This window comes from Erythrobacter sp. RANMB8, from assembly GCF_056848235.1.
Map to the genome: position 1 here is coordinate 1 of NZ_JBREHG010000013.1, position 54,958 is coordinate 54,958.

At 66.6% G+C, this 54,958-nt stretch carries 52 protein-coding genes and 1 tRNA gene (1 of these 53 cut by a window edge); 29 read left to right on the plus strand and 24 right to left on the minus strand.

Annotation, left to right across the window (positions count from 1 at the left end; translation table 11 throughout):
* Nucleotides 1–24 precede the first annotated feature (24 nt).
* On the minus strand, nt 25–624 hold the full coding sequence (locus ACU0AG_RS13225) for a protein-L-isoaspartate O-methyltransferase family protein (RefSeq protein ID WP_482782841.1): 600 nt from the start codon (nt 622–624) through the stop codon (nt 25–27).
* 225 nt (nt 625–849) lie between these two features.
* Here ACU0AG_RS13225 and fumC point away from each other — a divergent pair, with 225 nt between their 5' ends.
* The 3 genes from fumC to ACU0AG_RS13240 all read left to right on the plus strand — a co-directional run bounded on the left by fumC (nt 850) and on the right by ACU0AG_RS13240 (nt 4,419).
* A complete protein-coding gene (gene fumC / locus ACU0AG_RS13230; RefSeq protein ID WP_482782842.1) occupies nt 850–2,256 on the plus strand; it encodes a class II fumarate hydratase in 1,407 nt (468 codons plus the stop codon).
* A gap of 110 nt (nt 2,257–2,366) precedes the next feature.
* A complete protein-coding gene (locus tag ACU0AG_RS13235) occupies nt 2,367–3,671 on the plus strand; it encodes a histidine kinase (protein WP_482782746.1) in 1,305 nt (434 codons plus the stop codon).
* Nucleotides 3,664–4,419, plus strand: coding sequence for a LytR/AlgR family response regulator transcription factor (locus ACU0AG_RS13240; RefSeq protein WP_482782747.1), 756 nt, complete (start codon nt 3,664–3,666; stop codon nt 4,417–4,419). The genes ACU0AG_RS13235 and ACU0AG_RS13240 overlap by 8 nt, the downstream gene beginning before the upstream one ends.
* Nucleotides 4,420–4,538: 119 nt before the next feature.
* Here the strand turns inward: ACU0AG_RS13240 and ACU0AG_RS13245 are convergent, their stop codons facing one another.
* Entirely contained in the window at nt 4,539–4,844 is a 306-nt protein-coding gene (locus ACU0AG_RS13245) for a UrcA family protein (protein WP_482782748.1), read from the minus strand.
* A gap of 249 nt (nt 4,845–5,093) precedes the next feature.
* On the opposite strand from ACU0AG_RS13245, the gene ACU0AG_RS13250 reads away from it, so the two are divergent.
* Genes ACU0AG_RS13250 through ACU0AG_RS13260 form a run of 3 tightly spaced genes read left to right on the plus strand, consistent with a single transcriptional unit; the run spans nt 5,094 to nt 6,445 of the window.
* Entirely contained in the window at nt 5,094–5,366 is a 273-nt protein-coding gene (locus ACU0AG_RS13250) for a hypothetical protein (RefSeq protein WP_482782749.1), read from the plus strand.
* Nucleotides 5,367–5,376: 10 nt separating this feature from the next.
* Nucleotides 5,377–6,153, plus strand: coding sequence for a metallophosphoesterase family protein (locus tag ACU0AG_RS13255; protein ID WP_482782750.1), 777 nt, complete (start codon nt 5,377–5,379; stop codon nt 6,151–6,153).
* Between the two features lie 34 nt (nt 6,154–6,187).
* Complete coding sequence (locus ACU0AG_RS13260) at nt 6,188–6,445, plus strand: hypothetical protein (protein WP_482782751.1); 258 nt, start codon at nt 6,188–6,190, stop codon at nt 6,443–6,445.
* A gap of 79 nt (nt 6,446–6,524) precedes the next feature.
* On the opposite strand, the gene rpsI is transcribed toward ACU0AG_RS13260, so the two are convergent.
* From rpsI to ACU0AG_RS13285, 5 genes are all read right to left on the minus strand, one after another.
* Nucleotides 6,525–7,040, minus strand: coding sequence for a 30S ribosomal protein S9 (rpsI, locus tag ACU0AG_RS13265; RefSeq protein WP_482782752.1), 516 nt, complete (start codon nt 7,038–7,040; stop codon nt 6,525–6,527).
* Entirely contained in the window at nt 7,040–7,519 is a 480-nt protein-coding gene (rplM, locus tag ACU0AG_RS13270) for a 50S ribosomal protein L13 (RefSeq protein ID WP_482782753.1), read from the minus strand. Before rplM ends, rpsI begins: the two co-directional genes overlap by 1 nt.
* A 171-nt stretch (nt 7,520–7,690) precedes the next feature.
* A complete protein-coding gene (locus tag ACU0AG_RS13275) occupies nt 7,691–8,428 on the minus strand; it encodes a hypothetical protein (RefSeq protein WP_482782754.1) in 738 nt (245 codons plus the stop codon).
* 52 nt (nt 8,429–8,480) lie between these two features.
* The gene (cutA, locus tag ACU0AG_RS13280) at nt 8,481–8,843 is read right to left on the minus strand and encodes a divalent-cation tolerance protein CutA (protein WP_482782755.1); all 363 of its coding nucleotides are present in this window, start codon (nt 8,841–8,843) and stop codon (nt 8,481–8,483) included.
* Nucleotides 8,843–9,931 carry a COX15/CtaA family protein gene (locus tag ACU0AG_RS13285; RefSeq protein WP_482782756.1) on the minus strand — a complete coding sequence of 363 codons (1,089 nt, stop codon included), beginning with the start codon at nt 9,929–9,931 and terminating at the stop codon, nt 8,843–8,845. Before ACU0AG_RS13285 ends, cutA begins: the two co-directional genes overlap by 1 nt.
* A gap of 183 nt (nt 9,932–10,114) precedes the next feature.
* Between ACU0AG_RS13285 and ACU0AG_RS13290 the strand changes: the two genes are divergently transcribed.
* The 4 genes from ACU0AG_RS13290 (at nt 10,115) to ACU0AG_RS13305 (ending at nt 12,494) form a co-directional block, all read left to right on the plus strand.
* On the plus strand, nt 10,115–10,501 hold the full coding sequence (locus ACU0AG_RS13290; protein WP_482782757.1) for a MerC domain-containing protein: 387 nt from the start codon (nt 10,115–10,117) through the stop codon (nt 10,499–10,501).
* Between the two features lie 54 nt (nt 10,502–10,555).
* On the plus strand, nt 10,556–11,533 hold the full coding sequence (gene thiS, locus ACU0AG_RS13295; protein WP_482782758.1) for a sulfur carrier protein ThiS: 978 nt from the start codon (nt 10,556–10,558) through the stop codon (nt 11,531–11,533).
* 199 nt (nt 11,534–11,732) lie between these two features.
* On the plus strand, nt 11,733–12,245 hold the full coding sequence (locus ACU0AG_RS13300) for a hypothetical protein (RefSeq protein WP_482782759.1): 513 nt from the start codon (nt 11,733–11,735) through the stop codon (nt 12,243–12,245).
* Between the two features lie 12 nt (nt 12,246–12,257).
* Nucleotides 12,258–12,494, plus strand: a complete 237-nt coding sequence (locus tag ACU0AG_RS13305; protein ID WP_482782760.1) for a ribbon-helix-helix domain-containing protein — start codon at nt 12,258–12,260, stop codon at nt 12,492–12,494.
* A 209-nt stretch (nt 12,495–12,703) separates the two neighbouring features.
* Here the strand turns inward: ACU0AG_RS13305 and murA are convergent, their stop codons facing one another.
* A complete protein-coding gene (gene murA / locus ACU0AG_RS13310) occupies nt 12,704–13,984 on the minus strand; it encodes a UDP-N-acetylglucosamine 1-carboxyvinyltransferase (protein WP_482782761.1) in 1,281 nt (426 codons plus the stop codon).
* Between the two features lie 140 nt (nt 13,985–14,124).
* Here murA and ACU0AG_RS13315 point away from each other — a divergent pair, with 140 nt between their 5' ends.
* Complete coding sequence (locus ACU0AG_RS13315; protein ID WP_482782762.1) at nt 14,125–15,003, plus strand: UTP--glucose-1-phosphate uridylyltransferase; 879 nt, start codon at nt 14,125–14,127, stop codon at nt 15,001–15,003.
* A 34-nt stretch (nt 15,004–15,037) separates the two neighbouring features.
* Here ACU0AG_RS13315 and ACU0AG_RS13320 read toward each other — a convergent pair whose 3' ends face one another.
* The 8 genes from ACU0AG_RS13320 to glnE form a co-directional block, all read right to left on the minus strand.
* Nucleotides 15,038–16,852 carry a flotillin family protein gene (locus ACU0AG_RS13320; RefSeq protein ID WP_482782763.1) on the minus strand — a complete coding sequence of 605 codons (1,815 nt, stop codon included), beginning with the start codon at nt 16,850–16,852 and terminating at the stop codon, nt 15,038–15,040.
* 14 nt (nt 16,853–16,866) lie between these two features.
* The gene (locus ACU0AG_RS13325) at nt 16,867–17,496 is read right to left on the minus strand and encodes an OB-fold-containig protein (RefSeq protein WP_482782764.1); all 630 of its coding nucleotides are present in this window, start codon (nt 17,494–17,496) and stop codon (nt 16,867–16,869) included.
* Nucleotides 17,497–17,613: 117 nt separating this feature from the next.
* Nucleotides 17,614–18,918 (minus strand): cytochrome P450, encoded by a 1,305-nt coding sequence (locus ACU0AG_RS13330; RefSeq protein ID WP_482782765.1) that lies wholly within the window; start codon nt 18,916–18,918, stop codon nt 17,614–17,616.
* Complete coding sequence (locus ACU0AG_RS13335) at nt 18,915–20,456, minus strand: acyl-CoA synthetase (RefSeq protein ID WP_482782766.1); 1,542 nt, start codon at nt 20,454–20,456, stop codon at nt 18,915–18,917. The genes ACU0AG_RS13330 and ACU0AG_RS13335 overlap by 4 nt, the downstream gene beginning before the upstream one ends.
* A gap of 242 nt (nt 20,457–20,698) precedes the next feature.
* Nucleotides 20,699–21,415, minus strand: coding sequence for a M23 family metallopeptidase (locus tag ACU0AG_RS13340; RefSeq protein WP_482782767.1), 717 nt, complete (start codon nt 21,413–21,415; stop codon nt 20,699–20,701).
* A gap of 120 nt (nt 21,416–21,535) precedes the next feature.
* Nucleotides 21,536–22,327 (minus strand): ferritin-like domain-containing protein, encoded by a 792-nt coding sequence (locus ACU0AG_RS13345; RefSeq protein WP_482782768.1) that lies wholly within the window; start codon nt 22,325–22,327, stop codon nt 21,536–21,538.
* 21 nt (nt 22,328–22,348) lie between these two features.
* Complete coding sequence (locus tag ACU0AG_RS13350) at nt 22,349–22,822, minus strand: peroxiredoxin (protein WP_482782769.1); 474 nt, start codon at nt 22,820–22,822, stop codon at nt 22,349–22,351.
* Nucleotides 22,819–25,578: a bifunctional [glutamate--ammonia ligase]-adenylyl-L-tyrosine phosphorylase/[glutamate--ammonia-ligase] adenylyltransferase gene (gene glnE, locus ACU0AG_RS13355; protein ID WP_482782770.1), complete on the minus strand. Its 2,760-nt coding sequence runs from the start codon at nt 25,576–25,578 to the stop codon at nt 22,819–22,821. Before glnE ends, ACU0AG_RS13350 begins: the two co-directional genes overlap by 4 nt.
* 117 nt (nt 25,579–25,695) lie before the next feature.
* Here glnE and ACU0AG_RS13360 point away from each other — a divergent pair, with 117 nt between their 5' ends.
* The 3 genes from ACU0AG_RS13360 to ACU0AG_RS13370 are packed head-to-tail and all read left to right on the plus strand — an operon-like array spanning nt 25,696 to nt 28,567.
* The gene (locus ACU0AG_RS13360) at nt 25,696–27,399 is read left to right on the plus strand and encodes a M28 family metallopeptidase (RefSeq protein WP_482782771.1); all 1,704 of its coding nucleotides are present in this window, start codon (nt 25,696–25,698) and stop codon (nt 27,397–27,399) included.
* A gap of 8 nt (nt 27,400–27,407) precedes the next feature.
* Entirely contained in the window at nt 27,408–28,388 is a 981-nt protein-coding gene (locus ACU0AG_RS13365; protein ID WP_482782772.1) for an agmatine deiminase family protein, read from the plus strand.
* 44 nt (nt 28,389–28,432) lie between these two features.
* Nucleotides 28,433–28,567 (plus strand): hypothetical protein, encoded by a 135-nt coding sequence (locus tag ACU0AG_RS13370; protein ID WP_482782773.1) that lies wholly within the window; start codon nt 28,433–28,435, stop codon nt 28,565–28,567.
* 1 nt (nt 28,568) lies between these two features.
* Here the strand turns inward: ACU0AG_RS13370 and ACU0AG_RS13375 are convergent, their stop codons facing one another.
* Both ACU0AG_RS13375 and thrS read right to left on the minus strand, forming a co-directional pair.
* Complete coding sequence (locus ACU0AG_RS13375) at nt 28,569–29,312, minus strand: TSUP family transporter (RefSeq protein ID WP_482782774.1); 744 nt, start codon at nt 29,310–29,312, stop codon at nt 28,569–28,571.
* A gap of 78 nt (nt 29,313–29,390) precedes the next feature.
* Nucleotides 29,391–31,385, minus strand: coding sequence for a threonine--tRNA ligase (thrS, locus tag ACU0AG_RS13380; RefSeq protein ID WP_482782775.1), 1,995 nt, complete (start codon nt 31,383–31,385; stop codon nt 29,391–29,393).
* A 327-nt stretch (nt 31,386–31,712) separates the two neighbouring features.
* Here thrS and ACU0AG_RS13385 point away from each other — a divergent pair, with 327 nt between their 5' ends.
* The 3 genes from ACU0AG_RS13385 to ACU0AG_RS13395 are packed head-to-tail and all read left to right on the plus strand — an operon-like array spanning nt 31,713 to nt 32,650.
* A complete protein-coding gene (locus ACU0AG_RS13385) occupies nt 31,713–31,880 on the plus strand; it encodes a hypothetical protein (protein WP_482782776.1) in 168 nt (55 codons plus the stop codon).
* Nucleotides 31,881–31,883: 3 nt separating this feature from the next.
* Nucleotides 31,884–32,462: a hypothetical protein gene (locus tag ACU0AG_RS13390; RefSeq protein ID WP_482782777.1), complete on the plus strand. Its 579-nt coding sequence runs from the start codon at nt 31,884–31,886 to the stop codon at nt 32,460–32,462.
* A complete protein-coding gene (locus tag ACU0AG_RS13395) occupies nt 32,459–32,650 on the plus strand; it encodes a helix-turn-helix transcriptional regulator (RefSeq protein WP_482782778.1) in 192 nt (63 codons plus the stop codon). Before ACU0AG_RS13390 ends, ACU0AG_RS13395 begins: the two co-directional genes overlap by 4 nt.
* Here the strand turns inward: ACU0AG_RS13395 and ACU0AG_RS13400 are convergent.
* Nucleotides 32,647–34,314, minus strand: coding sequence for an alkaline phosphatase D family protein (locus ACU0AG_RS13400; protein WP_482782779.1), 1,668 nt, complete (start codon nt 34,312–34,314; stop codon nt 32,647–32,649). The two genes, ACU0AG_RS13395 and ACU0AG_RS13400, sit on opposite strands and share 4 nt — an antisense overlap.
* A gap of 95 nt (nt 34,315–34,409) precedes the next feature.
* Here ACU0AG_RS13400 and ACU0AG_RS13405 point away from each other — a divergent pair, with 95 nt between their 5' ends.
* The 5 genes from ACU0AG_RS13405 to ACU0AG_RS13425 all read left to right on the plus strand — a co-directional run bounded on the left by ACU0AG_RS13405 (nt 34,410) and on the right by ACU0AG_RS13425 (nt 43,262).
* A complete protein-coding gene (locus ACU0AG_RS13405; RefSeq protein WP_482782780.1) occupies nt 34,410–35,144 on the plus strand; it encodes an alpha/beta hydrolase family protein in 735 nt (244 codons plus the stop codon).
* 7 nt (nt 35,145–35,151) lie between these two features.
* Nucleotides 35,152–36,027 (plus strand): tetratricopeptide repeat protein, encoded by an 876-nt coding sequence (locus ACU0AG_RS13410; protein WP_482782781.1) that lies wholly within the window; start codon nt 35,152–35,154, stop codon nt 36,025–36,027.
* Nucleotides 36,024–37,022 (plus strand): LLM class flavin-dependent oxidoreductase, encoded by a 999-nt coding sequence (locus tag ACU0AG_RS13415; RefSeq protein WP_482782782.1) that lies wholly within the window; start codon nt 36,024–36,026, stop codon nt 37,020–37,022. Before ACU0AG_RS13410 ends, ACU0AG_RS13415 begins: the two co-directional genes overlap by 4 nt.
* Nucleotides 37,023–37,157: 135 nt before the next feature.
* A complete protein-coding gene (locus ACU0AG_RS13420) occupies nt 37,158–41,840 on the plus strand; it encodes an NAD-glutamate dehydrogenase (RefSeq protein WP_482782783.1) in 4,683 nt (1,560 codons plus the stop codon).
* Between the two features lie 174 nt (nt 41,841–42,014).
* Entirely contained in the window at nt 42,015–43,262 is a 1,248-nt protein-coding gene (locus ACU0AG_RS13425) for an NAD(P)/FAD-dependent oxidoreductase (RefSeq protein WP_482782784.1), read from the plus strand.
* A 46-nt stretch (nt 43,263–43,308) separates the two neighbouring features.
* Here the strand turns inward: ACU0AG_RS13425 and queG are convergent, their stop codons facing one another.
* Entirely contained in the window at nt 43,309–44,367 is a 1,059-nt protein-coding gene (gene queG, locus ACU0AG_RS13430; protein WP_482782785.1) for a tRNA epoxyqueuosine(34) reductase QueG, read from the minus strand.
* A gap of 45 nt (nt 44,368–44,412) precedes the next feature.
* Here queG and ACU0AG_RS13435 point away from each other — a divergent pair, with 45 nt between their 5' ends.
* From ACU0AG_RS13435 to msrB, 4 genes are all read left to right on the plus strand, one after another.
* Complete coding sequence (locus ACU0AG_RS13435) at nt 44,413–45,423, plus strand: ABC transporter ATP-binding protein (RefSeq protein WP_482782786.1); 1,011 nt, start codon at nt 44,413–44,415, stop codon at nt 45,421–45,423.
* On the plus strand, nt 45,420–46,682 hold the full coding sequence (locus ACU0AG_RS13440) for an ABC transporter permease (RefSeq protein ID WP_482782787.1): 1,263 nt from the start codon (nt 45,420–45,422) through the stop codon (nt 46,680–46,682). Before ACU0AG_RS13435 ends, ACU0AG_RS13440 begins: the two co-directional genes overlap by 4 nt.
* Nucleotides 46,683–46,786: 104 nt before the next feature.
* Nucleotides 46,787–48,142, plus strand: a complete 1,356-nt coding sequence (locus ACU0AG_RS13445) for a cytochrome P450 (protein ID WP_482782788.1) — start codon at nt 46,787–46,789, stop codon at nt 48,140–48,142.
* Between the two features lie 77 nt (nt 48,143–48,219).
* Nucleotides 48,220–48,720: a peptide-methionine (R)-S-oxide reductase MsrB gene (gene msrB / locus ACU0AG_RS13450; RefSeq protein WP_482782789.1), complete on the plus strand. Its 501-nt coding sequence runs from the start codon at nt 48,220–48,222 to the stop codon at nt 48,718–48,720.
* A 1-nt stretch (nt 48,721) separates the two neighbouring features.
* On the opposite strand, the gene ACU0AG_RS13455 is transcribed toward msrB, so the two are convergent.
* From ACU0AG_RS13455 to ACU0AG_RS13470, 4 genes are all read right to left on the minus strand, one after another.
* Nucleotides 48,722–49,363 (minus strand): PilZ domain-containing protein, encoded by a 642-nt coding sequence (locus ACU0AG_RS13455; RefSeq protein WP_482782790.1) that lies wholly within the window; start codon nt 49,361–49,363, stop codon nt 48,722–48,724.
* Between the two features lie 116 nt (nt 49,364–49,479).
* Nucleotides 49,480–49,564: transfer RNA gene (locus ACU0AG_RS13460), tRNA-Leu, on the minus strand.
* Between the two features lie 103 nt (nt 49,565–49,667).
* The gene (locus tag ACU0AG_RS13465; protein WP_482782791.1) at nt 49,668–49,946 is read right to left on the minus strand and encodes an integration host factor subunit beta; all 279 of its coding nucleotides are present in this window, start codon (nt 49,944–49,946) and stop codon (nt 49,668–49,670) included.
* A 211-nt stretch (nt 49,947–50,157) separates the two neighbouring features.
* Entirely contained in the window at nt 50,158–50,520 is a 363-nt protein-coding gene (locus ACU0AG_RS13470; RefSeq protein WP_482782792.1) for a GntR family transcriptional regulator, read from the minus strand.
* A gap of 256 nt (nt 50,521–50,776) precedes the next feature.
* Between ACU0AG_RS13470 and ACU0AG_RS13475 the strand changes: the two genes are divergently transcribed.
* The 3 genes from ACU0AG_RS13475 to ACU0AG_RS13485 form a co-directional block, all read left to right on the plus strand.
* Entirely contained in the window at nt 50,777–52,318 is a 1,542-nt protein-coding gene (locus tag ACU0AG_RS13475; protein WP_482782793.1) for a peptide MFS transporter, read from the plus strand.
* Between the two features lie 89 nt (nt 52,319–52,407).
* A complete protein-coding gene (locus tag ACU0AG_RS13480; protein WP_482782794.1) occupies nt 52,408–53,838 on the plus strand; it encodes an amidohydrolase in 1,431 nt (476 codons plus the stop codon).
* Nucleotides 53,835–54,958: the 5' portion of an amidohydrolase family protein gene (locus ACU0AG_RS13485; protein WP_482782795.1), read on the plus strand. Its footprint extends 187 nt past the window's final position; only the first 1,124 of its 1,311 coding nucleotides appear in the window; the start codon lies at nt 53,835–53,837; its stop codon lies beyond the right edge, outside the window. The genes ACU0AG_RS13480 and ACU0AG_RS13485 overlap by 4 nt, the downstream gene beginning before the upstream one ends.

Here is a 54,958-nt window from a genome sequence, read left to right on the forward strand (position 1 = left end):
GCCCGAACGAGGCGCGAGCAGGCTTCACGCGAAGGTCCAGCCCCTGGGCGCATCGAAGGCATGGAGCACCGGAATGCCGAGATCCTCGACCGGCTGAAGGTTGACCTGCCCTGCAACCTTGCGGCCCGCCGCCAGCCGGGTGACCTGCCGCAGCACCAGACCGGTGACGATCCGGCCATCTTCGGCGAGCTGTGCGGCAAGGCCATCGGGCAGCTGCTCGATCGCGCCGTCGACCACGATCAGCGTATAATTGCCCGCAGCAGCCGTGGTTGCGGCTTCGGCTGCGGAGATCGTGGCAAGACCGGCCACCAGCGGGCGCAGCAGTTCGGCGAGGTAGCCGGTGCCGCCTTCCACCACCAGCACGCGGTCGTCAGGCAGCGGCGCGGCTTCGAGCAGCAGCTTGCCGTAGAACAGCGGTGCGGCGAGGTGGCCCGCGTCTCCCAGCGCCACGGCGCGGTCGATATAGGCGAAGGGCGCCTTGTCGGCGGGCAGGAAATCCTCGCGCGGGACAGCGATCATGCGTGCCAGCACATATTCCTCGTTCACGCCGCTGGTGCGCAGCTGGCTGTCGATCATGGCGCGGCGGGCGGTGGCCGAGGGGGAATCTTGCAGGGTCGTGGTCATGTCGTTCACATCTACTCCGGGGAACTGTATTGGTATCGCAATACAGTCCGTCAAGTCTTGCTGCGGTGCGGCCTTAGACCTGCGGCGCGCGCGTTCCAAGGCCTTATGACCGCTGCCGGCACTCGCGATTTCGGGCTTTGACCTCGCTTGCGGGGAGTGCTTAGGGGGGCGCGTGATCCTGCGGGATTCTATTCGATTGAGTGAGGGATGGCTTCGATGAGTGACATGACAGCAACCGGGCAGGAAATGCGGATCGAAACGGATTCGCTCGGCGAAGTGGCGGTGCCCGCCCACGTCCACTGGGGCGCGCAGACGCAGCGTTCGATCGTCAACTTCCCGATCGGCGGCGAGAAGATGCCGCCCGCCCTGGTGCGTGCATTGGGCATCCAGAAGCTGTCGGCGGCCAAGGCCAACATGAAGCTCGGCGTGCTCGATGCGAGGCTCGGCGAGGCGATTGTCGCCGCCGCGCGCGAGGTGATCGACGGCACGCTGGCCGACCAGTTCCCGCTGGTGGTGTGGCAGACGGGATCGGGCACCCAGTCGAACATGAACGCCAACGAGGTGATCGCCAGCCGCGCCAACGAAATCCTCACCGGCAACCGGGGCGGCAAGAGCCCGGTGCACCCCAACGACCACTGCAACATGGGCCAGTCGTCGAACGACACTTTCCCCACCGCGATGCATATCGCCGCTGCGGTCGAGGCGCTGGATCACCTGCTGCCCGCCCTCAAGAAGCTGCATCGCGCGCTCGATGCCAAGGCGAAGGAGTTTGCCGACATCGTCAAGATCGGCCGCACCCATCTGCAGGATGCGACCCCGATGACGCTGGGGCAGGAATTTTCGGGCTATGCCAAGCAGGTCGAATACGGCATCGCCCGCGTCGAAGCGGCGCTGCCCCGTGTGCTGGAACTGGCGCAGGGCGGCACGGCCGTGGGCACGGGGATCAACGCCAAGGTCGGCTTTGACATCGCCTTCGCCGCCGAAGTCGCCGCCGCCACCGGCCATGATTTCGTCACCGCGCCCAACAAGTTCGAAGCGCTCGCCGCGCATGATGCGATGGTCGAGATTTCGGGCGCGCTGAATGTGCTCGCCGTGAGCCTGATGAAGATCGCCAACGACATCCGCCTGCTGGGCTCCGGCCCGCGCTCGGGCCTTGGCGAGCTTTCGCTTCCTGCCAACGAGCCGGGCTCATCGATCATGCCGGGCAAGGTCAACCCGACCCAGTGCGAGGCGATGACGATGGTCTGTGCGCAGGTGATGGGCAACCACATGGCGGTGACGGTCGCCGGATCGCACGGCCACCTCGAACTCAACGTGTTCAAGCCGGTGATCATCTACAACGTGCTGCAATCGATGAAGCTGATCGGCGACGCCAGCCACGCCTTCACCGACAACTGCGTGGTCGGGATCGAGGCGAACACCACCCGCATCACCCAGCTTCTGAACGAAAGCCTGATGCTGGTGACCGCGCTCAATCCGCACATCGGCTATGACAACGCCGCCAAGATTGCCAAGAAGGCTCACGCCGAAGGCACGACTCTCAAGGCAGCCGCGCTGGAGCTGGGTCTGCTGACCGAAGAGCAGTTCGCGCAGTGGGTGGTGCCGTCCGACATGATCCGCCCGCGGGATTGATCGACCCCTGAATACCGGTTCAGCTTTCGACCAAGGTCCGATGCTGGCCGACGATGTGCGCCCTCGCCAGTGGCATTAGCCCGGCGGGGGCGTTATCGCTTTCGGACATAATGACGACCAACCGATCTGCCGAAACCGTCCCCGCCGGGACCGCCGCGACCGTGCCGTTCCGCATGGTGCTGATCTCCATGCTGGTGCTGTGGGCGACCTATTTCCTGCTCACCACCTTCCGCGCGCTGGTGATGGATTTCGGCTTCCAGTTCGAACTCGGCTGGCGGCGCCTGCTGGTCACGGGGGTGGGCGTGGGGCTGACCATGGTGCTGTGGCTGCTGCTGCGGCTGGTCGATCACAAGGCGCTGTGGATCAAGATTTCCGCCGCGCTGGTGCTGGCAATGCCGGTCGCGATGGCGATCGGGCAGGTCAATTACATCGTTTTCAAGGACATGGAGGCCGCGCAGGAGCAGGCCTACGCCAGAAAATACAACCTCAACCTGCGCCGTGACGAATCCGGCAATCTGCTGGTCGATGTGCCGGTTCGGCGGGTCAGCCCGGCAGCTGGCGATGCGCCGGACGAAGGAGGGCAGACCGCTAGTGCCCCGCCCGAAGAAGACGTGGTCGCGCCGGAATCGGTGATCATCGCGCCGGCGGAAACCTATGCCGATTTCTGGCGCAAGCTGCTGGATGTGGCGCTGGGACGCTATTTCCTGCTGCTGGCCTGGGCCTCGACCTATTTCGCGCTGCTGGCGGGCGTGCAGGCGCAGGCGTCGCAGCGGCGCGAGGAACAGTTCCGTTCCGCTGCCAAGGCCGCCGAGCTGCGATCCTTGCGCTATCAGGTCAACCCGCACTTCCTGTTCAACACCCTGAATTCCCTCTCGGCGCTGGTGATGACGGGCAAGGCCGACCGCGCCGAGCGCATGATCCAGACGATCAGCCGCTTCTACCGCCACTCCCTCGCCAACGAGCCGACCGCCGACGTTGCGCTGAAGGACGAATTCGATCTGCAGAAGCTCTATCTCGATATCGAGGCGGTGCGCTTTCCCACGCGGCTGGTGACGGTGTTCGATCTGCCGGACGATCTGGCCGAGGCCCGCGTGCCGGGGATGATCCTGCAACCGCTGGTCGAAAACTCGGTCAAATATGCCGTGTCGCCCGTGTCGCGTCCGGTCACCATCACGCTCGCTGCGCGCGAGGAGTTTGACCGGCTGGTGATCACCGTCAGCGATGATGGCCCCGGCGTTCCGGCGGGCGAAAGCCACGGATTCGGCATCGGCCTTGCCAATGTGGGCGACCGGCTGGAGGCGCGCTTCGGCCCCGATATCGGCTTTGCCTCGGCCCCGGTTGCGGGCGGCTATCGCACCGAAATCCGTATTCCCCTGTCCAAACCCGCAAACCGTCCGGTGAATCACGATGCCTGACAGCAACGCCGAACAGACCGCCCTGCGAACCCTCATCGTCGATGACGAGCCGCTGGCGGTGGAACGGGTGCAGGTGATCTGCGCCGAAATCCCCGCTGTGCGCGTGGTCGGCACCGCCAGCGATGGCGCTGCCGCGCTGCGGCTGGCTGAAAAGCTCGCCCCCGATCTGGTGCTGCTCGACATGACCATGCCCGAGCTTGACGGGCTGGGGGTCGCCCAGCATTTCGCCGCGCAGGAACAGGCGCCGGTGGTGATCTTCGTCACCGCGCATGATCATTTCGCCGTCGAGGCCTTCGATCTGGAAGCGGTGGATTATGTCCTCAAGCCCGTATCGGCCGACCGGCTGGAGCGGGCCATCGAACGCGCCGTCGCCCGCCGCGGACAGCGCCGCCAGCGCGCCAGCCGCTATCTCGACGAGCTGTGGGTGCCGCACCGTTCCGAACTGCTGCGCATCGCGGTGAGCGAAGTCCACCAGATCGATGCCGAGCGCGATTACGTGCGCCTGCATGTCGGCGGGCCGGATGCGCAGCGGTCCTACCTGCTGCTCCAGACCATCGCGGGGCTGGAAGAACGGCTCGATCCCGAACAGTTCATCCGCATCCACCGTTCCACCATCCTGCGCCGCGACCATATCCGCGGGCTTCGGCACGACGGGCTTGGCGTATGGTCGGCAGAGCTGGTCAACGGCGAGGCGCTGCGGATCGGCCGCACCTACCTCGCCCGCGTCAAGGCGATGGCGGGAAGGTGAGGCGGGTGGCCTGCACCACCAAAGGTGGCTCACACAAAAACGGCCCGAACCCTAGGGACTGGAAGGGTTCGGGCCGCATCATCTGCGCGTTGAGGTAGGCGCAGAGTGAGTTTCGCGGTTCAGCCGCCGCGTTGTTCCTTGCCGGTGTAGAGCGCGGCGACCTGCCGCTTCACATCGGCGCGGGCCTTGGCGAGGCAGGCCTTGGCTTCCTGCGTCAGGATCCGCGATCCGGTGGAAAGGCTGCTGGTGCGGCATACGGTGCGCACCGCCTTTTCCAGCCGCTGGTCGAGCGTGCGCTGACCGGCAGCGGTGCCAAGGTTGAGGTCGTTGGTGGGCACTGCGATCGTCATCAGCTCGGCCTCGCCTGCGAAAGCGGGGCTGATCGCGGTGCCGGCAAGGCCGATCGCCACAAGGGCAGAGGCCATTGTTTTTGCAAGGGGTTTCATAAGGTCATCCTCCGTATGCAGGGTGCCTGTGACGGGGCGGGGGCCCGGTCCGGGGGGTGCCAGTCATCCTGCTGGAACCTGTATTACGCCCATCACACACCGGCCGCATCCGCGCCTCGACAAACCCGCGTCAACCGTCCGACCGATGAGACTGCGCAATGACCAATGGTGCGAAACGGGGGACAAATGGCGGTTTCCAATCGACCGGCGCATCGCCATACTGGCCCCATGAACTGGGCGACCATCACCATCTTCATCATGGGAATCGCCAATTTCGCGCTGAACCGGGCGGTGTTCGAAAGCGGGCACCCGATGCTGGCGCGGCTCCCGCAGGTCAGCCGCACCTTCGGCCGCCGTGCCGCGCTGGGCAGCGAGTTTGCGGTGCTGTTCTTTGCGCTGCTGCTGTCGGTCGAAGGCTGGCCTGCCTTCGCCTTTGCCTATGCGGGCTATACCGCCTTCAACGGGGTTGCGGCCTGGCTGATCCTGACAGGGCGGATATAAGGCCCGCCCGATGACCACGCGGCTGTTCCATATCAGCGATGTCCATTTCGGGGTGGAGGATGCCGCCGCGCTCGATGCCGTGGCCCGCGCCGTGGCTGAAGAGCAGCCCGATGCGGTGGTGTGCACCGGCGATCTCACCCAGCGCGCCAAGCATTCTGAATATGCCGCCGCGCAGCGATGGTTCGCCGCGCTCGGGGTGCCGGTGGTGCTGGAGCCGGGCAACCACGACATGCCCTATTACAACCCGTGGGAGCGCTTCACCGATCCGTTCCGGCGGTACGAGCGGCTGAAGGCGGCGGTGGGGAGCGCGTTCGTTTCGCCCGATGTGGTGCTGGTGCCGCTGCGCACGACGGTGGCGGCGCAGACCCGGTTTCCGTGGTCGGACGGGGTGGTGAAGCCTGCCGCGCTCGCCGCGACGCTCGATGCCCTTGCCGCGCTGAAAGGTGACCCGCGCACCATCATCGTCATCGCGCACCATCCGTTGCTGGGGCCGGAAGGGGCGCGCAAGAACCCGACCATCGGCGGGGACGAGGCCTTTGCGCGGATTGCCGCTGCCGGGGCGCATGCGATGATTTCTGGCCATGTGCATGTGCCGTTCGACCAGATCCGCACCAGCGGCGGGCAAAGCATGCGGATCATCGGCACCGGCACGCTGTCCACCCGCCTGCGTCACGGCGCGCCGGCATCGTGGCGGGTGATCACCTGCGAGCCGGGCGGGGTGATCGACACGCACCTGCGGTTCGGGCAGGCAGAGCGCGCTACGGCGTTTGACGGGAAACCGCTTTAACCTTTTCCCTAGTATTGGCGTTAAGGTTTTGTTGGTGAAATCGCTGCTGCCGGCGTCCTTCGGGCGCGGCCATGTTCTTGAAGGGGCAAGGCAGATGGATCTCGTCAAGGCACTGACATTCGGAGCGATCCTGTCCGCGGCTATCGCTTTGGTGATCGGATCGCAGGGCACCAGCGCGGGGCCGCTGGCGATCCACCTGCTGCCGGTGGCCGAGGCACGGGTCTACTGGTCGTGGCCGGTGTTCTTCGGCGGCAGCGGGCTCGCTTTCGGGATATTGCTGCTGCAACGCTGAGCTTTTGCGGGCGGCGCAAACAAAAAGGGCGGCTCCCTTGCGGGGCCGCCCTTTGTTGTATCCGTTGCCGGAAGCGCGATTAACGCTTCGAGAACTGGAAGCTGCGGCGGGCCTTGGCCTTGCCGTACTTCTTGCGCTCGACCACGCGGCTGTCGCGGGTGAGGAAGCCTTCGGCCTTCACCGCGCTGCGCAGCTCGGGCTCGTACTTGCTCAGCGCCTGGGCGATGCCGTGCTTCACGGCGCCCGCCTGACCCGACAGACCGCCGCCGCGCACGGTGGCAACCACGTCATACTGGCCGGTGCGGTCGGTGACGGTGAAGGGCTGGTTGATCACCAGACGCAGGGTCGGACGGGCGAAATAGGTTTCCTGATCGCGGCCGTTGATGGTGATCTTGCCGGTGCCCGGCTTGACCCACACGCGGGCCACGGCGTCCTTGCGGCGGCCGGTGGCGTAGGCGCGGCCCTGCGCATCGACTTCGCGCTGACGCAGCGGAGCGGTGACGCGGGCGATTTCGGCAGCGTCGCCCTGCGGAGCGTTGCCGGCGATGTCCTTCAGATCGGCGAGATCCGAGACGGTGGTGGTTTCGTCAGCCATTATGCAGCGACCTTGTTCTTGCGGTTCATGGAGGCAACGTCGAGCACCTGCGGCTTCTGGCCGTCATGCGGGTGTTCGGTGCCGGCATAGAGGTGCAGCGCCTTCATCTGCTGGCGACCCAGGGGCCCGCGCGGAATCATGCGTTCGACAGCCTTTTCGAGCACACGCTCGGGGAAACGGCCGCCCAGCACCTTGGCGGGGGTGGTTTCCTTGATGCCGCCGGGGTGGCCGGTGTGCTTGTAATAGACCTTGTCGCCCATCTTGTTGCCGGTGAACTTCACCTTCTCGACGTTGATGACGATCACGTGATCGCCGCAATCGACGTGCGGGGTGTAGCTCGGCTTGGTCTTGCCGCGCAGGATGTTGGCGATGATCGCGGCGAGACGGCCGACAACGAGGCCGTCGGCATCGATTATATGCCAGTTCTTTTCGACCTCGGCCGGTTTCACTGACCGGGTCTGCTTGGTGAGCGCCTTCATGGCATGTGTCCTTGATTCGAAACTGTCTGTCGGAGACTATCCGTGAGAATCGCCCCCCGATCAGCCGATCGGGCGGAGAAGTCGGGCGCAAATGTCGTCCGACCCCGCGAAAGTCAAGCAAAAGCGGGGTTTCGGGGTGCGGTAAAATAATACCACATGACCGGAATGGCCCTAGGCCGGGCCCAGAGTCCAGCTTTCCAGCGCCTGCCGTTCCAACCCTTCGATGCGGGTCACGATGTGGCGTTCGGCCAGCTTCAGCCAGGGCGCATCGGCCTGCGCGGTGCAGGTGTAGCGCATCGCGAAGCTGCCAGTCAGCCCGCCGGGCAGGCTCACCAATTCCTCGCGTTCGACCGGAATGCCGGCCGGGAACAGCAGATCGGGCGGGAGCGTGTCGAGCAAGGTCGCGCCGGCATCGTGAACCTGCGCAAGATAGAGCCGGTATGTCTCGCGCTCGTCCCGCGGCACCGGCTGGCGCGCGATCAGCGCCTCGGCAGCGCGCAACGCCTGGGTGATGGCATCGCTTTCGGGCGGGGTTCCCGCCTCGCTGAGGATTTCGCCGTTGGCAGCCAGCATGATCGGAAACATCGCGCTGTCGCTGCGCCCGCTCTCGATCCGCGCCAGTTCGGCGAGGTGCGGCGGGGCGCTGACCTCGGCATAGGCCTGCGCTCCGGTAACGATGATACCGCGCGCCTGCCGGTCGAACCGCACGTCCCAGCCGCGCCGCACGGTGATCGCGGCATCAGCGCCAAGTCCGCGCCGCAGCGTTCTGGCGAGGCGCAAGGGAGTGTCAGGCAGGCGCAAGGGCAGGGCAGGCGCGGCCCGAAGCGCGGCGACCGGCATTCCGGAAAGGCCAGCGAAGCCCGCCCCCAGCAGCGCAGCCAGCATCGTTCGCCGGGTCGTCGCGATCATTGCCTTCCCCCCTTATCGGACCATGACTCTGCCCGAGGCAGAGTCCGCCCGATCAACCTGCCGCGCCGTTTTCGGCCACCCCGGCGCCCTGTGTCGTTGCGGCCAGCCATGCCATGGTTGCCGGAAGCGCCGCATCGCAGCGCCAGCCGGTCACGGCAGGTGTATCATAGGGATGCAGCACCCCCAAACGCGCAACGCATTGTTCGAGCCGGTCGGTCGTGGTCTTGAACAGCGCCGCGATCTCCGCTGCGCTGCCGCGCTCCCCCTCCCAGACAAAATGGGCTTCCACCGGCCCGAGGATATTGGCGCAGGCGATCAGGCGTTCATCGAGCAGCGTCGCGGCGATCGCGCGGGCGCTGTCGATATCGGGAAAGGGGCACCAGACCAGCGCGGCTGCCGGACTGTCGCCAGCCATCAGCCCGCGATCCCGACCTGCGATTGGCGGGCAAGGCCATCGCTGTGCATCGCCCGTACTGTGGCTGCCACCGTCAGCGCGCCGACCAGCTGGTGCGCGGCGGCAATCCACAGCGACACCCCGCTCATCACCGTGGCAATACCGAGCAGCACCATGGTGCCGAAGGCGGTGTGCACCGCGACCGAAGCAAAGCGATCGGCCTTGCGCACCCGGCGGGCAAGCCACACCAGCGCCGCCACCGCCACCCACGCCCACCAGCGGTGCAGGAATTGCAGCAGGAAGGGATCGTGGGTCAGCGCCCACAGCACGCCTTGCGACCAGTCGGCTTCAGGGAAGAAGCGCCCGTTCATCAGCGGCCAGTCATAGGCGGCATGGCCCGCATTCAGCCCCGCCACCCATGCACCGAGCAGCAGCTGGATGAACAGCACCACCGCCACCAGCGCCGCAGCGCCGGTCAGCCTGGCCGGACGTGCCGACGGATCGCGTGCGAGCACCCGCAAGTCGCGGGCGGTCCACACCAGTCCGGCCAGCAGGAACAGCGCAGTCAGCAGATGGGCCGAAAGGCGAAAGTGGCTCACATCGGTCAGATCGGTCTCGCCCACGCCGGACGACACCATGTACCAGCCCAGTGCGCCCTGCCCGCAGATCAGCGCGAACATCGCAGCGAGCCGCCAGCCATAGCCCGCCGGAATGGCGCGGCGCACCGCGAACAGGATCAGCGGCAGCAGGAATGCAAGGCCGATCACCCGGCCAAGGATGCGGTGGAACCACTCCCAGAAGAAGATGAACTTGAACGCGGCCAGATCCATCCCCGCCGGGCCGCTTTCCAGCTGGTATTCGGCGGTCAGCCGGTATTTGGCGAATTCGGCCTGCCAGGCGGCCTCGGTCAGGGGCGGAAGGATGCCGCTGACCACGTTCCATTCGGTGATCGACAGCCCGCTTTCGGTGAGGCGCGTGATTCCGCCCACCATCACGATCAGCACCACCAGCGCGGCCACAGCCTCAAGCCAGCGGGCAATCGCCAGCGGGCGGACGCGGCTTTCGGGGGCGGAGCGGAACAGGTCCGAGACAGAGGCAGACGTAGCCATGACGGCTCGTTCCATGTCGCCCATCACGCGCTTGCGCAAGCCCGTTCGGCGCAAGCAGCGGTGCGGACAGCGCAAACGAGGCCATACGGGTCTGCACGAAAAGAACAGGTGCCGCGGATGCATCCGCGCTTGAACAATGTAACAACATTACATATGTGCGGTCACAACATGCCCCACAATACCATGCCTCCTCCGAGTCGGACGTCGTTCCGTCGCCGGCTCGACCATATCGGGATCGGGCTCGCGGGGCTGTGTGCGGTGCATTGCCTTGCCACGCTGATCATCGTTTCGGCGCTGGGGCTGGGCGGGGCGATGGGCGGGCACTTCCTGCTGGACGAGAACATCCACCGCGTTGGCCTGTTGCTGGCGCTTGGCGTTGCGGGCGTGGCGATCGGCTGGGGCCTGCTACGCCACCGCCGCCCCATGCCCTTTGTTGTGGCGATGATCGGGCTGGCGCTGATGGGCTGGGCGCTGCTGATCCCGCATGGCACCAACGAATTGCTGCTGACCATGGTCGGGGTGGGGCTGGTGTCCTTCGCCCACCTGCTCAACATCCGCGCTGCCCGCTGAACCTTGGCGAAACTCGTGGTTGCAGCCTTGGCGCGAGCGCCTATGTCCGCAGCCATGACCAAGAGCATCACCCTGAACGGTGCCCCCCACCGCACCGCCGCCGATACGATTGCCGCGCTGGTGCGCGAACTGGAACTTGTGCCTGAAAAGGTCGCGGTTGAACGCAACGGCGAAATCGTCCCGCGCTCGACGCTGGGCGAGGCGCCGCTGGCCGAGGGTGACACGCTGGAGATCGTGCATTTCGTCGGCGGGGGCGATCACGCGGCGGATACGTGGACGGTCGCGGGCCGCACGTTCCGCAGCCGGCTGATCGTCGGCACGGGCAAGTACAAGAGCTTCGAACAGAATGCGGCTGCGGTCGAGGCTTCGGGCGCGGAGATCGTCACCGTCGCGGTGCGGCGGGTGAACGTCAGCGATCCCAAGGCGCCGATGCTGACCGATTTCATCGACCCCAAGCGCATCACCTATCTCCCCAACACCGCCGGCTGCTTCACCGGCGAGGAGGCCGTGCGCACGCTGCGGCTGGCGCGTGAGGCAGGGGGCTGGGATCTGGTGAAGCTGGAGGTGCTGGGCGAGGCGCGCACGCTCTACCCTGACATGCGCGAAACGCTGAAGGCGACCGAGGTGCTGGCCAAGGAGGGCTTCTTGCCCATGGTCTATTGCGCCGATGATCCGATTGCCGCGAAGCAGCTGGAAGATGCGGGCGCGGTGGCGATCATGCCGCTGGGCGCGCCGATCGGATCGGGCCTCGGCATCCAGAACCGCGTGACCATCCGCCTGATCGTCGAGGGCGCGAAGGTGCCGGTGCTGGTCGATGCGGGGGTCGGCACGGCCTCGGATGCGGCGGTCGGCATGGAGCTGGGCTGCGACGGCATCCTGATGAACACCGCCATTGCGGAAGCGAAAGACCCGATCCGCATGGCCCGCGCGATGAAGCTGGCCGTGGAGGCCGGGCGCGAGGCCTATCTCGCGGGCCGCATGGCGCGGCGGATGTATGCCGATCCCTCGTCACCGCTGGCGGGATTGATCTGATTCGGTTCACGCGAAGACGCGAAGATGTCGGTGCTCAAGGCCCGGAAGGGCCTTCATATTCCTGATCTGCGCTGATTTGGGAGTGCGGCTGCGCCGCAAGGGCTAACCTCTTCGCGTCTTCGCGTCTTCGCGTGACAAACCACCTAACCTTAAATTAACCAAGTTCGGCGACGTTCTCCCTGTCCGAAGGAGACGCGCCATGATAATGCCGATTGCCGAGATGCGGGAATTCGCCGGGTTCGCCCCATGTGAACAGCGCTACATCAAGCGCAGCCTCGACATCGGCCTCGCCCGCACCGACGCCTTCCGCCGCTGGGGCCGCTCCGAGGCGGAGAATATCGCGATCCGCCGGCAATATGTCGCCTATCAGGATTTGAAGGCATTGAGGGCGCTGGTGCCGGATGAAGGCACGGCTTACGAGGTCGAGCAGTTTCTCGGCAAGCTGGTGCGCCTTGCCGCTTTCGATCTGGAGCAGGAGCGCCTGGCGAGCTTTTCGGCCTTCCGCTTCCTCTACGAACGCCTGCTGGGTGCACGGGTGCGGCCCTATCTGCCGGCCGCCTTCTGCGCCGCCAGCGCCCTGCCGGTGATCCGCCCGGAACGCCGCAAGCTGCTGTTGCAGAGCCTTTCCGAAGCCGCCGCCACCGCCGAGGGCTGGTCCCTGCGCGAGCCGGTGTTCCTGCCCGAATATGTGGACGACTTCGAAGCGGCCTAATACTTGAGGGGAATGGAGACACCCTCCCCCTATCACCCGCCGGTCAAACGCTCGCTTTCCATCGCGGGCCACCAGACCTCGATCAGCCTCGAACCGCTGTTCTGGGAGATGCTGAAAGCTGCCGCCCTGCGAGAGGGGGTGGCGGTCGCCGCGCTGGTCGCCCGCATCGATGCCGAACGGATCAAATCACCCACCCCGCCGGGTCTGGCGAGCGCAATCCGCGTCTGGCTGGTGGTGAACGCCGCCTAGCCAACGTTTCACGTGAAACATTGCCGTAAATCAGGGCAAGACGGGGTCTAGGCGGGTCTAGCGGGGGTCAAGAGAGGCCTGGCGCACGCACTTTGACCCGCCAAACCTTCGTCATTGCGAGGCCGAAGGCCGTAGCAATCCATGGACCGACCGCTTGCTGCAAGTTCAGGCCGTGGATTGCTTCGCTGCGCTCGCAATGACGAGGAAGGTCAGTCGTCCACCCGCTCGATATCCGCGCCGACCAGCTGCAACTTCTCCTCCAGCCGCTCATAACCGCGGTCGAGGTGATAGAGGCGGCGCACGGTGGTTTCGCCCTCGGCGGCCAGCGCGGCGATGACGAGGCTCATCGAGGCGCGCAGGTCGGTCGCCATCACTTCCGCGCCGGTCAGCCGCTCGACGCCCTTGACGATCGCGGTGCGGCCTTCGGTGGTGATGTCCGCGCCCATCCGCGCCAGTTCCGGCACGTGCATGAAGCGGTTTTCGAAGATCGTCTCCTTCAGCACGCTCGCGCCTTCGGCCTTGCACAGCAGCGCCATCAGCTGGGCCTGCATGTCGGTGGCAAGGCCGGGATAGGGCGCGGTGGTGAGGTTGGTGGCCTTGAGCTTGCCGCTCGCCTTGACGTTGATGCCCTTGGCATCCCACGTCACTTCGACCCCGATCGCCTGAAGCGCGTGGATCGTCGCCATCATCTCGTCAGCGCGGGCGCCTTCAAGCCGCACCTCGCCGCCGGTGATCGCTGCGGCGCAGGCGTAGGAGCCGGCCTCGATCCGGTCGGGCATGACGCGGTAGGTGGCGCCGTGGAGGCGCTTCACCCCGTGGATGGTGAGGTTGGAGGTGCCGATCCCCTCGATCTCCGCCCCCATCGCCACCAGCATGTTGCACAGATCGACGATTTCCGGCTCGCGCGCGGCATTGAAGAGCCGGCTGGTGCCGTTCGCCAGCACCGCGGCCATCAGCGCGTTCTCGGTCGCGCCGACAGACACCACCGGGAAATCGAAATCGCCGCCCGGCATCCCGCCATCGGGCTGGGTGGCGCGGACATAGCCCGCCGCCAGCTCGATCCTCGCGCCGAAGGCTTCCAGTGCCTTCAGGTGCAGGTCGATCGGGCGGTTGCCGATGGCGCAGCCGCCGGGCATCGAAACCGTCGCCTCACCGCTGCGCGCCAGCATCGGGCCAAGCACGAGGATGCTCGCGCGCATCTTGCGCACCAGATCATAGGGCGCGACCGTGGAGGTGATCCGCGTTGCCTCCATGCTCATCACCCGGCCGAAATCCTCGGGCCGCGTGCCCTGGATCACGGTGGTGACGCCGAACTGGTTCATCAGGTGCTGGAACCCGTCGATATCCGCCAGCCGCGGCAGGTTGCGCAGTGTCAGCGGCTCCTCGGTCAGCAGCGCGCAGGGAATCAGCGTCAGGGCTGCATTCTTCGCGCCGGAAATCGGGATGGTGCCGGAAAGGCGGTTGCCGCCACGGATGATCAGTTTGTCCATTCCGCCAGCCTTAACGAAAAGTGCTTATGGCGCAACATGGCGCGGCGTGCTGCCAACAGTGATTGACCTTCGCGCAAGGGCGCGGCACGGGGCAGAAAACGGGCGCACGACTTTGCCGAAATTCCAGCAGCAGGTGCCAGATGTCTCCCAAGCCGATCCGTAAAGCCGTTTTTCCCGTTGCGGGGCTGGGAACGCGTTTCCTGCCCGCGACCAAGGTGGTGCCCAAGGAACTGCTGCCGGTGGTTGATCGCCCGCTGATCCAGTACGCCGTGGACGAAGCGCGCGAGGCGGGGATCGAGCAGATGATCTTCGTCACCGGGCGCGGCAAGACCGGGATCGTCGAGCATTTCGACATCGCCTTCGAACTGGAAAAGACCATGTCCGAACGCGGGCGCGATCTTTCGGTGCTGGAATGCACCCGCGCCACGCCCGGCGATGTCATCGCGGTGCGCCAGCAGGTGCCTTTGGGCCTCGGCCATGCGATCTGGTGCGCCCGCGCCATCGTCGGTGACGAGCCCTTCGCGATCTTCCTGCCCGACGAGCTGATGGTCGCCCGCGAAGGCGGCAGCGGCTGCATGAAGCAGATGGTCGAGGCCTACGCGCAAGTCGGCGGCAACCTCGTTTCGGTGCTGGAAGTCCCGCAGGAACAGGTTTCCAGCTACGGCGTGATCGATCCCGGCGTGCAGAAGGGTGCGCTGACCGAGGTGCGCGGGCTGGTGGAAAAGCCGCCGGTGGCCAAGGCGCCCTCGAACAAGATCGTATCGGGCCGCTACATCCTCCAGCCCGAAGTGATGCGGGTGCTTGAACGTCAGGAAAAGGGCGCGGGCGGCGAAATCCAGCTGACCGACGCGATGGCCAAGATGATCGGCACCCAGCCGTTCCACGCCGTCACCTTCGACGGGGCGCGTTACGATTGCGGCAGCAAGACCGGCTTTGTCGAAGCGACGCTGGCCATCGCCCTGTCGCGGCCCGACATGGGCGCGGATGTGCGGGCGATTGCGCAGCGGTTGCTGGGATAGGCTCCGCCCCTCCCTGCGGGGAGGGGGGCTTCGCTTACTCCGCCGCTTCACCGCCCGGCAGCGGGGCCGGGCTGCTGTCCTGCGGCTTGGCGGTTTTTGCCAGCTTGGGCTTGGCCTCTGCCGGCTGTGCAGGCGCAGATGCAGGCTTCTCCGCCTCTGCATCGGCAGCGCCCTTGACCATACCCGAGAGCGAGGAGCCATCCAGCCCCAGCTCCTTCATCAGCCCGTCGAGCACCGGCGCCTGGGCGCGATAGGCGAGCGCTGCGGCCACGGCATCGGACGCAAGATTGCCCGAACCGCCGCCCGCTCCGCCGCCTGACGCACCGCCGTCGCCCGCACCGCGCCCGCCATTGGTGAGGCCATCGACCTGCACGATCTTGATCGAATCGATCGCTTCCATCGGCTTGGCGCTTTCGCGGATAACCTCGGGCAGCACCTTGAGCAGCGCCATCTTCGTCTGGAGCGAGATCTGCTCCATCGAGAGGATATTGGCAGCCTCGTTGATGGCGCGCTGACCCGCGGCCTCCACCTCGAAGCGCACGCGGGCAGCTTCGGCGCGGAGCTTTTCGGCCTCGGCCTCGCCCTGGGCTTCGAACTTGAGGGCCTGGGCGCGGTTGGTCGCGGCGTCCTTTTCCGCTTCGGCCTGCACCTTGACGCCGATGGCGTCGCGTTCGGCCTGCTTGGCCGCTTCGATCAGCTCGATGGTCTTCTGACGTTCGGCGATTTCGCGTTCACGTGCGGTGGCGACGCGTTCCTCGGCCTCGACCGCCTTGGCGCGGGCCTCGTCGGCGATGGCCTTGGCCTGGCTTTCCTCGCGGGACTTGTTCTGCACCGCGATCTGCTGTTCCTGCCGGGCGATTTCGAGCGCGCGCTGCTGGTCGATGCGGGCTTCCTCGACGAGGCGGTCTGCTTCGATCTGCTGGGCATCGACCTGCTTCTTGGCCTCGATCCGGGCGGCCTCGGCCTCGCGGTTGCGCTCGGCCTGTTCGCGGGCGATTTCCGCCGCCTGCGCCGCGCGCCGCACTTCGACCTCGCGCTCCTGTTCCAGCCGCGCATATTCCTGATCGCGGGCAATCTCGAAGCTCTTCTTGTCGGCTTCGAGGTTCTTGCTTTCCATCTGGACGCGGGTGTCTTGCTCGATATCGTTGCGCAGCTTCTTGCGCGCCTCGATCTGCTCGGTCAGCTTGGTCAGACCCTCGGCGTCGAAGGCGTTGTTGGCGTTGAAGTGTTCGATGCTGGTCTGGTCGAGGCCCGTCAGCGAGACCGACTCCAGCTCCAGACCGTTCATCGCGAGGTCGTTCGAGGAAACCTGCTGCACCTTCTGCACGAAATCGGCGCGCTGTTCGTGCAGTTCGTTCATCGTCATCCCCGCCGCGACCGAACGCAGCGCGTCGACGAACTTGCCTTCGACGAGGTCCTTGAGCAGATCGGGCTGCATCGTGCGCTGGCCCAGCGTCTGCGCGGCCATGGCGATGGCCTGCGCATCGGGGCGGACTCGGACGTAGAATTCCGCCTTCACGTCGATCCGCAACCGGTCGAGCGTGATCAGCGCCTCGTTATCGCGCCGCACCACGGGCAGCACCAGCGTGTTCATGTTGACCGGCATGGCTTCGTGGAACACCGGGAAGACCAGCGCGCCGCCGTTCATCACCACCTTCTCGCCGCCGAGACCTGTGCGCACGAAGGCGGTTTCCTTGGTTGCCCGGCGGTAGAGCCGGACGAGGAAGGCGAAGAAGATGATGACGAAGAGCAGGCCGCCCACGCCGACAACGCCGTAAGTGATCAGGTCTCCGGTGGTGGAGGCCAGTTCACCCGACGTGGCCAATTCTCCGGACGTGGTCAGAGCCATCTGCGTTTCCCCTTTCAGCTATCAAGCCCGAGCAACGGGCTTTCATAATGCACGCCGTAGAAGGTTTCCCCCTCGCGGCGGACGAGCAGGACAGTATCGCCTGCGTTCAGTTCGAGTGCCGGATCGTGCGGTTCGACCATCACGAAATGGGCCTGCCCGTGCATGTCGATCACCTTGGCCCGCGCCGGCGAGCCGCTGCGGGCGGTGCCGATCTGGATTTCGGCATCGCGGCGCACCAGATCATCGAGGCTGATCGCGGTGGTTTCGTCCCTCGGCAGCACCGCGGCGAGCGGGCGCATCGCCAGGCTGTTGAGCGGCAGCGCCGCCCCGCCTGCGGCCAGCATCGCCCATCCGGCAGACAGCGGCGCGCCGAACGTGCCTTCAATCACCGATTGCCCGATCAGCCCTGCGGCGCCGAAGGTGAACAGCAGGCTGGCGAGCCAGATCAGGAACGGCACCCGGCCCAGCCCCAGCAGCGTCGTCAGCGCCTCGCCGAGGCCGCCAGCTTCCAGCCCGTCAGCCCCGTCAAATTCGCCCGCACCCTCGATCACCTCGGAAATCCCGGTGAGTTGCAAGAGGGCAATCACCGCGAGCGCCCCGAAAGCGATCAGGAACGGCAGGTTGTGGGCCGCCAGCAGGCTCATGCCGCCTGCTCCGCCATGTCACGGCAAAACATCAATCCCATGCCCCGAAAGCTAGGGCAAAGACTGTTGAAGACAAAGCGGAATCGGACGCTGTCTGTCCGATTCTTGCGGCCCCGATCAGGCCGGCGCCACCTTCAGCGGCAAGGTCTTCAATCCGCCGACAAAAGTGCTGCTCGCGCGCTTGGCCTCGCCCGCCGGTTCGACGCTCGCCACGCGGTCGAGCAGGGCTTCGAACAGGATCCGCATTTCCAGCCGGGCCAGATGCAGGCCAAGGCACTGGTGCGCGCCCGCACCGAAGGCGAGGTGGCGGTTGGGCGAGCGGGCGGCATCGAATTTGCGCGGGTCGGGGAACTGCGCGGGATCGTGATTGGCCGCGACATAGTTGATCATCAGCCAGTCGCCCTTCTTGATCGCCTGCCCGCCGATCTCGCAATCCTCCGCCGCAGTGCGCATGAAGTGCTGCACCGGGCTGGTCCAGCGGATCGCTTCCTCGACGATGCCGGGCAGCAGGCTGCGATCGGCCTTGACCCGCGCCCATTGCTCCGGATCATTCGCCAGCGCCTGCATCGCGCCTGCGGTGCTTGCCGATGTGGTGTCATGCCCGGCGGTGGCGACGATGATGTAATAGCCCGCCATGTCGCGCGGCGGCAGCGGCTGGCCATCGACAGTGGCATTGGCGATCACGCTTGCCACATCGTCGGTCGGGTTGCGGCGGCGATCCTCGGCCAGCGCGGCGAAGTAATCCTCGAAGGTCTTCACCGCACCCGCGACGATCTGCACCACCTGTTCGGGCGTCATCTGGTCCATGCCGCTGCCTGACAGGTCCTTGTCCTGCCCGCCGAACAGCTGCTGGGTGAGCATCTGCATCCGGAATTCATCCTCGGGCGGCACACCGAGGATCTGCATGACGACCCGCAAGGGATAGGGGCCGGAGACTTCCTTGACGAAATCGACCTCGCCGCCGTGCGCCTGTGCAAGTTCCAGCATCCGGTCGACCGTGCGCGCCGCCAGCGCCCGCAATTCGCCTTCCAGCTGCGCAAGGTTCCTCGGCATGAACCATTCCTGCGTCAGCTTGCGGTATTTGGGGTGGATGGGCGCGTCGAACACCACCAGCGAATCGACCAGCATGTTCGATCCCGTCGCCGCGCGGCTGAATTCGATCGCCTGGTTGAAGCTGAACACCACCGGACGCGGGTTGTTGAGGAAGGTCGCGTTATCCTTCGAAATCCGCATCACATCGTCATAGCGGGTGACGAGCCAGAACGGCTCGAACAGGCCCGGCGTGTCCGGCTGCACCTTTGCCACCGGGGTTTCGGCGCGGATGGCATCGAAGGTGTCGAGCAGCCCGCTCCACTGCGCATAGGCGTGCGGGTCGATTACCCGCCGGGCGATGTCGCCGGGCAGCACCGCCTCGCCGCTCATGCCGCCGCAGCCTTGGCCGCGTATTCATCCCGCAGCTCGCGCTTGTAGAGCTTGCCATTGGCCTCGCGGGGCAGTTCGGGGCGGAAGTCAAACAGCTTGGGCATCTTGATCTTGCTGAGACTGGGCGCGAGGAAATCGCGCAGCTCCGCCTCCAGATCGGGGCCGGCGTGGGCCATGTCCTTCGGCTGCACCACCGCCACCACCTTTTCGCCCAGATCGGGGCAGGGCGCGCCGATCACCGCGGCGTCCATCACCTTGGGATGGGTGACGAGCAGGTTCTCGATCTCCTGCGGGTAGATGTTCACCCCGCCGCTGATGATCATGTGGCTCTTGCGGTCGGTCAGGAACAGGAAGCCGTCCTTGTCGAGATGGCCGATGTCGCCCAGCGTCATCCAGCCCTTGGGATGCATCGCCTCGGCGGTTTTGGCCGGATCGTTGTGATAGGTCGGCAGGTTTTCGTTCTCGAAGAAGATCAGGCCATCCTGATCCGGCCCCAGCTCCTCGCCCTCCGGCCCGCACACATGCACCTTGCCGTGCACCGCGATGCCGACCGTGCCGGGCTTCATCAGCCAGTGTTCGGACTTCACCAGCGTCATCCCGATCATTTCGCTGCCGGCGTAGTATTCATTCACGATCGGGCCCCACCATTCGATCATCTCGCGCTTGATCGGCACGGGGCAGGGCGCAGCCGCGTGGAGCGCACGCTTGTGGCTGGACAGGTCATACCGGCTGCGCACTGCGGGATCGAGCTTGAGGAAGCGCACGAAATGGGTCGGCACCCACTGGCTGTCGGTGACCTTGTAGCGCTCGATCGCCTTCAGCGCCTCTTCGGGATCGAACTTCTCCATCATCACCACCGTCCCGCCGAGCCGGTGCACGATCGAACACCAGCCGATCGGCGCAGCGTGATAGAGCGGGGCGGGGGAGAGATAGACCATCGAGCCATCGGCCGGCATGCCTGCACCCATGGTGGCAAGGCCGAGCAGCGGGACGGGCGCCATCGGATCGGGGTCCTCCGGCGGAGCGGGGCGGATGCCCTTGGGGCGGCCCGTGGTGCCGGAAGAATAGAGCATCACCATCCCGGCGCGCTGGTCGGGGATCGCGGTTGCCGGCTGGGCGGCCAGCGCGGCGGCGAAATCCTCCGCATCGCCTGAATCCATCACCAGCACCGCAAGGCCGGGGCATTCGGCGCGGATATCGCCGAGGAGGCCGCTGAAATAGCCGCTGGTGATCAGCAGCTTCGCCTGCGCGTCGCGGATGATGTAGGCGGCCTCGGGCGCGGTCAGGCGTGACGAGATCGGCACCAGCATCGTGCCGGCGCGCTGCGATCCCCAGATCAGGGTGAAATATTCGATGCGGTTTTCCAGCAGCACCGCAAAGGCATCCCCCTGTCCGATCCCGTGGGCGCGGAGCAGGTGGGCAAAGCGGTTCGATTCCGCCTCCATTTCGCCATAGGTGATCTGCTTGCCCGATCCGGTCATGATGACAGCGGGGTGATCGGGGCGGGCCGCGGCGTGCGCGGTCGGATGCATCGACATGTTTTCTCTCTCCCTTGCCGCTGACACGGCCTGGAGAGGAAATTACGCGAGGCGTGCTACCCCGCAAGCAAAAACGGTATGGGAAATGCTACCGAAAACGCGGTTGCGGCGGGTCGGGAGCGGGCAAGAAAAAAGGCGGCGGGTAAACCCGCCGCCATGTTCGGACACCCTCTCCAATGTCCGGCCCGTTTACACGGGCAATCTCGTGAGGCTTGCTCGCCCGAGACTTTGCACAAGGGGGCTTATTCGCCGCCCTGGCCGGTCAGACGAGCATCGCGGGCGTAAGCCAGCTGTGCTTCGCTCTCTACCATATACGGAATCGGATTGACTGCAAGCCCTTCGACGCGGACTTCGTAATGCAGGTGCGGACCGGTGGAACGGCCGGTCGAACCGACGTAACCGATCAGGTCGCCCTTTTTCACATTGTCACCCGCAGCAACCGCAAGGCGCGACAGGTGGGCGTAGCGGGTTTCCATCGAAGCGCCGTGGTTGATGCTGATGAACAGCCCGTAGCTCGAATACCAGTCGGCGCGGCCCACGATCCCGTCGGCGGTCGCATAGACCGGGGTGCCGGTCGGCGCGGCGAGATCAATGCCCTGATGCTGGCGGCGGCCGCCGAGCACAGGGTGGGTGCGCATCCCGAAACCGCTGGTCAGCGCCGCACCTTCGAGCGGCATGCGCGACGGCACCGAAATGCCGCGCTGCGGGATCGGCGAGGAATAGGCCGGAACATCGAGGCCGGTGCCCAGCGTCGGGCTGGTGCGTTCCAGCGCGGTCCAGCTGGTGAACAGCGACTTGAAGCGCATGTCGTTATTGGCAGCCACATCGCCCTGCGCATCGCGCACCGGCTCGACAATGTCGGCGCTGGTGGTGGCAGTGGCGGAATTGGCGGTGTTGGCGAAGGCCGGCGAAGCGGCGGAAACCAGAAATGCGGCGCAGGCTGATGCTGCAAGCTTCATGACATGGCGCACGGCAAATTTCATAACTGACCCGGTTCCCGATAGCGGCGTTTCGCCGTTGGAATTTTCCGGCACGTCGATCGCGCGCCTTTGCTGGAGTGTGGTTATCCGGGTGAGTCGTTAATGTGCAATCGCCGCGTAAAATTCACGCGACAAACCGGCTGCAAGACGCGCCGAGTCGTTGAACGGTGGCTTAACGACCCCGCGAAAGTGCCGTTTTACGAGGTTCTGCCAAAGGGATTCGGGATTCGCCTGCGCCATTTCGGCACAGCGCAAAAAGTGCTTTGTCCCGAAAGCGACGTGGCGGATTTCGTCGTCAAGTATCCGTGCGAGAATTTTCGCGCCGCCCGCGTCACCGGCTGCGCGCACCCGTTCCAGCGTCGCGGGCGTCACGTCCAGACCGCGGGCCTCCAGCACCATCGGCACCACCGCGAGGCGCGCGGCGACATCGTGGCGGGTCGCGTGGGCAGCCTCCCACAATCCGGCGTGGGCAGGCAGCGCGCCATAGTGGCTGCCGAGCTGTTCGAGCTTTCGTGCCAGCAGCGCGAAATGCATCGCCTCGTCGGCGGCGACATCGAGAAAATCGCTGACAAATTCGCGCCCCATGCTCGCCCCGAATCGCCCCGCCATATCGAGCGCGAGGTCGATGGCGACGAATTCGATATGGGCAAGGCTGTGCCACAGGGCGATTCGCCCGCGCTGCGATCCGCCCTTGCCGCGCTTGGGCATCTGATTCGGCGGGAGCAGTTCGGGGGCATCGGGCCAGGCGGGCTGATCCGGCATCGCCACATCGAATTCCCACGCCAGCGCGCCGCGCCGCCAGCCCCGCGCCAGCTCGCGGGTGGCGAAACACTTGGCACGCGGATCGGCAGTCAGCAGCGCGGCGCGGATGGCGCGGGCAATCGTGGTCATGCAGTGATCAAAGCGGCGCTGTCAGAGGGCTTGGGCCGCCGCCAGCACCTCTTCGGCGTGCCCGGCGACCTTCACCTTGTCCCAGATGCGCGCGATTTTCCCGTCGGCATCGACCAGATAGGTGGCACGGACCATGCCCATGTAGGTCTTGCCGTACATCTGCTTTTCCGCCCACACGCCCAGCGCGTCGCTGAGGCCGCCTTCCTCCGCGTCGGTGGCGAGCGGCGCGGTGAGGCCGTGCTTGGCGATGAACTTCGCGTGCTTTTTCGCCGGGTCCTTGCTGACCCCGAGCAGCTTCGTTCCCGCCGCTTCGAACTGGTCCTTCAGCGCGGAGAAATCCTTGTTCTCGGTGGTGCAGCCGGGGGTGTCGTCCTTGGGATAGAAGAAGATCACCAGCTTCGATCCGGCAAAGTCCGAAGGCTTCACACTTCCGCCTTCGGGGGTTTCCATGGCGATATCGGGGATGGCGTCGCCAAGGGTGGGGAATTTGCTCATGCGGGGTTCTCCTGTTCGCTTGCGAGAATGTCTGTCCCGAGGATTTGTTTCCACGCCTGCGCCACCTCGCCGCGGGCCGCAGCGAAGGCTGCGAGCAGCGCGTCGTAGCTTTCATGCCCGCACGCCCGCGCCAGTGTCTTCGCGCCCGAAGGCGGCGGTTCGCGCCCGTCAGGGGCAAGCAGGCGTCCGGCGACGAGCATCCGGCTCATCAGCGCATGGGGTCCGGCGAGGCTGGCGGGGAGCAGCCCTGCCTCGGCAAGGCCTGCCAGCGCGACAGTCAGATCGGGATCGAGCGCGCGGGGTGCAGCGGCCGCGAGCGGCGCGCCATCGGCTGCCTCGCCCTTCAGTTGCAGGTAGTGGACGAGGAATTCGATATCGACCAGCCCGCCGCGTGCCAGCTTGGCATCGACCGGCCCGGCCTGCGGCTTGTGCCGCGCCATCTCCGCCCGCATCCCCAGCACCGCCTCGCGCAGGGCTGCCTTGTTACGGGGCGCGTGGAGCACTTCGGCCAGCACCGCCTCCAGCTGCGCCCGCGCCGGCGGGGAGCCATAGAGCACCCGCGCCCGCGCCAGCGCCATATGCTCCCACGTCCACGCCGCCTCGCGCTGGTATTTGCCGAAAGCCTCGCAGCTGACCGCCAGCGGGCCCTGATTGCCCTGCGGCCGCAGCCGCGTATCGACCTCGTAGAGCGCGCCCTGCGCGGTCGGCACCGACAGCGCGGCGCTGACCCGGCTGGCGAGGCGGTTGTAATAGACCGTCCCGCCTAGCGGCCTTGGCCCGTCCGATTGCGCGGAAAAATCGCCGGTGAAGAGGTAGACGATATCGAGATCGCTGGCATGGGTCAGCGCCCCGCCGCCCAGCCGCCCGAGGCCGAGGATCAGCAGCTCGCTCTCTGCAATCCGCCCGTGCTTGGTGGCAAATTCCGCGACGGTTGCTTCCGCCGCCAGCGTCAGCGCGGCTTCGGCGGTGCGCGACAGGGCGCGGGCGATGGCGAGCGGATCGGCCAGCCCTTCGATCAGCTGGATGCCCAGCGCGAAGCGGATTTCGCCGGTGATCACGCGGATCGCATCGAGCAGCGCCTCGTAATCGTCCCGCGCCGCCGCCCCGCGCATCCGCGCCATGATCGCAGGCACATCCCCCGGCAGTTCGAGCGCGTCGCGATCGATCAGGGTGTCGAGCCGTTCGGGCTTGCGCGCCAACTCGTCGGCCAGCACCGGGGTGAGGGTCAGCGCGGCCACCAGCCGGCGGATCAGATCGGGCCGCGCATCGAGCAGGCGGAAGGTGGTGATCAGGCTCGGCACGCTTTCAATGATGCGTTCCCAGCGGGTGATGGCGCGCATCGGATCGTCGCTCTGCGCGATCGCCTGAAGCAGTGCGGGCGCCAGCCGGTCCCACGCCGCCACCGCCTGCGGGGAGCGGATCGCCGCGTGCCGCCCGTCGCGCCAGGTCTCGATCCGCTCGGCAAGGGTATCGGGCTCGGCAAAGCCCCATTGGGCAAGGCTGTGCGCCAGCGCGCTGACCGGCATGGCCACCGGCACCTGCGCCGTGCGTCTTGCGCCGATCAGTTCCTCGTAGATGGTCCCGGTCCGGTCGGTGAGCGCGGTCAGCTCCGCCACCAGCGCCGCGCCATCGGCCAGCCCGTCAAGCTGCGCGACATTATCGAGCGCCGCGGCATCGGGCAGGGCATGGGTCTGGCGGTCGTGGACCATCTGGAGGCGGTGTTCCACCTGCCGCAGCCGGTCGTAGCCTTCACCGAGGACCTGCGCATTTTCGGCGGCGATCCAGCCGGCCGCCGCCAGCGCATCGAGCGCCGCCCGCGTGCCGCGCACCCGCAGCGATGCATCGCGCCCGCCGTGGATCAGCTGATGGGTCTGGGCGTAGAATTCGATCTCGCGGATGCCGCCGCGCCCGCGCTTCACGTCGAAACCGGGGCCGGGCTGCGGCGGGCCTTCATGGCTGTCACGAATGCGCTGGGTGAGAGCGCGGATTTCCTCGATCGCGCCGAAATCGAGCTGCCCGCGCCACACAAAGGGGCGGATCTGGGCGAGGAAATCCTCCCCTGCCGCGATGTCGCCTGCTGCCGCACGGGCGCGGGTGAAGGCGGCGCGCTCCCACGCCAGCGCTGCGCCCTGATAATGCGCCAGCGCCGCGCCGACCGGCACGGCCAGCGGGCTGACCTCGCTGGCCGGGCGCAGCCTGAGATCGACCCGCAGCGCATAGCCATCCGCCGTGCTCGACGAAAGCAGCGCGACCACACGGCGGGCATAGCGTTGCGCGGCATCGCCCGGATCGTCGCTGGCGCGGCGGGGCAGGCGGTCGCGGTCGAACAGCAGGATCGGGTCGATGTCGGATGAATAGTTGAGCTCGCCCGCCCCCTGCTTGCCCAGCGCCAGCGCGATGAAGCCGGCAGCGGATTCCTCGCCGCAGCGTTCGGCAATCGCGGTGCGGATCGCCCGGTCGAGGGCGCGGTCGGCAAAGGCGGTGAGTTCGCCCACCACCTGCGTCAGCGCAAATGCGCCTGCCAGATCGCCCACTGCCAGCGCTGCGGCGAGCGCCAGCCGCTCGCGCCGCAGGGCCACTTCGGGATCGGGGTGCGCCGCCTGCGCCCGCGCCCACACCAGCGCTCCCTCGCCGTCACCCGCTGCCAGCAGCGCGGCAAGATCGGGCTGACGCTCCAGCGCCCGCGCCAGAAACGGCGCATGGGTGCGTGCGCGGTGCAGCGCGCTGTTCCAGTCGGCTGTCAGGTTCTCTCCCATCGACTGCCTCTGTGGCGCTGGTGCGCCTGCGCCGCAAGGGGCCGCTTGGCTTGCGCCTGCCGCGCTGCTCTGCAAGGGAAGCGCACGGCTTTGCGATTTTCGGGGAGAGATACCGCCATGGCATTCCAACATTCCGCACTCGGCGCGCTGGTCGCCGCCGCGCTGGCACTGGCCGCGTGTGACAGCCTGCCGGGCATGGGCGGCACGGGCGACGCGCTCGACATTCCCGAAGTCGCGGCGGGGGACATCTCCGACGCCACGATCAAGGATGTCACCCGTCTGCTCGCCAGCGACGAATTCGAAGGCCGGATGCCGGGCAGCATCGGCGAGGAAAAGACCATCGCCCTGATGGTGGAACGCTTCAAGGCGGCGGGCCTCAAGCCCGGCAATGGCGACAGCTGGGTGCAGGAAGTGCCGCTGGTGGAGATCACCGGCAAGGATTACGCCCCGCTCACGATCAGCGGCGAAGGCACCAGCCTGTCGCTCGATTTCGCCAAGGACTGGGTCGGCGTCACCTATCGCGAGGATGCCGCCACCACCATCGCCGGCAGCGATCTGGTGTTCGTCGGCTATGGCATCAACGCCCCCGAACGCGGCTGGAACGATTATGCCGGGGTCGATGTGAAGGGCAAGACGGTGGTGATCCTCGTCAATGATCCCGACTGGCAGACCGACGGGCTTGAAGGCACCTTCGGCGGCAAGGCGATGACCTATTACGGGCGCTGGACCTACAAGTATGAAGAGGCCGCCCGTCAGGGTGCGGCAGCGGCGCTGATCGTTCACCAGACCGAACCTGCCGCCTATGGCTGGAACGTGGTCGAAAGCTCGTGGACCGGCCCGCAGGCCTATGCCCAGCGCGGGGAGAACGCTCCGCCGCTGACGCAGATGAACGGCTGGGTGACCGAGGACGCGGCGAGGCGGCTGCTCAAGGCGGCCGGACAGGATCTGGACGCGCTGACCAAGGCGGCGCAGATGAAGGGCTTCAAGCCGGTGCCGCTGCCGCTCAAGGCATCGACCCGCTTTGCCAGCACCTTCCGCAGCTTCACCTCGCACAACATCATCGGCATCCTGCCGGGCAGCGAGGCACCGGACGAATATGTGCTGCACACCGCGCACTGGGATCACCTTGGCCGCTGCACCCCCGCGCCCGATGGTGACGACATCTGCAACGGCGCGATCGACAATGCCACCGGCACCGCCGCGCTGGTCGCGCTGGCCGAAGCCCACGCCAAGGCCGGCCCGCCGCGCCGCAGCCTGGTGTTTCTGGCGGTGACGGCGGAGGAATCGGGCCTGCTCGGTGCAAAGTATTATGCCGAAAACCCGGTCTATCCGCTGGCGCAGACCGTGGGCGGGGTGAACATGGATGCGCTGCAACTGGCAGGCCCGGCCAGGGATGTGACCGCAGTCGGCTTCGGCAAGTCGGCGCTCGACCGGTTTCTGGACGCCGCGCTCCAGGCCGATGGCCGCACGGTGACGCCCGATCCCAAGCCCGAAGCGGGCTATTACTACCGTTCCGATCACTTCGCGCTCGCCAAGCTCGGCGTGCCGATGCTCTACATCGATGGCGGGCAGGACCTGATCGAAGGCGGCCGCGCCGCGGGCGAGGCGGTGGCGAAGGATTACACCGACAACCGCTATCACGGCCCCAAGGACGAATATGACGAGAGCTGGGACTGGTCGGGCGTGATGGCCGACCTGCAACTCTATTTCCGCCTCGGCCGGATGATGGCGATGAGCACCAGCTGGCCCAACTGGAACGACGGTGACGAATTCCGCGCCGTGCGGGACGAGGCCTGCAAGGCCAGCGACAAGGGCTGCTGAGGCGCATCATGGCAATGATCATGCCGCCCGAATGGGCGCCTCAGGACTGGCTGTGGATCGGTTTTCCGCATCTGGCGGAAGAATGGCCCGGCTGGCTCGAACCGGCGCAGGAGCAGATGGCGGCCTTCGCCTCTGCCGTCGCCGAAAGCGGGCAACAGGTGCGCCTGCTGGTGCGTGACGAGGCCAACGAAGCCCGCGCGCGGTCGCTCGTCAGCAGCAAGGTGGTGCTGGAACGCCGCGTCTATGGCGATGTGTGGCTGCGCGATACCGGCCCGCTGGTGGTGTCGGGCGATGGCACCCGCGTGGCGCGGCGGTTCGGCTTCAATGGCTGGGGCGGGAAGTATCTGATGCCCGGCGATCAGGAGATCGGGGAGGCTATCGCACGCGATGCGGGCCTCGCGGTGACGCACACGCCGATGATCCTCGAAGGCGGGGCGGTGGATGGTGACGGGACCGGGCTGGTTGCGACGACCGAACAATGCCTGCTCAATCCCAACCGCAACCCGCACATGACCCGCGTCGGGATCGAGGCGGAACTGGCCGCCCAGCTCGGTTTCACCCGCGTGCTGTGGCTCGGCGACGGGTTGATCAACGATCACACCGATGGCCATGTCGATAACCTTGCGCGCTTTGTCGGCCCGAACCGGCTGGTGGTGCCAGAGGCGACCGGCAAGGATGACCCCAACGCCGCGATCTATGCCGATGCCACGGCGCGGGCCGAGGCCGCCGGGGTCGAGGTGGTGCGCATCCCCTCGCCCGGGCTGATCATGCGTGACGGGGTGATCGAACCGGCGAGCTATGTGAATTTCGCGATCACCTCGCACCTTGTGGTGGTGCCGACCTTTGGCTCCCCCCACGATGCCGACGGCGTCGCGGCCATCGCCGCGCTGTTCCCCGACCGCGAGTGCCTCGGCCTTCCTGGAGAGGCAGTGCTGGCGGGCGGCGGCGGCTTCCACTGCGCCAGCCAGCAGATGCCCTCGCTCGCCTGAGCAAGTTAACGCTTCGTTAGGGAATTGGGGCGAGAGTGGCGGCTATGGACCGCGCTCTCGCTCTCGCCCTGCCGCTTGCCTCTGCAACCCGCATCGATTCGCTCGACCTCGCGCGGCGCATGATCGTGCTTGGCTGCGCGGCTGCGCTGATCCTTGCCGGGCAGGCGCTGCCGTTCTGAACTAGATCAGCCGCGCCACAGCCGCCGCTGCCGCGCCGCCCAGCACCAGCCCCACAAACCCGCGCCACACCGGATCGCTCACCCGTCCCGATACGCGTGCGCCGAGCCGGTTGCCGGCGATGATCATCGGCAGCATCACCAGCGCGAAGGCGATGAGCTCCCAGCGCAGAATGCCGAGCCATGTCGCGCTCGCCAGCCCCGCGCTCGCGGCAATCGTGAAGATCAGCTGCATCGAGGCCTTGATCGTCGTGCGCGGCAAGGTGCGTCCGGCGTAGAACGGCACCACCGGCGGCCCCGGCATCCCGGCATAGCCGGTCATCAGCCCGCTCAGCACCCCGACGCCGCCGGTCGCCAGCCGCCCCGGCGCGCCCTCGCCGCGCTTCGGCAGCAGGATCGCGACAAAGGCCGAGAGCGCGATCAGCGCAATCACCAGCCGCGCCACGTCCTTGCCCGTCAGCGACAGCGCGTAGAGGCCCAGCGGGGTTGTCACCACCACCAGCGCCCCGATGGCCCAGGCGCTCTTTTCCGCATCGCGCACGAGGCTGCGGATCTCGGTCGCGCCGATCATCAGCGACAGCGCATTGGTCAGCACCACCGCCTCGACCGGGGGCAGCGCCAGCGCCAGCACCGGCACCAGCAGGATCGCCATGCCAAAGCCGGTCAGCCCGCGCACAAAGGCCGAGCCTAGCGCGGCCGCGAGCGCAAAGGCGATTTGCGCAGCCGTGAAACTGTCGAACACGTTCATTCTCCGTTCGCATCGAGCGAAGTCGAGATGCCGCGCACCCGTGTCTCGACTTCGCTCGACACGAACGGACGAGTGTCGTTACGCCAGATCGGGCGGCGTGCCCTCGCTCTTCAGCATGGCGATGGCCTCGGCCAGCGGCATCACCTTCTGGTGCTCCGCGCCCAGCGTGCGGACCGCGACGGTGCCTTCCTCGGCCTCGCGCTTGCCGACCACCAGCAGGTGCGGAACCTTGGCGAGCGAGTGTTCGCGCACCTTGTAGTTGATCTTCTCGTTGCGGGTGTCGGTCTCCACGCGAATGCCCGCCGCGGTCAGCTGCGACGCGACATCGCGGGCGTAATCGTCCGCGTCAGAAACGATGGTCGCCACCACCGCCTGCACCGGGGCGAGCCATGCGGGCAGGCGTCCGGCGAAGTGTTCGATCAGGATGCCGATGAAGCGTTCATAGCTCCCGAAGATCGCGCGGTGCAGCATCACCGGGCGGTGCTTGTCGCCATCCTCGCCGATGTAGTGCGCATCGAGCCGCTCGGGCAGCACCCGGTCCGACTGGATCGTGCCGACCTGCCAGGTGCGCCCGATCGCGTCGGTGAGGTGCCATTCGAGCTTGGGGGCATAGAAGGCGCCTTCGCCGGGGAGTTCTTCCCATTCGAGGCCGTTGGCGGTCAGTGCATCGCGCAGTTCCTGCTCGGCCTTGTCCCAATCCGCCTCGCTGCCGAAGCGCTTTTCGGGGCGCAGCGCGAGCTTGATGTCATAGGTGAAGCCGAAGTCGCGATAGACCGAATCTGCCAGCGCGATGAAGGCCTGCACTTCGCTGACGACCTGCCCTTCGGTGCAGAAGATATGCGCATCGTCCTGCGTGAACTGGCGCACGCGCATCAGGCCATGCAATGCGCCGTGGGGTTCGTTGCGGTGGCAGCAGCCCATTTCGCCCAGCCGGATGGGGAGATCGCGGTAAGAGGTGATGCCCTGCTTGAAGACCATCACATGCGCGGGGCAGTTCATCGGCTTGATCGCCATCCACGCGGCGTCATCCGCGACCTTGGGGGAGGCGACGCCTGATTCCTCGTCCACATCGGGCACGATGTCGGGGACGGCGAACATGTTCTGCGCGTACTTGCCCCAGTGGCCCGACTGGGTCCACTGGCGCACGTCCATCAGCTGCGGGGTCTTGATCTCGCGGTAGCCGCCGCCGTCCATCTTGCGGCGCATATAGGCCTCAAGCTCGCGCCAGATGCGGTAGCCCTTGGGGTGCCAGAAGACAGAGCCGTGGGCCTCTTCCTGCAAGTGGAACAGGTCCATCTCGCGGCCCAGCTTGCGGTGATCGCGCTTGGCGGCTTCCTCAAGGCGCGTGAGATGCGCCTGGAGCTGCTTCTTGTTGAGCCAGCCGGTGCCGTAGATGCGCGTCAGCTGGGCATTGTTCTGGTCCCCGCGCCAATAGGCCCCGGCGACGCGCATGAGCTTGAAAGCATCGGGATCAAGCTTGCCGGTGCTCGGCAGGTGCGGGCCGCGGCACATGTCGAGCCAGTCGTTGCCCGACCAATAGACCGTCAGCTCCTCGCCCTCGGGCAGTTCCTTGGCCCATTCGGCCTTGAAGACCTCACCCTCGGACGACCACTTGGCGATCAGCGCCTCGCGGCTCCAGACTTCGCGGCGCAGCGGCTTGTCGGCGCGGATGATGCGGCGCATTTCCTCCTCGATGGCGGGAAGATCGTCCATCGAGAACGGCTCGCGCGTGTCGGGGGCCTTCACGTCGTAATAGAAGCCGTCGTCGGTCGCCGGGCCGAAGGTGATCTGCGTGCCGGGGAACAGCGATTGCACCGCTTCGGCGAGCACGTGGGCATAATCGTGCCGGGCGAGTTCGAGCGCATCGGCCTCGTCGCGGGCGGTGACCAGCGCGAGTTCGGCATCGCCCTCGAAGGGTCGGCCAAGGTCGCGCAGTTCGCCGTTGACGCGGGCTGCCAGCGCCGCCTTGGCAAGGCCGGGGCCGATCGCGGCGGCGATATCGGCAGGGGTGCTCCCGGCGGGCACTTCGCGCACCGAGCCATCGGGAAGGCTGATCTTGAGCAGTTCGGTCATCGTCGCAAATCCGTGTGGTTTGGCGCGCCTTAGGCCAAGCTGGAGCGCACCGGAAGAGCGGTGTTGCGAGTTACCGGTTCGGGGAGAACACCGCGCCGCCCCGATCCGGGCGGCGGGCTGCGTGCCTAACGCACAGCCCCCCGCCCCCGGATAGTCCGGGTGGTGGTAGTGGCGGTCGTGGTCAGCAGCATGGCCATGGGGCGCCTTTTAAACGGCGATGCTTGCCGAGTCACGCGCAACCTGTGTCGGGGTTAATGGAAAGCGAACTTGACACATCGGACGACGACGATGTAAAGCATCCTTGCCATTATGAAAAAGGAGCTTTCCATGACCGACACCCGCTACGCCCTGCTGATCGGCGCGGCTGCCATTGCCGTCGCCTTGCTGGCGGTGTTCGACATCATCCCCGAAAGCGTGGCGCAGATGGTGCCGCTGGCGGTGGTGCCGCTTGTCATCCTGCGCCGTCGCAACGACTGCGCCGGGCGGGGGTGCTGAGCGATGACCAAAGCCGAAACGTCTCCCGGACGCGGCCCGTGGTTCTGGGCGGGGCTCTATTTCGCTTCGTCCGCCATCATCGCCGCGCTCAAGCTGACCGATGCGGTTACGGGGACCGTCGCCCTGATCCTGTTTTTCGGAGCGATGGGCCTGCTGGTCCCATTGGTGCGAGCGGGTGAGCGGGTTCACTGCGCCAGCCCTGTCATGGTCCGTTATAACCGGCGCTTCCTCGCCGCGTCCTTCGGCTATGTGCTTGGCCTTGGCATCGCGATCGCGCTGTGGAACGCCTACGAGCTGTCAGGTCCGGTGGTCTTCGCCATCGCTCTGCTGCCAACCATCCCGACCTTCGCGATGATCTGGGCGATGGGCCGCTATCTGGTCGAGGAGCAGGATGAATACCTGCGTTATCGCACGGTGCGCGCGGCGCTTATGAGCCTTGGCGCGGTGCTCGCCATCGGCATCTTCTGGGGCTTTCTGGAGATGTTCGAACTCGTTCCGCACATCTGGGCATGGTGGGTGCTGCCGGTATGGGCGGCGGGACTCGGTGTCGCCCAGCTCTGGATGAAGGTGCGCGGCGAATGAACAACCGCCTCAAGGTGCTGCGCGCCGAGCGCAACTGGTCGCAGCAGGATCTCGCCGAGCGGCTGGGCGTCTCGCGCCAGAGCGTCAACGCGATCGAGACCGGCCGCTACGACCCATCGCTCCCGCTCGCCTTCACCATCGCCGAGGTGTTCGGCCTGCCGATCGAGGCGATTTTCAGCCGGGACTAAACCTCGAGTTTGCCCGAACCCTTCGCGGTCGTGATCCGCTTTGTCCCCGCGAGCCTCGCCGAACGCTGCTTCACCCCGCCGGTGAAGCGGTATTCGGTTACCGCCTGCGTCGGGGTGAGTTCGACCACCATGTAGCCGCGCTGCGCGGTATCGGCCCATTTGAGCTGGGCGTTGGCGCCCACCAGCGCATCGGCAAGGTTGGCGGGCGGGATGAAGGACAGATAGGCCTCGAACCCCGGCGAGCTGACCGAACATACGCCCAGCTCCACGCCGACCTTCGCCCCCTGATGACCCAGTTCGAACGCCCAGCCATTGTGGGTGTCGCCCGCCAGCACCAGCAGATTGGCATTGGCATTCAGCGCCGAGGCGAACAGCCGCTCGCGCGCGGCGGGATAGCCGTCCCACGCATCCATGTTGGATGGCAGACCGACCTCGCTTGCCATCACCGCGGCGGTCAGGCGCTGGCGGACAAAATCGGACAATTGGCTGCCCAGCTGGTCGGCAAGGCTCGCCGGGGTCCTGAGATTGCCGATCAGCACCTGCTGCACCAGCACCTGCCAGGCCGTGCCGCTGGCGGTGGAGGCGGCGAGGCCCTGTGCCAGCCAGTCTTCCTGCGCCGCGCCCAGCATCTGGCGCGCAGGATCGGCCCATGCGCCGTCCTTGAACTTCGCCAGTGCCTCCATCGCGCCCTGCGGATTGGTCTGGCCCTTGAGAACCGCGCCCAGATCAAGCTGCTGGTCGCGCCCTTCCAGCCGGGTGTCGAGCCGGAACAGCGTCGCCAGATCGCCGACCTGATAGGCGGCATAGGGCGCGTCCGACACCGGCATCCATTCGCGGTAGGCCTGCTTGGCGGCAGCCTTGCGCACCGACCATTCGCCTTCGGTTTCGCTCTGGTGGTTCTGCGCGCCGTCCTTCCAGCTGTCATTCGCGCTTTCGTGATCGTCCCACACCGCGATCATCGGCAGCACCTGATGCAGCCGCTGGCAATCGGGATCGGCGCGGTAGGTGGCATAGCGCAGGCGGTAATCGGTCAGCGCGACGATTTCGGTCTGCGGCGCAAGCACGCGCTCGGCCACGCCCTGCCCCGGATTGGGGTAATTGTCGGCGCCATATTCGTAGATGTAATCGCCCAGATGCACCGCGAGATCGGCGTCATTGGCCTCTGCCGCGTGGCCATAGGCGTTGAACCAGCCGAAGCCGTAGTTCGAGCAGGAGAACACCGCCATGCGGAAGCGGGCGGTCGGCCCCTGCGGCAGGGTGCGGGTGCGGCCTATGGGTGAGGTGGTGCCGTTGGGGGCGGTGAAATAGTAATAATACCAGCGATCGGGGACGAGACCCGTGGCCAACGCCTTTGCGCACCAGTCACGCTCGGCGGAGGCCTTCACATTACCCTGCGCGACAGGCTTGGCGAGAAGATCCGGAGTTTCGGAGACGGTCCAAACCAGCGTGGTGTCCTGATCCGCGACAAAGCGCGTCCACAGCAGAACCGAGGTGGCCGAAGGCTCTCCGCTGGCGACATTGTGGGTGAAGCCGCTGCCGAAACTGCGCGCGGCCAGCGGTGTCGCGGCGAGCGCGGCGGAGGCTCCGGCAAGGGTGAAGACATTGCGGCGGGTCAGCGCGGCGGGCGATGCGGCGGGCTGGGGAATGCTGTCGGTTTTGATCATGGCGGCGCTGCTAAACCTCTCCCGTTGCGCTGCTGTGACAGTCGCGGGGCGGACAATGGTTGCCTTTGAGGCCTCGCGCAAGGCATGGAAGCGGCATGAGCGATATTCTGCACCACACCCTTTACGATGGCCGCCGCATCGCCTTCCGCTACACCCACGGCACGGGGCCGACCCTTGTGTTCCTGCCCGGCTACATGTCCGACATGAGCGGCAGCAAGGCGACCGCACTGTTTGACGAAGCGCAGGCACAGGGCCGCGCCTGCCTGCTGCTGGACTATTCGGGCTGCGGCCAGAGCGCGGGCGATTTTGCCGACGGGATGCTGTCGAAATGGCGCGACGAGGTGCTGGCGCTGGTCGCATCCTATGTCAGCGGGCCGGTGCTGCTGGCGGGTTCATCGATGGGCGGCTGGCTGATGCTGCTGGTGGCCGAACATCTCCGCCACCGGCTCGCGGGCCTGATCGGCATTGCCCCCGCGCCCGATTTCACCCGCTGGGGCTATTCCGAGGAACAGCGCGCCCGGCTGCGCGCGGGCGAGACGATCTTCGAGCCCAACCCCTACGGCCCCGAACCCACGCCGACCCATGCGAAATTCTTTGCCGATGCCGAATGCCACCTGCGGCTGGAAGGGCCGATCGACCTTGTCTGTCCGGTGCGGCTGATCCACGGCAAAGAGGACGCCGATGTGCCGTGGGAGATTTCGTTGCGGCTGAAAGCGGCGCTCCGGTCGGACGATGTTCAGGTAACGCTGGTAGAGGACGGCGATCACCGCCTGTCGCGGGATAGCGACATCGCCGCTCTCAAGGCCATCGTGGCCGGATTTTACGGATAGGACACAAGTGTCGGTCATTCTCGCGCTGCTGCTTCAGGTTGGCCCCAATCCGCTGGGCGGGGGCATGGCGGGGGATGATCTGGTGCGTGACCGGCCAACCCGTGAACAACTGGCGCGTGAACAGGCAGCGAAAGGCGAACTCAACGCCACCAGCGCATGGCTGGAAAGCTGCTTCGACCTGATCGACGAAGACCCGGCCCGCGCCCACACCATGGCGCAGATCCGCCGCAGCGAGACTTCGGGCACAGACCGCGTGCTCGCCAACCATTGCCTCGGCACGGCCGCGAGTGCGCTGGAGCTGTGGGACGATGCCCGCGCCGCCTTTGCCGCCGCCCGCGCCGAAACGCCCGAAGACGAAGCGCGCACCCGCGCCCGCTTTGCCGCGCTGGCCGGCAATGCCGCGCTGGCGGGCGGGGATGCGGCTGGGGCCGAGGGCCTGCTCGCGCTGGCCGAAAGCGATGCCCGCGCCGGACAGTCGCCGCTGCTCGAAGCGCTTGCCGCGATCGATCGCGCCCGCGCTCTGGTGACACTGGGGCGGGGCGAAGAGGCTCTGGCCGGGCTGGAGAGCGCCACCACGCTCGCGCCCGAACGCAGCGAGGGCTGGCTGCTCAAGGCCACGCTGCTGCGGCGGATGGAGCGGCTGGCCGAAGCGCAGACCGCGATCGAGGCTGCGGTGACCCTTGCGCCCGCAAACCCCGATGTCGGGCTGGAGGCCGGCGTGATCGCCGTGCTTGGCGGGCGCGACGATGCGGCGCGGGCGAGCTGGCAATCGGTGATCGACCTCGCCCCGCAAAGCCCGGCGGCGGCGACCGCGAAAGACTATCTTGCGCAACTGGGCGAGGCGGCAGAGACTATGCCGCCGCAGGAGGAACCGCAGCCATGACCCGCTTTTCCGTGCTCGATCTGGTGCCGGTGCGCGAAGGCGGCACCCTGACCGAGGCTTTCGCTGCCACCACCGGTCTCGCCCGCGCGGCAGAGGCGCTGGGGTGCGACCGGTTCTGGGTGGCCGAACATCACGCGATGGACGGGATCGCGGGCGGAGCGACCTCGGTGGTGCTGGCCCACATCGGCAACGCCACCAACCGCATCCGCATCGGATCGGGCGGGATCATGCTGCCCAACCACACGCCGTTCCAGATCGCCGAACAGTTCGGCACGCTGGACGCGCTGTTTCCGGGGCGGATCGACCTCGGGCTGGGCCGCGCGCCGGGGGCGGGGCCGGAATTGCAGCGCGCCCTGCGCAAGAACCTCCATCAGGCGGCGGAGTATTTCCCGCAGGATGTGGTCGAGCTGCGGGCACTGCTGACCGGCGATCTCGATCTGCCGATTGCCGCCACCCCCGGCCTTGGGGCCAGGTGCGAATTGTGGATGCTCGGATCGAGCCTGTTCGGCGCGCAATTGGCCGCAAAACTCGGCCTGCCCTATGCCTTTGCGGCGCATTTCGCGCCCGATCATCTCGACGCCGCTCTGGCGGTCTACCGGCGCGATTTCCAGCCGTCCGAAGCGCTGGGCCGGCCGCATGTGATGGTGGCGATGAATGTCTTCGCCGCCGAAACCGAAAGCGAGGCGCAGCTGATCGCGTCGAGCCAGCAGCAAAGCTTTGTGCGCTTGCGCTCCGGCACTCCCGGCAAGCTGCCGCCGCCGGTGGCCGGTTACACCGATACCCTGCCGCCCCATGCCCAGGCGATGCTGGCGCATCTGGGGCAGGCTGCCGCGGTCGGCACACCGGCGCAGGTGCGCGAACAGATCGCGGCTTTCGTGGCCCGCACCGGCGCGGACGAGATCATGCTGTGCGGCGCGACCTTCGATCCGCAGGCGAGGATCCGCAGCCTCGAGATGACGCTGGACGCCTGCCAGACCATTCCCGCCCAAGGGTGAAACCTTAGGCGGGCCATCATCACGCTTGCACAGGACGGGTGTAAAGGCGTATCGCAGCCAGACACAATTACAACAATCCGGCATAATATAATTACAGAGTCGTGAGCCGGAAACGCAGGATGCCGGGAGCCGATTATGGGGTCAAAGACTGCCGCCGGAGCGCCGAACAGTGCGCTGACCAAAGCCCTTCGCCTTCAACTCGAAGCCTCGTTGCTGCCGGGCGATGCCCCGCCCGGAAAATCCGCGCTCGACGAAGCGGCCGCCTGGCTGCTGGCCGCCGCGCAGACCCGTGCACCGGGGCAGGCGCTGGTGCAGATCGAATCCGCCAGCGATGGCCGCCGTCACCTGCGCATCGCGATCGTCAATGACGACAAGCCGTTTCTGGTCGATTCGGTCGCGGCGACGATCGCTGCACAAGGGGTTGCGATTGACCGGCTGCTGCACCCGGTTGTCGCGGTGGAACGCGATGCGGCGGGCGCGATCACCGCGCTGGGCAAGCAGGGCCGCCGCGAATCGCTGATCTATTGCGAAACCGCGCGCATCGACGCCCGCCAGCGACGCGAACTGGCCGAGGCGCTTGAGGCGACGCTTGGCGACGTTCACGCTGCGGTGAATGACTGGCCGGCGATGCAGGCCGCGATGGCCGCCGATGCGGCACTGGCGGAGCAGGTCGATCCCGAAGCTGCCGCGCTGCTCGCCTGGCTTGGCGGCGGGATGCTGACCCAGCTGGGCCATACGACCCGCCACCGCGACGGGAAAACCGGCGACGCGCTGGGCATCTGCACCGCATCATCGCCCGAACTGCTGGCCGACGTTTCGATCGAGCGCGCTTTTGCGTGGTTCGATCGCAATCCGCAGGCCGCGCTGCTGGCGATCAAATCCAACGTCCATGCCCGTGTGCACCGCGCCAGCCCGCTCGATCTGTTCATCGTGCCGCAGCGCGATGGCAAGGGCGCGGTTACTGCGCTGTCGATCCATGCCGGGCTGTGGACCAGCGCCGCGCTGGCCTCGCGCCCGCATGAAGTGCCGGTGCTTCGCAAGGTGCTGAGCAGCATGACGCAAACGCTCGGCTTCGATCCGGCGGGGCACAACGGCAAGGCGCTGGTGCACGCCTTCACCTCGCTGCCCAATGACCTGCTGACGGCCTTCGACCCCGCCCGGGTGGCCGATCTCGCCACCGCCAAGATGGCGCTGATCGACCGCCCGCGTCCGCGCATCATCATGGTGCGTTCGACGCTGGAGCGGCACGTCTTCGCCTTTGTCTGGCTGCCGCGCGACCAGATGTCGACCGATGTGCGGATGCAGATCCAGTCGATGCTGCTTGCAACCCCGGGTGCAGCGCTGCTCGACTGGAGCCTCGAGGTCGAATCCAGCACGCTCGCGCTGCTGCGCTTCCTGATCGATGTGCGCGCCTGCGACACGCTGCCCGATGATGCCGCGATCGAGGCGCAGCTGGTCGATCTGCTGCGCGGCTGGAACGAGGCTGTGGCCGAACATCTGGCCGGTGACGGCGACGAAGGCCGCGCCGCTGCACTGGCGGCCCGTTATGCCCCGGCCTTCCCGACCGGATACCGCCTGACCTATGGCCCGCAAGAGGCGGCGCGCGATATTGCCCGCTTGCGCCCGCTGGTGCCGGCCGATGCTGCGGTGATGCAGGATCGCGGGGTGCGGCTCTATCGCATGACGGGCGACGGGGCGGATACGCTGCGGCTCAAGGTCTATGTCCGGCAGGGCAAGCTCGCGCTGTCGGACGCGGTGCCCGCGCTGGAGAATTTCGGGTTCCGCGTGCTCGCCGAAATCCCCACCTTCCTGACCGATCCCGAACTCGGCTCGATCCATGACTTCATCCTGACCGTGCCCGCCGGGCTTGAAGCGGGCGCGCTGCTGGAGCGGGCTGCGCTGATCGAAGGCGCACTCGCCGATGTGCTCAACGGGGCGGCGGAGGATGATCCCTTCAACCGCCTCACCGCCGCCACCGGGCTTGCTCCGGCAGAGGCGAACTGGATGCGGGCGATCTACCGCTATCTGCGCCAGACGGGGGTGAGCTACACCATCTACACCGTGGTCGATGCGCTGGTCGCCGCGCCGCAGGTAACGCGGGCGATGGTGGCGCTGTTCGCCGCCCGCCACGATCCGGCCTTTGCGGGCGACCGCGATGAAGCCGTGACCGCCGCCGTCTCCGCCTTCACGCGGGGGCTGGCGAAAGTCACCGCGATCAATGACGACCGCCTGCTGCGGCTCTATCGTGCGGTGATCGACGCGGTGCTGCGCACCAACGCCTTTGCCCCGGCTTCCACCGAGGCGCTGGCGTTCAAGATCGATTCCGCGCTGGTGCCGAACCTGCCCAAACCGGTGCCCTGGCGCGAGATCTTCGTCTATTCGCCGCGGGTCGAGGGCATTCACCTGCGCTCCGGCGCGGTGGCGCGCGGCGGCCTCAGGTGGTCCGACCGGCGCGACGACTTCCGCACCGAAATCCTCGGGCTGATGAAGGCGCAGCGGGTCAAGAACGCGGTGATCGTGCCGACAGGGGCCAAGGGCGGGTTCTATCCCAAGCAGCTGCCCTCGCCCGCGCTCGACCGTGAAGGCTGGGCGGCGGAAGGGCGGGCGTCCTACGAATTGTTCATCCGCACGCTGCTGTCGGTCACCGACAACATCGTCGGCGGCCGGGTGGTTCACCCCGAAGCGGTGCAGGTGCTCGACGGGGAAGACCCCTATTTCGTGGTTGCCGCCGACAAGGGCACCGCGACCTTCTCCGACATCGCCAACGGCATCGCGCAGGGCCGCGATTTCTGGCTCGACGATGCCTTCGCCAGCGGCGGCTCGAACGGCTATGACCACAAGGCGATGGGCATCACCGCCCGCGGCGCATGGGTGAGCGTGCAGCGCCACTTCCGCGAGATGGGGATCGACGTGCAGTCGGATCCGGTCACGGTCGCGGGCTGCGGCGACATGTCGGGCGATGTGTTCGGCAACGGGATGCTGCTGTCGAAGGCGATCAGGTTGGTCGCCGCCTTCGATCACCGCCACATCTTCATCGATCCCTCGCCCGATCCGCTGGCCAGCTGGAAAGAGCGCAAGCGGATGTTCGAACTCCCGCGGTCGAGCTGGGAGGATTATGACGCGGCGCTGATTTCCAAGGGCGGCGGCGTGTTCCCGCGCAGCGCCAAGGTGATCAAGCTGTCGAAGCAGGCGCGCGAGGTGCTGGGGATCGAGGCGAAAGAGATCGAGCCCGAAGCGCTGATTTCCGCGATCCTGCGCAGCCCCGTCGACCTGCTGTGGTTCGGCGGGATCGGCACCTACATCAAGGCGCCGCAGCAGAACCACATCGAAGTCGGCGATCCGGCCAATGATGCCTTGCGCGTCGATGCCACCGAGGTGCGCGCCAAGGTGATCGGCGAAGGTGCCAATCTCGGCGTGACCCAGGCCGGACGCATCGCGTTTTCGCTGGCTGGCGGGCGCATCAACACCGACTTCATCGACAATTCCGCCGGCGTCGATTGTTCCGACAACGAGGTCAACATCAAGATCGCGCTGGCGGCGGCCACCGCTTCGGGCAAGCTCAGCGCGAAAAAGCGCAACACGCTGCTCGCGGCGATGACCGACGAGGTCGGGCAGATCGTGCTGGAGGATAACCGCCTGCAGGCGCTGGCGCTGTCGGTCGCCGAAACCGGCGGGGCGGGGGCGACGTCCGCCTATGTCCGCTTGATCGAGCGGCTGGAGGAAGTCAGCGATTTCGACCGCCGCACCGAAGGGCTGGCCGATGGCGAGACCTTCCTGCGCCGCGCCGCCGATGGCCATGGCCTGACCCGCCCCGAACTGGCGGTGCTGCTGTCCTCGGCCAAGCTCGCCTTGCAGGACGCGATCGAACACAGCGCCCTGCCCGATGATCCGGTGCTGGAGCCGGTGCTGATCGCCCGCTTCCCCACCGCCATGCGCAAGACCTATGCCGCCGAGATCCGCGGCCACCGGCTGCGGCGCGAGATGATCGCCACCAGCCTGTCGAACCGCATCGTCAACCGGCTCGGCATGGTGCACCCCTTCGAACTCGCCGAGGAGGAGGGCGTCGGGCTGGCCGAGGTCGCAGCAGCCTTCGTGGTGGCCGAAAACCTGTTCGGGCTCGATGCGCTGTGGCGCGATCTGGACGAGGCGGACATCCCCGAAGCGGCGCGTCTTGCGCTGCTCGACCGGCTCGCCGCCGCCGTCGGCAACCTGATGAGCGATGTGCTGCGCACCGCCGCGGGCAAGGTGTCCGCAGGGGCGATGATCGCCGCGCTTTCGCAAGGGGTCGCCGTGCTGGTGGCAGGCCGCGAGGAATTGCTCACCGCCGAGCCGCGTGCCCGATCAATGGAGCTGCGGCAGGGCTTCATCGCGACCGGTGCCCCGCAAGGTCTGGCGGCGCGGGTCGCCAACCTGTTCGATTTCGATGGCGCGGTGGGCCTTGCACAGGCCTCGCTCGACAGCGGGATCGATGCCAAGCTGCTGACCCATGCCTTCACCGATACCGGCACCCGGCTGGGGCTGGACTGGGCGCAGGGGATCGCCGCGCATATGTCGCCTTCGGATGTGTGGGAGCGCCTGCTGGTCTCCGGCCTCGCGCGGGATTTCCAGCAGATGCGGATCGATTTCCTGCGGCGGCTGATGCGCACCAAGGCGGGGAAAGCCGATCCGCTGGCTGCGGTGGGCGACTGGGCCGGACGCAATGCCGGAGCCGTAACGCAGTTCCGCGCCATGGTCGCCCGCGCACAGGCCCGCCCGCCGGTCGGCCCCGCAATGCTCGCCCAGATCGCCGCACAGGCGCGGAATCTGCTGGAGCGCTAAGGCGCTCGCAGACCACCCGCCCGCCTCCCCGCCCGGCCACCAATAGTACCACTATGTCATGGTGGCCGGGCGGGGAGGCGGAGCGGGCGCTCTGCAACAGAAACACCAGCTTGACCCCTCCGGCTTTTGCGGCAAGTCAAAGCCCGCAAGCAGCCGGAGGGGCACAGGCACGCCATGACAGTATCCAATATCGACCACGCCGATGTCGTGATCGTCGGCACCGGCCATGGCGGCGCGCAGGTCGCCATCGCCTTGCGCCAGCAGGGCTTTGAAGGCTCGATCATGATGATCGGGCGCGACAATGCGCCGCCTTACGAACGCCCGCCGCTGTCGAAGGAATATCTCGCGGGCGACAAGGGCTTCGAGCGGATCATGATCCGGCCCGAAAAGTTCTGGGCGGAGAAGGATATCGCCCTGCGCCTCGGCGCGGCGGTGACCGCGATCGACCCGCAGGCCCACCGCCTGACCCTGAGCGATGGCGGCAGCGTGACCTATACCAAGCTGATCTGGTCGGGCGGCGGCGATCCGCGCCGCCTGCCGGTGCCGGGCGCGGTGCTGCCGCAGGTGTTCTATGTCCGCGACAAGGCCGATGCCGACGCGATGATGCAGGCGCTCGCCGACGGGGCGAAGCGCGCCGTGGTGATCGGCGGCGGCTATATCGGGCTGGAGGCGGCTGCCGTGCTGAGGAAGCTCGGCTGCGAGGTGGTGCTGGTCGAGATGCTGCCCCGCCTGCTGGCGCGGGTGGCGGGCGAGGAATTGTCCGCCTTCTATGCCGAAGAGCATCGCCGGCAGGGCGTCGATGTGCGGCTGGAAACCGGCGTTCACGCGGTGCTTGGCGAGGAGCAGGGCAAGGTCACCGGCGTGCGCCTCGACAATGGCGAGGAGGTCGCCTGCGACATGGTGGTGGTCGGCATCGGCATCGTGCCCGCCGTCGCTCCGCTGATCGCGGCCGGTGCGGCGGGATCGAACGGGGTGGATGTGGACTTCTGCTGCCGCACCACGCTCGATGATGTCTATGCCATCGGCGATTGCGCGGCCCACGCCAATCCCTTTGCCGACAATGCCGTGATCCGGCTCGAATCCGTCCAGAATGCCCATGACATGGCCAACACCGTGGCGAAGGCGATCATGGGCGAGAAGGAGCCCTATCACGCGCTGCCGTGGTTCTGGTCGAACCAGTATGATCTCAAGCTCCAGACGGCAGGCCTCAGCCTGGGCTTCGATCAGACCGTGCTGCGCGGCGATCCCGAAAGCCGGAAGTTCACTGTGGTCTATCTCAAGGCGGGCAAGCCGATCGCCTTCGACTGCGTGGGCACGATGAAGGACTATGTGCAGGCGCGAAAGCTGCTGGAAAGCGGCGTCGGCCGGATCGATCCGGCGCTGCTGGCCGATCCCGAAGTGGCGCTGAAGGATCTGATCTGAAAGCCCCTTCCCCCATCCCCTAACCCCCTCCCCGAGGGGAGGGGGACTACAGCGCTCGCAACCGTTCTAAAGCCCACGCCGCCGCTTCCGCGACCACCGGATCGGGATCGGCAGTCAGCGCCTCGACCTGCGCGATCAGCGCCGCGTTCCCGCTGTTGCCTGCCGCATAGAGGCAGTTGCGCACAAACCGGTCACGCCCGATGCGCTTGATCGGCGAGCCGGAGAACAGCGCCCGGAACCCCGCATCGTCGAGCGCCAGCAACTCCGCCAGTCGCGGGGCGACCAGTTCGGCGCGGGGGAGGAATTCCTTGATCGCCTGCGCGCTACTGGCAAACTTGTTCCACGGACACACCGCCAGACAATCGTCGCAGCCATAGATGCGGTTGCCCATCGCGGCGCGGAATTCCTCGGCTACCTGCCCCTTGTGTTCGATGGTGAGGTAGGAAATGCAGCGCCGCGCATCCAGCTGGTAAGGCGCGGGGAAGGCGTTTGTCGGACAGGCGTCCATGCAGGCGCGGCAGCTGCCGCACTGGTCGCGGTGCGACTCTGCGGGGGTAAGGTCCAGCGTCGTGTAGATCGCCCCGAGAAACAGCCAGCTGCCGTGCGTGGGGCTGACCATGTTGGTGTGCTTGCCCTGCCAGCCGATCCCCGCGGCCTCGCCCAGCGGCTTTTCCATCACCGGAGCGGTATCGACGAACACTTTTACCCCTGCCTCCGGCACCTCGGCCACCAGCCAGCGGGCGAGCGCTTTCAGCCGCTTCTTCACGACATCGTGATAATCCCGCCCCTGCGCGTAAACCGAGATGCGGGCGTGCGTGTCCGAACCTTCCAGCGCCAGCGGATCATGTGCGGGGGCATAGGACATGCCGAGCGCGATCACGCTGCGCGCCTCGGGCCACAGCCCTTGCGGGGAGCGGCGGTGGTCGAGCCGCGCCGCCATCCACTCCATCGAGCCATGATGCCCCTCGCCCAGCCACTGTTCGAGCCGTGCGCTGCGCAGCGGGTCTTCCCCCGCCCCGGCAAAGCCGCAGGCCGCAAAGCCGAGACGCTGCGCCTCTGCCGCAATGCGCGCCGCAAGGTCCTTGCCTGCCGGAGCGTTAACCATATCTGGAGAGGCTCCCGTTTAATCTCGCCGCCTAACCACGCGGGCATGGACATGGCGGTAAGCGATCACACTCTGGCGGGCAATGGTGCAGCAGGCTTCAGCGCGGGCCCGGTGGATGCGCGCCCGCTGGCGATCGAGGCGCGCGGGCTGGTCAAGAGCTTTGATGGCACACGCGCGGTCGACGGGGTCGACATTTCCGTGCCCGAAGGCGCGATCTACGGCATTCTCGGCCCCAACGGCGCTGGCAAGACCACCACGCTCAGGATGCTGCTTGGCATCATCGATCCGGACGAAGGCGTGCGCCGCGTGTTCGGGCATGATCGCCCGCATGATATCGGGCGGCTGATCGGTTACCTGCCCGAAGAACGCGGGCTCTACCCCTCGATGAAGGCGGTCGAGGCGATTGCCTTCATGGGCGCGCTGCGCGGGCTTTCGCTTAAGGAAGGGCGCAGGCGCGGGGCCGAACTGCTCGAACGCCACGGGCTCGGCCATGCGGCGGACCGCCAGATCCGCCAGCTTTCCAAGGGCATGGCCCAGACCGTCCAGCTCCTCGGCACGCTGGTGCACCAGCCCCGTCTGGTGGTGCTGGACGAGCCGTTTTCGGGGCTCGACGCGATCAATCAGGGCAAGCTGGAACTGATGATCCGCGCGCTGGCCGATGATGGCGTCACGGTGATCTTCTCCACCCACGTGATCCACCATGCCGAACGCCTGTGCGAAGGCGTGGCGATCATTGCCGGGGGCAAGGTGCCCTATGCCGGTTCGGTCGAGGCTGCGCGGGACCGGATTCCGGCGCAGGTGCGGCTGGAAACCCGCGCCCGCGAAGGGGCGTGGCTTTCGTTCCTGCCGCCCGAAACCCGCCGCAACGGCGATTTCTTCCATTTCCCCCTGCCCGAAAGCGGGATCGAGCCGCTGCTCAAAGGTCTGATCGAAGGCGAGGCGGGCATTCTCTCGCTGTCGATCGAGCGGGCGGGGCTGCACGATGCCTTCGTCGCCATCGCGGGCGAAGCCGCTGCGCGCCAGCTGGAAGCCGATAGTGAAGGGAACCGCGCATGAGCGAGATCAACGCCAGCCTGCGCCCGCGCCTTAGCGCGCTGGAGGCCGCATGGGTGATCGCCCGGCGCGATTTCGTCGCCGTGCTGTTTTCCCGCGCTTTCCTGTTCTTCCTGCTCGGTCCGCTGTTTCCGGTGATCGTCGGCGGGCTGGCGGGCAGCATCGGCGGGCAGGTGCAGCGCGAGGCGGTGAGCATCGAGGTGGGTCTGGCGATGAGCGCCGCCGACAACGCCGCCATGATCGCCGCGCACGAACGGCTGGCGCCGCAGCTGGGCGGCGCGCTGCCGCTGCTGCGCGAAGTGCCCGAGGCAGCGGGCGATCCCGCCTTCGATGCGCGGACCTTCATGGAAGCGCGGCGCGGCAATTACGCGGCGATCCTCACCGGCACGCCCGCGTCCCCCGCGCTGGTCGGCACCGAAGGGCAGATCCGGCGCTGGCAGGGCCCGATCGGACTGGTCGCGGCCAGCGCCTTGTCGGCTGAACCGGCCGATTTCCCGCAGGTGAGCGCCGAGGTGGTCGCCACCAGCGCCGCCTCCGAACGGTCAACCCGGATCCAGACCGCGCAGATCGCGCAGATGCTGCTGTTCCTGCTGACAATGCTGCTGGCGGGCATGGTGCTGTCCAATCTGGTCGAGGAAAAGGCCAACAAGATCATCGAAATCCTCGCCGCGGCGATCCCGATGGACGCGGTGTTCATGGGCAAGCTGTTCGCGATGCTCGGCGTGTCCTTTGTCGGGATTGCGGTGTGGGGCACGGCGGCCTGTGGCCTGTGGGCTGCGGGCGGCGGTGCGATCACGCAGGTGACGGGGTTCGATATCGCCAATCTCCCCGCGCCCGCGGTGGGCTGGCCGCTGTTCATCGCGCTGGGCGTCATCTATTTCGCGATGGCCTATCTGCTGCTGGGCGCGCTGTTCCTGACCATCGGCGCGATGGCCAACACCGTGCGCGAGGTGCAGACCCTGTCGATGCCGGTCACCATGCTGCAGCTGATGGTGTTCTTCCTTGCGGCCTACACCATCAACCACCCCGGATCGGGGATGGAGATGGCGGCGATTGCCTTCCCGCTATCCTCCCCCTTCGCGATGCTGGCGCGTGCGGCGATGGAGCCGCAGCTGTGGACCCATGCGCTGGCGCTGGCGTGGCAGGGTCTGGCGGTGGTCGCCATCGTCAAGGGCGGATCGCTGCTGTTCCGCAAGCGGGTGATGAAATCGGGCGGAGCAGGGCGCGACAAGTCCCGCAAGGGCCACCGTCTGCCCGCCTGATCAGTCCCAGATTGAAACCCACTATTGACAAGCCTGTAAGTTAAGGCAGGATGCGACTCGGATCGAGACAGCCCGCGCGAGAGGCTGCCCGATGGGAGACAGACATGGCCACGATTGCCCCGACCCCGCCCGGAATCCAGCGCCCGCAAGTGCGCCGCGAGCCGACGTCCTACGATGCGCTGAAAGCCCATTTCGAAAGCCACCCGGAAGAACGCCTGAACCATACCCATCCGTGGGATGTCAGCCGTTCGGACATCTATTTCGAGGACAAGTGGCAGCCGATCTTCGCCGAAATGCGCAAGGCCGGCCAGCTCCACTACATCCCTGAAAGCCCGTTCGGCCCTTACTGGGCGGTGGTCGGCCACAAGGCGATCCAGCATATCGAGGCGCTGCCCGAAACCTTCTCGTCAAGCTGGGAGCATGGCGGCATCACCATCCTCGACCGTCTGTCGGAGGAAGAGGCCGCTGCCGCCGGGATCGACGCGCCGCGCGAATTGCCGATGTTCATCGCGATGGACCGGCCGCAGCACACCGGCCAGCGCCGCACCGTCGCACCCAAGTTCACCCCCACCGCGATCACCGACATGGAAGCGGAAATCCGGGCACGCACCGGCGAATTGCTCGATTCGCTGCCGCGCGGGGAAGTGTTCGACTGGGTCGATACGGTCTCGATCGAACTGACCACCGGGATGCTGGCGATCCTTTTCGGCTTTCCCTGGGAAGACCGCCGCCTGCTGACGTTCTGGTCGGACTGGTCGGGCGATACCGAGCTGGCCACGGTGCGCGAACTCGACGCGATGCGCTGGGGCATCCTTCAGGAAATGGCGGCCTATTTCCAGTCGCTGTGGGTCGAGCGGACGATGGACAAGGAGCCGGGCAACGACCTGATCTCGATGATGATCCATTCGCCCGCGATGAACCAGATGCGCCCCGAGGAATTCATGGGCAATCTGGTGCTGCTGATCGTCGGCGGCAACGATACCACCCGCAACACCATGAGCGGGATCATCCACGCGCTCGACAAGTTCCCCGACCAGCGCAAGCTCTACGAGGAAAACCCGGACCTGATCCCCAACGCGGTGCAGGAAATCCTGCGCATGCAGGTGCCGCTCGCCCATATGCGGCGCACCTGCACCGAGGATACCGAGGTGTTCGGCCAGACCATCAAGAAGGGCGACAAGGTGGTGTTGTGGTACATCAGCGCCAACCGTGACGAGGAGGTGTTCGAGAACCCCGACAAGCTCGACATCACCCGCGAAAACGCCCGTCGCCATCTGGCCTTCGGCTACGGCATCCACCGCTGCGTCGGCGCGCGTCTGGCGGAGCTGCAATTGCGGGTGCTGCTGGAAGAAATGCACAAGCGCCGGATGCGGGTGCATGTTGCGGGTGATGTGGAACGGGTGCGGGCGAACTTCGTCCATGGCTTCCGCAAGCTGGAAGTCGAGATCACCACCTTCTGAGCCGCATGAAACTTCGGCGGGGTTTCGGGCGTATATGGCATGTTGCCAACGTCCGCCCCGGCCGAGGAGACTTGCCCATGCCCAGCCCCGCCTTGCTGCCCCGTCGCACCCTGCTTGCCTCCGCTTGCGCAGGGTTAGCCCTGCCCTTGCTGGGTGCTTGCGGCGCTGCGCCTGCCCAAGCGAAGACTTTTCCCAAGGGCCGCAGCGAAGCCGAATGGCGCAAGGTGCTGACCAGGGATCAATACTACATCCTGCGCGAAGCGGGCACCGAACGCGCCTTCACCCACCCGCTCAACAAGGAAAAGCGCAAGGGCACCTTTACCTGCGCAGGCTGCGGCAACGCGCTCTATTCCTCGGCGCACAAGTATGACAGCGGCACCGGTTGGCCGAGTTTCTGGCAGGCGATCGACAAGGGCGCGGTCGGCACCGGCACCGATTACCTCCTCGGCTATGCCCGCACCGAAGTGCACTGCGCCGATTGCGGCGGGCATCTCGGCCATATCTTCGGCGACGGCCCGAAGCCGACCGGAAAGCGCCACTGCATCAACGGTTTGGCGCTGAAATTCGTGCCCGCGTAAACTACTCGCCGAGCAGTGCGGGGGCCTGAAGCCGGGCGGCAAACCGGGCGAAATCGCCAAGCGTGAAGGTATCGTCGAACACCAGCCCGTATTGCTGTCCGCGCCGCCAGCGCACCTTGGCGCGCACCTCGCGCATCTCTCCGCCGAGCGCCGGGGCCTCGATCCGCACGGCCTGATCGATCGCCAGCACGCCTTCGCAGACGATCCGCGCTCCCTGCTGCGACATGTTCTCCACGACGCCTTCAAAGCGGCCTGAAATCGCCCTGACCGTCACCGGAAAGCACAGGCCAAGACGCAATCCGCGCTTCGGATAGTCGCCCGATTCGTTGATCAGTTGCGGCACCTCGACCGGTTCGTCGAAGCGGAAGCCGGCTTCGTTGTCACGTTGCCAGACATTGGTGATTTCATAGACCGACCCGCCCGGCATATGCAGCGCGAACTGCTTGCAGGCGGGCAGGGCGTGGAACAGGCGCACGCTGACCCCGGTTTCGGATACATCGCGGATAACGCAGACAAATTCACCCTGGGCCGAAACCAGCTTGGCGGCGCGGATCAGCAAGGTGAAGCGCGGCGCGGCGCGCAGTTCGGCGCCCGCCTCCGGCGGTTCGGGTTGCAGCTGTGCTGTGCCTGCCACTGTGTCCATACCGACTTGATCCCAACCCGCTGCACGCCCTTGCCGGGTGTGCAGGGGACGCGGTTGCCCCAGAATTCGGTCAAGGGTTAGGTGCAAGGCGTTAAAGCCGGGATAACGGTGCTCTATGGTGCGGGCGGCGGGACTCGAACCCGCACGAGCAAAGCTCAGGGGATTTTAAGTCCCCGGCGTCTACCATTCCGCCACGCCCGCAACGCACCGGCCCATGGCACATTTACCCCGCGCAAGGCCATAGCCGGCCGGGAATTGCTGCCTTGCGGGAAAGCGTGGCCGCGCCGCAGCGCGGCCCGCCGGATCAATCGTTCAGCCGCTCGCGGATTTCCTTGCCGGCCTTGAAATAGGGCACGCGCTTTCCGGGCACGTCCACCGTTTCGCCGGTGCGCGGATTGCGTCCGCTGCGGGCCTCGCGCTCGCGGGTCGAAAATGCGCCAAAACCGCGCAATTCCACCCGTCCGCCTTCGGCCAGCCGCTGGGCGATTTCATCGAAGAAGATATCCACCACCTGCTCGATCTCGTCGGCGCGAAGTTCGGGATTGTCTTTGTGCAGTTCCTGCAACAACTCGGATCTGATCATGGCGATCTCCCGGTGCCCATGGACGGTCGCGCCGCCATATCACACCGTTATGCGGGTTACCCCGTCGTTTCCTCAACTCGCCTCCGACCCGTGAGGCGCCCCCATTAATCGCGGTGCAGGGCAAGATGCAATGCTGTCATGCACCAACATGAACAGATTGTCATGAAACGCGAAAGCGCGCAACCTTCACAAGTGTCAGTAGGGGTGGAAATCAGGAGGTTGCGGCAAGATCGGCGGGGCTGAGGCCGAGCCGTTCGATCCGCTGGCGGATTTCGGGCCATTCCTCGCGCAGGAATACCTCGCGTTCGGCAGTGCGCAGGCGTTCGGCGGCGCCGCGCACGACATACATGCCGACTCCGCGCTGGACTTCGACCAGGCCATCGTTCTGGAACTGCTGATAGGCCTTGGCCACGGTCAGCGGATTGGCCCCCTGCTCTGCCGCCAGCGCCCGCACCGAAGGCAGCATCGCGCCTTCGCGATAGACCCCGTCGATGATCGCGGCAGCGATCTGGTCGCGCAGCTTGAGATAGACGGGGCGGTTGGGGTTGGCGTTCATCGGGTGCATCAGTGCCATAATACAGCCATGCGGTCAATTTGTTTCAGGCCATCTTCCAGTGGCGCAGACGTTCCCGATCTCTGGCCTCCCCGCACGGCCACCAAACCGTAATGGTGCTATTGGTGGTCGGGCGGGGAGGCGGGCGGTCTGCATCGTGCGCAGCACGATCGAACCCAAGCACGCAACAAAAGCTTCACACAGGCAAATGAGGCGCTAGGTTGCGCCGCCATGGGATCGCGCCGGAGAGAGGCGCGAATTAGGGATATCCGTTCACATGGCCACACAAGAGCTTCCGCACGGGGATAGCGCCGGGACTTTCCTCGGCCACCCCAAGGGTCTGTTCGTCCTGTTCTTCGCCGAGATGTGGGAGCGTTTCTCCTACTACGGCATGCGGGCGCTGCTGATCTTCTACCTCACCAAGCACTGGCTGTTCTCCGACAGTCAGGCGGGCGTGATCTATGGCGCCTATACCGCGCTGGTTTACATCACCCCGGTGCTGGGCGGCTATCTGGCCGACAAGTATCTGGGGCAGCGCAAGGCCGTGACCTATGGCGCGGTGCTGCTGACCTTCGGCCACTTCCTCATGGGCTTCGAAGGCAGCGGCGGGCAGGATGCGTCCGCGCTCAATATCTTCTGGCTCGCACTGGCCTTCATCATCGTCGGTTCGGGCTTCCTCAAGGCGAACATCTCGGTGATCGTCGGCCAGCTCTATCCGCGCACCGACGTGCGGCGCGACGGGGCCTACACGATCTTCTACATGGGGATTAACCTCGGCGCGGCGATCGGTTCGCTGCTGTGCGGCTATCTCGGCGAGACCTATGGCTGGGCCTACGGCTTCGGCGCTGCGGGCTTCGGGATGCTGCTCGGCCTGATCGTGTTCGTCGGGTTCAAGCCGCTGCTGCTGGGCCGCGGCGAGCCGCCCAAGGCGCTGGGCAAGGGGCTGGAATGGGGCCTCTACGCAATCGGCATCGCGGCGGTCGGCGCGTGCTGGTGGATGGTGCAGAACCAGTCGGTGGTCGGCACGCTGCTCGGCCTCGCGGGGGTGACTCTGGTGGCCTATGTCCTGTTCACCGCAGTGGTGAAGCTGGAGCCGCATGACCGCGACCGGATTTTCGCCGCGATGTTCCTGATCATCGGCTCGATCCTGTTCTGGGCGCTGTTCGAACAGGCGGGTTCCTCGCTGAACCTCTACACCGATCGCTATGTCGATCGCGGCGGGGTGCCGGCTTCGGTGTTCCAGTCGATCAACGCGATCTACATCGTGCTGCTGGCGCCGCTGTTCGCGACGCTGTGGACCTGGCTGGGCCGCAAGGGGCTGGAGCCTTCGGCCCCGGCCAAGTTCGGTCTGGCGCTTATGCAGCTGGGTGCGGGCTTCCTCGTGCTGGTGGCAGGCGCGGCGACCGGTGACATGACTCCGGTGCTGTTCATCTTCCTGATCTACCTGCTGCACACCACCGGCGAGCTGTGCCTCAGCCCTGTGGGCCTTTCGGCGATGAACCGGCTGGCTCCGGCGCATATGGCTTCGCTGATCATGGGTTCGTGGTTCTTCGCTTCGGCCACCGGCAATTTCGTCGCCGGCCTGATCGCGGCGGCAACGGGTTCGGAAGCGGCATCGGGCGAAGGTGCGGGCAAGGAGACCGTGCTTGGCGTCTACAGCCAGATCGGCTGGATCGCGATCGCGGTCGGCGTCGGCGTGCTGGTGATCAGCCCGCTGATCAAGAAGCTGATGCACCTCGACACGCTCAAGGACGACACTGCGCCCGCCGCTGACGGCACCGACGAGGCCTACCCCGTCGCCGCCCGTCCGGCGGAATAGACCAAGCGGCAACGCCGGTCGTTCAAACGCATAGACACCCTTCGGTTTTCGGGTCACAGATTGTGACAGGGAAATCGAAGGGGCTATCGATGCTTTCACACGCCAAACAGCGCGTCCGCAGCGGCGCGCTTGTCACACTTGCCAGCGCCATCGCGCTGACACTCTGCGCGACCGCAGTCGGCGCGCGCGAGAAAGACAAGAAAAAGGACAAGGACGAAGACGCGGCCCCCGCGTTCGTCGCCAAGAAAGAGAGCGAGGGCGTGTTCCCCTCGACCTACAAGCCCTATCCCAATGTCGCCACCGCGATCCGCGGCGCGACCATCTATGACGGCAAGGGCGGCAAAATCGAAAACGGCGTGGTGTTCATGTCGGGCGGCAAGATCGTGTCGGTCGGCGGCCCTGACACCCCGATCCCGGCCGATATCGCGGTGTTCGACGGCACCGGCAAGTTCGTCACCCCCGGCATTATCGACATCCACTCGCACCTCGGCGATTACCCCTCGCCCGGCGTGCAGGCGCATTCGGACGGGAACGAGGCGACCAGCCCGACCACGCCCGAAGTGTGGGCCGAACATTCGGTCTGGCCGCAGGACCCCGGCTTCACCCGCGCGCTCGCCAATGGCGGGATCACCGCGTTGCAGATCCTGCCCGGCTCGGCCAACCTCATGGGCGGGCGCTCGGTCACGCTCAAGAACGTGCCCGGCCGCACCGTGCAGCAGATGAAGTTCCCCGGCGCGCCCTACGGCTTCAAGATGGCCTGCGGCGAAAACCCCAAGCGCGTCTATGGCGGTCGCGGACGGATGCCTTCGACCCGCATGGGCAACTTCGCGGTCAACCGTGACACCTGGCTCGACGCGATCGAATACGCCAATGACCCCAAGGCGAAGCGCGATCTCGGCAAGGAAACGCTGGCGGGCGTGCTGAAGGGCGAAATCCTCGTCCACAACCACTGCTACCGCGCCGATGAAATGGCGCTCGTCATGGATATGGCCAAGGAGATGGGCTACAAGGTTTCGACCTTCCATCACGCGGTCGAAGCCTACAAGATCGGCGATCTGCTGCGCGAAAACGGCGTGTGCAGCGCGATCTGGGCCGACTGGTACGGCTTCAAGATGGAATCCTACGACGGCATCATGGAAAACGCCGCCTTCCTGCAACGCGAAGGCGCCTGCGTGGTGATCCATTCCGACGATGCCAATGATATCCAGCGCCTCAACCAGGAAGCGCGCAAGGCGCAGAAGGCCGGCCTCAGGCTCGGCATCGAGATTTCCGATGCCACCGCGATCCAGTGGATCACGCTGAACCCCGCCAAGGCGATGGGGATCGACCACCTGACCGGCAGCCTCGATGCCGGCAAGATGGCCGATGTGGTGCTGTGGAACGGCGATCCGCTGAGTGTCTATTCGCGGCCCGAAAAGGTCTGGATCGACGGCGCGCTGATGTTCGATGCGATGAACCCCAAGACCCGTCCGGTGAGCGACTTCGAGCTTGGCCAGCCCGGTGAAGGAGATGTGAAATGAAGCGGCTCCTTGCACTTGCGGCGAGCGCTCTCGCCCTTTCGGCCCCCGCGCTGGCGCAGGATGTGACCATCACCAACGCCAAGCTGGTGCTGGGCGATGGCGGTGCCCCGATCGAAGGCGGCACCGTGGTGGTGAAGGGCGGCAGCGTGGTCTATGCCGGTGCTGCCAGCGGCGCGCCTGCGGCTGTCGGCACGACCGTCAATGCCGGCGGCGCGTGGGTGACCCCCGGCCTGTTCGCGACCGTGACGACGCTTGGCCTTGCCGATGTGTCGGCGGTGGGCGAATCGAACGATATCACCGCAAACGGCTCGCCGTTCAGCGCGGCGCTCGATGCCTCGTCGAGCATCAACCCGACCTCGCAGCACATCCTCGTCCACCGCGCCGCCGGGATTACCCGTGCGGCGACCACGACGATGCCCTCCGGCTCGATCTTTGCGGGGCAGGGCGCGATCATCGATCTGGATAGCGACAGCCGCCCGGTGATGCAGGCCCGCGCCTTCCAGATGATCACCCTTGGCGAAGGCGGGGCGGATCTGGCCGGCGGCAGCCGCGTTGCCGCACATGTGCTGCTGCGCGCTGCCCTGCGCGAGGCGCAGGCGCTGGTCGGCAAGCCGGGCATTCCCCAGACCACCGAAATCGCCAAGGGCGACGAGGTGATGCTGAGCCGCTTCGATGCCGAGGCGCTGGTGCCGGTGGTGACAGGGCAGCAGAAGCTCTATGTCGCCGCCGACCGGATGGCCGATATCCGCGCCGTGCTGGCGCTCAAGGGCGAATATCCCAAGCTCGATCTGGTGCTGGTGGGTGCCACCGAAGGCTGGCTGGTGGCGGATGATATCGCCGCTGCGGGCGTGCCGGTGATTGCCAACGGGCTGATCGACCTGCCCGAAACCTTCGAACAGCTGGGCGCGACCCAGTCGAACGCGGGCCGCCTCGCCAAGGCGGGCGTGAAGGTCGCGATCAATGCCTCGACCCTGCAGGACCCGCGCCGGTTGCAGCAGGTGGCGGGCAACCTCGTCGCACTGACCCGGGTGCCCGGTGCTTCGGGCATGGAGTGGGGCAAGGCCTTCGCCGCGATCAGCTCTGTCCCCGCCGAAATCAGCGGTATGGGCGGCAAGGCGGG

Excerpts from the sequence above, each read along its gene's own strand:
- ACU0AG_RS13225 (WP_482782841.1), bottom strand. The coding sequence starts at position 624 with ATGACCACGACCCTGCAAGATTCCCCCTCGGCCACCGCCCGCCGCGCC.
- fumC (WP_482782842.1), top strand. The coding sequence starts at position 850 with ATGACAGCAACCGGGCAGGAAATGCGGATCGAAACGGATTCGCTCGGC.
- ACU0AG_RS13235 (WP_482782746.1), top strand. The coding sequence starts at position 2,367 with ATGACGACCAACCGATCTGCCGAAACCGTCCCCGCCGGGACCGCCGCG.
- ACU0AG_RS13240 (WP_482782747.1), top strand. The coding sequence starts at position 3,664 with ATGCCTGACAGCAACGCCGAACAGACCGCCCTGCGAACCCTCATCGTC.
- ACU0AG_RS13245 (WP_482782748.1), bottom strand. The coding sequence starts at position 4,844 with ATGGCCTCTGCCCTTGTGGCGATCGGCCTTGCCGGCACCGCGATCAGC.
- ACU0AG_RS13250 (WP_482782749.1), top strand. The coding sequence starts at position 5,094 with ATGAACTGGGCGACCATCACCATCTTCATCATGGGAATCGCCAATTTC.
- ACU0AG_RS13255 (WP_482782750.1), top strand. The coding sequence starts at position 5,377 with ATGACCACGCGGCTGTTCCATATCAGCGATGTCCATTTCGGGGTGGAG.
- rpsI (WP_482782752.1), bottom strand. The coding sequence starts at position 7,040 with ATGGCTGACGAAACCACCACCGTCTCGGATCTCGCCGATCTGAAGGAC.
- rplM (WP_482782753.1), bottom strand. The coding sequence starts at position 7,519 with ATGAAGGCGCTCACCAAGCAGACCCGGTCAGTGAAACCGGCCGAGGTC.
- ACU0AG_RS13275 (WP_482782754.1), bottom strand. The coding sequence starts at position 8,428 with ATGATCGCGACGACCCGGCGAACGATGCTGGCTGCGCTGCTGGGGGCG.
- cutA (WP_482782755.1), bottom strand. The coding sequence starts at position 8,843 with ATGGCTGGCGACAGTCCGGCAGCCGCGCTGGTCTGGTGCCCCTTTCCC.
- ACU0AG_RS13285 (WP_482782756.1), bottom strand. The coding sequence starts at position 9,931 with ATGGCTACGTCTGCCTCTGTCTCGGACCTGTTCCGCTCCGCCCCCGAA.
- ACU0AG_RS13290 (WP_482782757.1), top strand. The coding sequence starts at position 10,115 with ATGCCTCCTCCGAGTCGGACGTCGTTCCGTCGCCGGCTCGACCATATC.
- thiS (WP_482782758.1), top strand. The coding sequence starts at position 10,556 with ATGACCAAGAGCATCACCCTGAACGGTGCCCCCCACCGCACCGCCGCC.
- ACU0AG_RS13300 (WP_482782759.1), top strand. The coding sequence starts at position 11,733 with ATGATAATGCCGATTGCCGAGATGCGGGAATTCGCCGGGTTCGCCCCA.
- ACU0AG_RS13305 (WP_482782760.1), top strand. The coding sequence starts at position 12,258 with ATGGAGACACCCTCCCCCTATCACCCGCCGGTCAAACGCTCGCTTTCC.
- murA (WP_482782761.1), bottom strand. The coding sequence starts at position 13,984 with ATGGACAAACTGATCATCCGTGGCGGCAACCGCCTTTCCGGCACCATC.
- ACU0AG_RS13315 (WP_482782762.1), top strand. The coding sequence starts at position 14,125 with ATGTCTCCCAAGCCGATCCGTAAAGCCGTTTTTCCCGTTGCGGGGCTG.
- ACU0AG_RS13320 (WP_482782763.1), bottom strand. The coding sequence starts at position 16,852 with ATGGCTCTGACCACGTCCGGAGAATTGGCCACGTCGGGTGAACTGGCC.
- ACU0AG_RS13325 (WP_482782764.1), bottom strand. The coding sequence starts at position 17,496 with ATGAGCCTGCTGGCGGCCCACAACCTGCCGTTCCTGATCGCTTTCGGG.
- ACU0AG_RS13330 (WP_482782765.1), bottom strand. The coding sequence starts at position 18,918 with ATGAGCGGCGAGGCGGTGCTGCCCGGCGACATCGCCCGGCGGGTAATC.
- ACU0AG_RS13335 (WP_482782766.1), bottom strand. The coding sequence starts at position 20,456 with ATGTCGATGCATCCGACCGCGCACGCCGCGGCCCGCCCCGATCACCCC.
- ACU0AG_RS13340 (WP_482782767.1), bottom strand. The coding sequence starts at position 21,415 with ATGAAGCTTGCAGCATCAGCCTGCGCCGCATTTCTGGTTTCCGCCGCT.
- ACU0AG_RS13345 (WP_482782768.1), bottom strand. The coding sequence starts at position 22,327 with ATGACCACGATTGCCCGCGCCATCCGCGCCGCGCTGCTGACTGCCGAT.
- ACU0AG_RS13350 (WP_482782769.1), bottom strand. The coding sequence starts at position 22,822 with ATGAGCAAATTCCCCACCCTTGGCGACGCCATCCCCGATATCGCCATG.
- glnE (WP_482782770.1), bottom strand. The coding sequence starts at position 25,578 with ATGGGAGAGAACCTGACAGCCGACTGGAACAGCGCGCTGCACCGCGCA.
- ACU0AG_RS13360 (WP_482782771.1), top strand. The coding sequence starts at position 25,696 with ATGGCATTCCAACATTCCGCACTCGGCGCGCTGGTCGCCGCCGCGCTG.
- ACU0AG_RS13365 (WP_482782772.1), top strand. The coding sequence starts at position 27,408 with ATGGCAATGATCATGCCGCCCGAATGGGCGCCTCAGGACTGGCTGTGG.
- ACU0AG_RS13370 (WP_482782773.1), top strand. The coding sequence starts at position 28,433 with ATGGACCGCGCTCTCGCTCTCGCCCTGCCGCTTGCCTCTGCAACCCGC.
- ACU0AG_RS13375 (WP_482782774.1), bottom strand. The coding sequence starts at position 29,312 with ATGAACGTGTTCGACAGTTTCACGGCTGCGCAAATCGCCTTTGCGCTC.
- thrS (WP_482782775.1), bottom strand. The coding sequence starts at position 31,385 with ATGACCGAACTGCTCAAGATCAGCCTTCCCGATGGCTCGGTGCGCGAA.
- ACU0AG_RS13385 (WP_482782776.1), top strand. The coding sequence starts at position 31,713 with ATGACCGACACCCGCTACGCCCTGCTGATCGGCGCGGCTGCCATTGCC.
- ACU0AG_RS13390 (WP_482782777.1), top strand. The coding sequence starts at position 31,884 with ATGACCAAAGCCGAAACGTCTCCCGGACGCGGCCCGTGGTTCTGGGCG.
- ACU0AG_RS13395 (WP_482782778.1), top strand. The coding sequence starts at position 32,459 with ATGAACAACCGCCTCAAGGTGCTGCGCGCCGAGCGCAACTGGTCGCAG.
- ACU0AG_RS13400 (WP_482782779.1), bottom strand. The coding sequence starts at position 34,314 with ATGATCAAAACCGACAGCATTCCCCAGCCCGCCGCATCGCCCGCCGCG.
- ACU0AG_RS13405 (WP_482782780.1), top strand. The coding sequence starts at position 34,410 with ATGAGCGATATTCTGCACCACACCCTTTACGATGGCCGCCGCATCGCC.
- ACU0AG_RS13415 (WP_482782782.1), top strand. The coding sequence starts at position 36,024 with ATGACCCGCTTTTCCGTGCTCGATCTGGTGCCGGTGCGCGAAGGCGGC.
- ACU0AG_RS13420 (WP_482782783.1), top strand. The coding sequence starts at position 37,158 with ATGGGGTCAAAGACTGCCGCCGGAGCGCCGAACAGTGCGCTGACCAAA.
- ACU0AG_RS13425 (WP_482782784.1), top strand. The coding sequence starts at position 42,015 with ATGACAGTATCCAATATCGACCACGCCGATGTCGTGATCGTCGGCACC.
- queG (WP_482782785.1), bottom strand. The coding sequence starts at position 44,367 with ATGGTTAACGCTCCGGCAGGCAAGGACCTTGCGGCGCGCATTGCGGCA.
- ACU0AG_RS13435 (WP_482782786.1), top strand. The coding sequence starts at position 44,413 with ATGGACATGGCGGTAAGCGATCACACTCTGGCGGGCAATGGTGCAGCA.
- ACU0AG_RS13440 (WP_482782787.1), top strand. The coding sequence starts at position 45,420 with ATGAGCGAGATCAACGCCAGCCTGCGCCCGCGCCTTAGCGCGCTGGAG.
- ACU0AG_RS13445 (WP_482782788.1), top strand. The coding sequence starts at position 46,787 with ATGGCCACGATTGCCCCGACCCCGCCCGGAATCCAGCGCCCGCAAGTG.
- msrB (WP_482782789.1), top strand. The coding sequence starts at position 48,220 with ATGCCCAGCCCCGCCTTGCTGCCCCGTCGCACCCTGCTTGCCTCCGCT.
- ACU0AG_RS13455 (WP_482782790.1), bottom strand. The coding sequence starts at position 49,363 with ATGGACACAGTGGCAGGCACAGCACAGCTGCAACCCGAACCGCCGGAG.
- ACU0AG_RS13465 (WP_482782791.1), bottom strand. The coding sequence starts at position 49,946 with ATGATCAGATCCGAGTTGTTGCAGGAACTGCACAAAGACAATCCCGAA.
- ACU0AG_RS13470 (WP_482782792.1), bottom strand. The coding sequence starts at position 50,520 with ATGGCACTGATGCACCCGATGAACGCCAACCCCAACCGCCCCGTCTAT.
- ACU0AG_RS13475 (WP_482782793.1), top strand. The coding sequence starts at position 50,777 with ATGGCCACACAAGAGCTTCCGCACGGGGATAGCGCCGGGACTTTCCTC.
- ACU0AG_RS13480 (WP_482782794.1), top strand. The coding sequence starts at position 52,408 with ATGCTTTCACACGCCAAACAGCGCGTCCGCAGCGGCGCGCTTGTCACA.